Source organism: Janibacter limosus NBRC 16128, assembly GCF_001570985.1.
In the GTDB taxonomy this organism is placed as follows: domain Bacteria; phylum Actinomycetota; class Actinomycetes; order Actinomycetales; family Dermatophilaceae; genus Janibacter; species Janibacter limosus.
Genome location: NZ_BCSS01000018.1, coordinates 1 through 57671, shown reverse-complemented (window position 1 = coordinate 57671; position 57671 = coordinate 1). Strand labels below are relative to the sequence as shown.

The window sequence follows — 57671 nt, the reverse complement described above, 5'->3', positions numbered from 1 at the left end:
AGGTAACCGACCCGTCCGGGCACGCCGGAGGAAGCACAGGCACGACCCGCACCCGATTCGACCTGCTGTCTGACGACGAGGTGCGGGAGCTGGTCTTCCGGACCATCGCCGCGGACGACGACCTGACACTACGACCGCTGAGCATCCAGCTGGTGACACGTCACGCCGGCCTCGTCCCAGGCCAGCCGGTCGCAGGGACCTTCGCCGTCTTCCGAGTCCTGCGCGCACTGGGGGTCGACGACCTGCGCCTGCGGCTGTCCGCCCCCACCCAGCCAGAGGACGGTGCGCCGGGCGGGGATCTGCGCCACCGGTTGCGCGAAGATGCGGCCGACCGCCGGATCGAGACCCTGCGCCAGGCCATCGAGGCCGAGGTCAGACGACGGCTGGTCGCCGACCGAGGAGCCGACGCCGTGGCACACAGCCTTCGGGCAGCCCTTCCCGAGGACGTCAACTTCCTCACCGCGTCGACGCAAGAGATCGAGGCCCTCGAAGATCTCCTGCGTCCCCTCCCCCAGCAGCTGTCCAGCGCCGTGACCCGCAAGCGACGACACGTCCGCAATCACCATCTGGACTTCCGACGCACGATCAGGGCCTCGATGTCGACCGGCGGAATCCCCATCACGCCAAGGTTCCGGCCACCACACCCTCCGAAACCCGAGCTCATCGTCCTCGCGGACATCTCGGGTTCCGTCGCCACCTTCGCCCGCTTCACCCTGGCGCTCACGCACGCCATGCGGGGCACCTTCCGCAGCGTGCGCAGCTTCGTCTTCGTCGACGGGATGGATGAGGTCACCGAACTCCTGGCCGAGAGCACCGACATCGCCGATGCGGCCCAGCGGATCGACGACGTCGACGCCGGCATCCTGCTGGACGGCAGATCCGACTACGGCAGCGCCTTCCGCACCTTCCAGGAGCGCTGGGGCAGCCAGGTCGGCAGCCGCAGCATCATCATCATCCTCGGGGACGGGCGCTCGAACTACCGACGACCCTCCGCGGAGAGCCTGGCCGATGTCACCGGCCGGGCCGCAGCCACCTATTGGCTCAACCCGGAACGTGCCGTGTCCTGGGACGACGGCGACTCGATCATGAGCGAGTACAGCCCGCACTGCGATGCGGTGTTCGAGTGCCGCAACGTCCGCCAGCTCAAGGCATTCATCCAGGCGCTGGCCTGACCCTTCACCAGAACCACCCACCCAACCATCTAGATCCGAAGGACAGCACATGCCAACCAGCAACATCTCGGAGGCCATGACGACCGCCGTGGGGACCCAGCTCGCCCGCACTGTGAGTCACCCTGTCAGTGAGTCCGACATCCGCAAGTGGGCCCTGGCCGTCTACTGGCCTGAGCCGGCACCCGCGCTGTTCTTCGACCCGGACCATGCCGCCGCCACGGTCAACGGCGGGATCGTCGCACCGGAGGAGTTCAACCCCTTCGCATGGAGCGTCGCAGAGCACACCCCCCACGCCCCTGACGCCCCGGTCGAGCCGAACAACCCCGACAACACCGAGATCCAGGCCGGGATCGAAGGTCCAGGCCTGCGCTTCCAGCTGAACGGCGGCATGGCGGTGGAGTACGGCGTGCGGATCCGTCCGGGAGACGTCATCACCAGCGCCCGGGTGCTGGGCGAGTACACCGAGCGTGAGGGGCGACTGGGGCTGATGCTCTTCAGCCACACCCAGGACACCTGGACCAACCAGGACGACGAGCTCGTCAAGCGCACCATCACCACGTTGATCCGTTACTGAGACGAAGGAGCACACGATGACCCGCACAGCGACCACCCCCCGCCCCACGATCGGTGAGGAGCTACCTCCCTTCCAGCGTGAGACGGGGTTTGCCAACTGGAACCGCTACGCAGCAGTCAACGACGAGTTCGTCCCCATCCACATGGACGACGAGGCCGGCAAGGCCGCCGGCTACCCGACCGCCTTCGGCATGGGCAACCTCCAGTGGTCCTACCTGCACAACCTGCTGCGCGGGTGGATGGGTGATGACGGCCAGATCGTCTCGTTGTCCTGCCAGTTCCGCGGGGCCAACACCAAGGGCATGGTGGTGACTGCGCGTGGCACGGTGAGCGCGGTCTCCGAGGCCGACGGCATCACGACCGCGGAGGTCGAGGTGTGGACCGAGGACGGTGATGGCACGAAGCTGGCACCGGGCACCGCCACGGTGCGGTGGGGATGACCAAGCACTCCGCCTGAGCGCACGACGAAGGGCGTGGACCGAGATCTCGGTCCACGCCCTTCGTCGTCGTCATCAGCTGCGAGCGAAGGGGTCCCCGGGGATCTCCTCGGTCGTGAAGAAGATGGGCGCACCGAGGGAATCCTCGACGTTCGTCACGACCAGGTCGTCGCGCAGGCGCTCGCTGCGCACATCCTTCTTCGTCAGCCACTCCTGCACCGAGTCCAGATCGCGGACCTTGAACCGCAGGCTGTAGATGAAGTTGCCGTACTGCTCCACGTGCCGGCCCAGGTCCGAGTCCACCTCCAGGGGCTGCGCCAGCTGCAGGAGGAAGTCCCCGAGCTGCACCGTCGCGTACTTCGCCTTCATGTCATCGTCGACCCCGTCGGCGATCGGCACCGCCTGCATGACGTCGACATAGGTCTTGACCGCAGCGTCCAGGTCCTTGACCCCCAGCGTGACGTACGAGAACCGCTCGATCGTCAGCGGGTGGTTCTCCCACCGACGCTCGTTGGCCGACCAGGTGTCCTTGTCCCGCGGATCGTCCGGCATGTCCATCTTGCACAGCTCGACCATCAGACCAGCCGTGTCGCGCGGACTCGGGTAGAAGTACTGCGTCTCCTCGTCGAGCTTCTCGATCTTGCCGCCCCCGGGGGCACCAATGTAGATGTCCTTGGCCAGCAGGTCATCCGCCAGGCCCGCCAGGTCATCGACCTTGTAGCCCACCGAGTGCAGGTGCTGCCCGAACTTGCTGTAGAACTTGCCGACCGGCTTGGTCTCGTCCACAGGCATGTTGGGGGCCATCGTCTCGATGCAGACGTTGCTGACCATGTACAGGCTCGCCCAACGGTCTTCGACAGGCAGCCAGTTCGGCTCGTCACCGCCGAGGAAACACCACCCGCCAAAGACATCCTCGTAGAACTTGTTGAGCTTCGTGACATCGTCGGACATGTGGATCACGTGGATCATCTGGCCGATACCGAAGTCACCGGTCTTGCGAACTTCCTTCTTCATGATTCTCCTGTCGAATGGCGACGACCCGGAGATCCCGGGACTCGTCGATGTTGAGCGGATCAGCTGGTGTGGCGGATGTACCACTGGGTCACTGGCGGGGCAGTGGTGACGTCCATGGCCGGAGACATCTCGACACGTCCAGCCGCGACCCCACCACCGAGGGCGGCGGCAGCAGCGGCAACGTCTGCCTCATCCATCTCGTACACCGCAAGGAAGCGACCCTGAGCTCCCGACTCGGGGTCGACCAGCTCGTAGCGCGTCACCTCCCGGATCGACGGGATGGCCTGGCGCACCTGGGGGATGTGCGTGCTCTCGTACCACTGGTGGAACTGTTCGGTGCTCTCGACGCTGCTGGGACTGGCCCAGGCGAGCAGGACGGCGGAACTCATCCGGATCTCCTTGGTGTCGGGTGATGGACAGGTGCACGGTTGGTCATCAGGCGGTGAGCGCCCGCGACGTGAGCTCGTCGATGCGGGCATCCCGCTCGCCGGGTGACGCCTCTGCGATGGCCCGTGACACCGCTTGGCGAACCGTGGTGACGTCCTCGGGAAGCACCACGTCGACAACACCCATGGCGAGCAGTCGCTGCGGCACAATGCCGAGCTTGCGCGCCAGCTCAGGTGCACGCGTGGCGTCACGGTGCAGGATCGTCGCACCCGCTTCGGGACCGATGACGGAGAACACGCTCCCCTCGAGCATGAGCATCCGGTCGGTGTGGGCCAGAGCCATGGCCCCGCCACTGCCACCCTCACCAACCGTCAAGGAGACGGTCGCCGAGCGGCAGTCGGCCATCGACAGCAGGGTCCGGGCGATCTCACCGGCGATGCCGTCCGCCTCGGAGGAGGGCGACGGATCCGCCCCCGGGGTGTCCACCAGCGTGAGTAGCGGCAGGCCGAGCCGCCCCGACAGGTCGATCGCTCGCTGGGCCAGGCGGAAGGCAGCCGGGCTGGGGAGGAACTTCGGTCGGGATCCGGCATGACGGTCCATGGCGACCACGACGACGCGTCGACCGTCGATGGTGGCCAGACCGGCGCGGATGGCCGGGTCGCTTCCCTTGATCTCCACCCACGAGTCGGTCAGCCATGCTGCCCACTCCATGCCGGACGCACGAGCGGCAGCCCGACAACGGACCAGCAGCTCGTAGTCGTCGGCTGGTACCGGGGAGGAGTCCGGAACCCGCACACGGTCAAGGGGCAGCTCCACCCCCGGTGCCGTCGCCGCCCCGATCGCCGCCGCGAGCCAGTCCCACTGCTCGTCGAGCGGGACGATGGCATCGACGAGGCCCGCAACGAGAGCCGACTCCGCGGTGTGCGACGTCTTGGGCGGGAGCTCGCCGGTCACCTGAGCGACGACCCGCGGGCCGCCGAACCCCACGATGGCTGCCGGCTCAGCTGCGCGGACATCGGCCAGCGAGGCCCATGAGGCGAAGACCCCACCCGTGCTCGGTGAACGCAGGTAGGCAGCGCTCTGCAGCCCGGCCGAACGGTGCCTGGCCACGGCCGACGAGGTGCGGGCCATCTGCACCAAGGAGACCATGCCCTCCTGGAGGCGGGCACCGCCGCTGGAGACGGTCTCCACCACCGGGAGTCCGAGGGCGACCGCGCGGTCGAAGGCTCGCACGATGCGCTCACCGGCGACCGATCCCATCGTCCCGCCCTGACGACGGAAGTCGATGTCGATCCAGACGGCCTCCGTGTCGCGCAGTCGCACCCGCGCCGTCCTCGCTGACTCGTCGGCGGCATCCGGCACGCGGTACCCGTCGAAATCCAGCGGGTCGTGGGACAACAGTTCGCCATCCCACTCCTCGAGGATCTGCGGCGCGTCGACCGATCCCGGGGCGTACCTCTCCTCTTGAGCGAAGGCGGCGCTGATGTCAGTCGTCATCGCGGAAGCACCCCCCGCCGAGGACGCCCTCGATCAAGTCCATCGGCACGAGCCTGACGTCGATGACCGGACATCGGCCGATGCTCTTGAACTCACTCATGTCGTCCTCGGTCTACTAGTTATAGGATTGACCTTTTATGCAGGATACGGCGGAGGCGCCACTCAGTCCAGACCTCAGCGCGATCGAGACGCAGTTCACACGATCTGTGTGCCCGCGGAAGGGGCGACGACCCCGGAGAGAGCTCCCCGGGGTCATCGCCTCGCGTCAGGCAGATCTCGGGAAGTCGTAGAACCTGCGCGCGTTGCCCTCACACATGGCCTCGGCCTCGTCGTCTGGGACATCGACGAGGGACTCGGCCAGGATCTTGCGCGTGTGCGGCCAGTTGCTGTCCGAGTGCGGGTAGTCACTCTCGAACATGATCTTGTCGACCCCGATCGTGTGGCGCGCCGCAATGCCCGCCTCGTCGCTGATGAAGCAGCCTCCGAGGTGGCCTCGATCCCACAACTCACGAGGCCCGACCTCACGATTGACGTCGTTGTACCAACGATGCCGCTCCCAGACGGTCTCCATCCGCTCCAAGATGTACGGCAGCCAGCCGATACCGCCCTCCGACAGCGCCATCCGAAGGTTGGGGAACTTGTGGAAGACAGGAGAGTTGAGCAGCTCGATCGTCGTCATCATCGACTGCGTGCCAAATGCCGCGATCGCGACGAGGAAGTTCGTGCTCGCACCCTCCGGTGAGACGGTCGGCGAGCCGCCCGAGCCGAAGTGGAGGGAGAAGGGAATGCCGGCCTCGTCCGCACGGGCGAGCAGGGAGTCCCAGTGGTCCGTGTGCCACGACGGCAGGCCGATGCGGTCGGGGAGCTCAGGAAAGGTGAACGACTTGGCGCCCAGGGGCACCGTGCGGTCGAATTCGACGTTGCATGCCTCCACGTCCCAGTAGGGCAGGGTCAGCAGCGGGATCTGACGCTGCGGATCGTGGGCACACCACTCGTCGAGGATGAAGTCGTTGTAGGCACGCACGCACTCTGTGGCCAGCTCCATGTCGGTGGACTTCTGCAGGGTGCTGCCAGCGAATCCGCCGAAGTTCGGGAAGCACAGCTGCGCGTGGACCCCCTCACGATCCATGTCCTTGAGCCGGTCCTCGATGCGGTAGCAACCGGGGAGCATGTCGTCATAGGAGCGCGGGTCCATCCCGAAGTCCTTGTATTCCTTGCCCGCCACAGCGTTCAGAGCGAAGTTCCCGGCCTTCTGCCCCTCGTAGATCCACCAGTCATTTCCGTCCTCCATGCGCTCGATACGAGGCGCGGCCTCCTGGTACTTGCTCGGCATCCGGTCCAACCAGACACGGGGATGCTCGATGACGTGGTCGTCGACGGACACGATCTGGACATCATCACGCAGCATTCGATTACTCCTCGTTTTATCAGTTGCCTCTTTGCACCTGATCATCGCAAACCGTATCGTAAGCATTGCGACAAGTCACCTGATGCCTCGGTGGAATCTCGCCGGACCCGTCGATGGACCGGTCCGGGCCCGGCGAGGGCTCGTGGATCTCGGTCAGCCTGCGACCTCGATGATGACCGCACCGCCTTGGCCGCCGCCCGCGCACATGGTCGCCAGGCCGAGGCCGCCGCCGCGCCGGCGCAGCTCGTGCACCAGGGTGACGATCATCCGGGTGCCGGAGGCCGCGACCGGGTGCCCGAGGCTGCAGCCGCTGCCGTAGATGTTGACCTTCTCCTCGTCGAGATCAAGCACCTTGCAGGCCGCGACGGGGACGGAGGCGAAGGCCTCGTTGATCTCCCACAGGTCGATGTCGGCGGCCTGCAGGCCGGCGCGGTCGAGAACCTTCTTCGCCGCCTCGATGGCGCCGAGACCGGTCACCCGGGGCTCCACGCCGACAGCAGACCAGGCGCGGACGGTGGCAAGCGGGGTGAGGCCCAGCTCGGCAGCCACGTCGTCGCCGACGATCGTCACGGCGGCCGCCGCGTCGTTCATGCCGCTCGCATTGCCCGCGGTGATGGAGAATCCCTCGATCTCCGGGTGCAGGGGCTTGAGCGTGGCCACCTTCTCCAGGCTCGACGTCGCCCGCGGGTGCTCGTCGACCGCGAAGTCGATGGTCGAGCCGTCCTTGGTGGTCACCTTGATCGGGGCGATCTCGTCGAGGAACTTCCCGGCCTCGGTCGCCGCGGCCGCACGGTGGTGCGAGCGCACCGCCCAGGCGTCCATCTCCTCACGGCTGATACCGACCTCCTGGGCGACATTCCAGCCGACCGACAGGGTCACGTCGTCCGTGACGCCGTCCGAGTAGGGGAAGGTCGGAGCAATGCGGTCCTCGAACTGGTCCTGCGTGCCCGGCACGCGCCAGGTGGAGGTCGGGGCCAGCGATGTCGACTGCACGCCACCCGCCACGACGACGCGGTCCATGCCCGCGCGGATGTTGGCGGCAGCGTTGCCGATCGTGGTGAGGCTGCTGGCGCAGTGACGGTTGACGGCCTGGCCCGGCACGTGGGTCAGCCCGGCGTCCACGGCTGCGTACCGAGCGAGATCCCCACCGCCGTACATGGCCTCGGCGAACATGACATCGTCCACACGGTCACCGGGGACCCCGGAGCGGTCGATGGCCTCACGCAGGATGTGGGTGGCGAGGACCTCTGCCGGGGTCTCGGTGAGAGACCCCTTCCTCGCGGTTCCGATGGCGGTTCGGACGGCACTGACGATGACTGCTTCGGGCACGGGACACCTCACTGGAATCTGACGACTCCCCGCCCGGACAGATCGACTCATCCCGCGAGGACTTGAGCTCACTCTAGATCAATCAGTACAAATGTGTAAACTAATTAGTGCATTGAAGTTCGGCGGCGCACTGTCGCCCCAGACCGCCGTGCATGGCGGAGGACCAAGGAGATACTCATGGATCTGAATGGCGCATCAGCCCTCGTCGTCGGTGGAGCCGGCGGCTTCGGTGAAGCCACCGTCCGCCGACTCGTCACCGCCGGGGCGAAGGTCGTCATCGCCGACATGGCCGTCGACAAGGGCCAGAAGCTCGCGGACGAGCTCGGCTCGGATGTCGCGACCTTCGTGGCCACCGACGTCACGAGCGACGAGTCGGTCGACGCCGCCATCAAGGCGGCCACGGACCTGGCTCCTCTGCGGGCCACCGTCGTCGTCCACGGTGGCCCGGCCGCCGGCAAGCGCATGGTCAACCGCAAGGGCGAGGCCTACTCGGCCGCGATCTTCGCCAGGACCGTGGACGTCTTCCTCACCGGCACCTTCCGCGTGACCAGCAAGGCCGCAGCCGCCATGTCGCAGAACGAGCCCCTCGACTCCGGTCAGCGCGGCGTCGTCATCACCACGGCGAGCATCGCCGGCTTCGAGGGTCAGGTCGGCCAGTCGGACTACTCCGCCGCCAAGGGAGGCGTCATCGGGCTCACCCTCACGGCAGCCCGAGACCTGGCTCCCTCCGGCGTGCGCGTCATGTGCATCGCCCCGGGCACCTTCTTCACCCCCGCCTACGGCATGGAGGAGGAGGAGGCCCAGGCGAAGTGGGGTCCCGGCGTGCCCAACCCCAAGCGCATGGGCCACGCGGACGAGTACGCCAACCTCGCCCTGCAGATCGTCGACAACGACTATCTCAACGGCACGACGATCCGCATCGACGCGGCCCTGCGCTTCAACATCTGAGCCGCCACGGACGAGGGGGTGGACCTGCGATGCGCAGGTCCACCCCCTCGTCCGTGCGTCGACGCGACCCGCGCGGTCAGCGCCCCTTCCACACGGGAGGACGCTTCTCGGCGAAGGCGCGGGGCCCCTCCTTGGCATCCTCGGAACCGGTCACGAGCTTGGACTCCTCAGCGGTGTGCTGCCACAGCGGCTCGTCGACCGGTCGCCTCGATCCGCGGTAGCCAAGGGCGATCCGCTTGCTCGCCTGGACCGAGAGCGGTGCGTTCGACGCGATCCGCTCGGCCAGCTCGAGGGCGGCGGCGAGCGCGCCACCGACGGGGGTGACCCGATTGATCAGGTTGAGCTCGAGGGCTCGCTCCGCACTGATGGGATCCCCCGTCATCAACATCTCCACACCGACGCGCTGGGGCAGCTGCTGGGTGATCCTGAAGGCACCACCGGCACCGGCGACGAGGCCACGCTGGACCTCCGGCAGCCCGAAGATCGCATTCTCGGCCGCGACGACGAGGTCAGCGGCCAGCGCGATCTCCATGCCACCGCCCACAGCCACACCATTGACCGCGACGATCGTCGGCTTGCTGATGTACTGACCGACGAAGCCGGCCAGGCCCCATGTCCCCCACGGCTCCCCCTCGGGGATGATGCGCTCCCCGCGGCTGATGGCCTTGAGGTCCGCACCGGCGCAGAAGGCCTTGTCACCAGCGCCGGTGAGGACGACCGCGCGGACATCGACATCGGCCTCGGCCTGCTCGATCGCGGCACCGACCCCGAGGCAGACCGCTTCGTTGACCGCGTTGCGCGCCTCCGGCCGATTGATGGTGATGACCATGACATTGCCGCGCCGCTCGACGAGGACCTGCTCCTGCGCCGGGCTGTCGACACCGCCTGCTCGGGTTGCCGTTTCGCTCACGAGAACCTCCTGTGGTTGGACCGGCACGCCACGGAGGACTAGCCAAGTCGTTAATAGATAGACAATATAGAACAATAGCCTCTTGCTCGCTCGTGCGGGAGTGCTGCCGAAGAAGGAGCCACCGCGTGACGACGACAGCCATCTCACAACAGAGGACACGCCCTGGAGCGCCGTCATGGGCGGTGATGGCGACGCTCGCGTTGTCCGGCACGGTGATGTCCCTGCAGCAGACGATCGTCGTCCCGTTGCTGCCTGACTTCCCCCGGCTGCTCAACACCACCACGGACAACGCGTCATGGTTGGTCACCGCCACCTTGCTCACCGGTGCAGTCGCCACACCCGTGGTCTCCCGGCTGGCTGACATGTACGGCAAGCGCATCATGATGGTGGCGACCCTGGCGATCATGATCATCGGATCTCTGGTCGGAGCCTTGTGCGGCACCTCGCTGGAGCTGGCCGTCCTGGCTCGGGCCTTGCAAGGAGTCGGCATGGCGCTCGTCCCCGTCGGCATCGCCACGATGCGCGACGAGCTGCCCCCGCACCGGGTGCCCCTGGGCGTGGCCCTGATGAGCGCCACGCTCGCCATCGGCGCCGGCGCCGGGCTTCCGCTATCCGGCCTCATGGCCGAGCACCTCAACTGGCACGCCCTCTTCTGGGTCACGGGCGGAGCCGGGCTGGTGATGCTCGTGGCGATCCTCCTCGTGGTGCCTGAGTCGCGAGTACGCACCAAGGGCGCCTTCGACTACCGCGGTGCGGTGCTGCTGTCCTTGGCCCTGACGTTGGTCCTGCTCGCGCTCTCCAAGGGCAGCGTGTGGGGCTGGAGCAGCGCGACGACCCTCGGTAGCGCGGTCGCTGGTCTCGTGATGCTCGGGCTCTGGGTCCCCCTCGAGCTGCGCGTCCCGAGCCCGCTGGTCGACGTACGCACTGCCGCTCGCCCGTCCGTCCTGCTCGTCAACGCGGGTTCCGTACTCATGGGCTTCGCCATGTTCATCAACATGCTCATCAGCACCCAGCTCTTGCAGCTGCCCAAGGAGACCGGCTACGGACTGGGGCTGGGCATCGTGGAGACGGGTCTGTGGATGGCTCCCAGCGCCGTCATCTTCGGCCTCCTCGCACCGGTCTCGGCCGAGATCACGCGCCGCTACAGCCCGCAGATGACTCTCTTCCTCGGAGCGACGGTGATGGCCGTGTCGTACGTCGGCCGCGCCTTCTTCAGCCACACGTTGTTCCAGATCGTCGCCGGATCCATGATCGTCGGGGTCGGGACGTCGCTCGCCTACGCTGCCCTGCCGACACTCATCATGCGGGCGGTCCCGGTCACCGAGACCGCCTCGGCCAACGGGCTTAACACGCTGCTGCGATCGATCGGGACCTCCACGTCGAGCGCCACGGTCGCGGCGGTCGTCACCATGAGCGCCACCCAGATCGGCGGATCGGTCTTCCCGACCTTCGACGCGCTCATGTCGACCTTCTGGATCGCGGGGTTCTGCGCCGGGATCGGTGCCGTCATGGCGATCCCGCTGTTCCGGATGACCGACTTCCAGGAGTCCGGCGACGACGACTGGCCGACGCCGACCATGATGGCCACGGGCCGGGTCGTGACCTCGGGTGACCCCGTGGGCCAAGCCGTCGTCACGGTCCTGGGACCTCGGGGCGAACACGTCGACTGGAGCCAAGTCGACCCAGCAGGAGGGTACGCGGTGGCAGTCCCCGGCCCCGGGCCGTACCTCGTCGTGGTCTCCGCCGAGGGCTGGCATCCCCTGTCTCGTCTGGTCGAGCTCGGCGAAGAGGGCCACATCCAGCCGCTCCTGATCACCAGGAGCACCGACCTGACCGGCTCGGTGGGCACACCCGAGGGCCCCGTCGCGCATGCCGGGATCGTCCTCACCCGGGCCACGGGCGAGGCGGTGGCCAGCACGCGTGCCGACGCGCAGGGGAGGTACTCCCTCCCCCTACCCCCGCCCGACCATTACGTCATCACCGCAGTCGATCGGCGTCGGGCCCGCTCGGCGTCCCTCGCCGTGGCGCTCCACGGCGGGACCCCCGACATCGATCTGGTGATCACCGACGACGCCCCAACGATGTCCGCCGCTGAGGGCTCGGCAGACCGGGAGCCCGTAGCGTGATCGCCGGAGGGCACCAGCCCTCAGCACGGCCTCGACCTCGCGCTCGACGGTCGCCCGCACCTGGTGCCGATGGGTCAGCCGGGCAGTTTGCCAGGCCCCGTCGAGTCGGACTGAGCCGCGTCCGGTTCTGGAGTCGGATGGGTCGGCTCCTGCGGGGCCGGAGGTTCGGTCGGGTGCGTCGGCTCTGAAGGCTGGTTCGCGGGTTCGGGCTCCGACGGACGGCTCGGCTCCGAGGGGACGGACTCCTCCCCCTTCGGTTCGGTCTTCGCCGGCAGGCCGAGTTTGTCCTCGACGAAGTCGCCCGCCTTGTCGATCAGTGACCCGAACTTGCCACCCGTGCGCCGGTTGGCCGCCTCCTGGACCTTGTCGATCGCGCTGCGTGCCTGGTCCGGGTGGCCCTTGGCCGCGTCACGGGCCTTGTCGACGTACTCGCCACCGTTGAACTGCTGCGGGTTGTTGCTCATCCGAACCCCTCCGTCACGAGGCCGACGGTCGGCCTCGTGACGACCCTAGCGACGGATCAGTCCGCGCGGAGGGGGTGCAGACGTCGAGCGGCCTCGGCGAGCGTGCCGGTGAGCGAGGGGTAGACCGTGAAGGTCGAGGCCACCTGGTCGACCGAGAGCCTGTTCTGCACCGCGATGGCCACCGGGAAGATCAGCTCGGAGGCCCGTGGGGCGACGACGACGCCGCCGAGCATCGTGCCCGTGCCTCGGTAGGCGAAGAGCTTGACGAAGCCCTCGTCGATGCCGAGCATCTTGGCCCGCGCGTTGCGTGAGAGCGGCATCATGACCGCCTCGACGTCGGGGTTGTCCGCCGCGTCCTTGGCACTCATCCCGACGGTCGCGATCTCCGGGTCGGTGAAGACATTGGCCGACACCGCCGAGAGGCGAAGGGGGCTCACCGCGTCACCGAGCGCGTGCGCCATGGCCGTGCGGCCCTGCATGGCCGCGACGGAGGCCAGAGCGAAGACGCCCGTGCAGTCGCCAGCGGCATAGACGCCGCGCACCGAGGTGCGCGAGACCCGGTCGGTGACGATGTGCCCGGACTCGCTGAGCTCGACACCGACCTCCTCGAGTCCGATGTCGCTCGTGTTGGGGACGGCGCCGACGGCGATGAGGACATGGCTGCCCTCGACCTCGCGGCCGTCCTCGAGCGTCACGACGACCCCGTCGCCGCGACGCTGCGCCGATGCCATCCGGGAGCGGTTGAGCACCGTCATCCCGCGACGGCGGAAGACGTCCTCGATGACCGCGGCCGCGTCCTGGTCCTCGCCCGGCAGCACCAGGTCGCGCGAGGAGATGAGCGTGACGTCCGTGCCGAGACCGAGGTAGGCCTGCGCCAGCTCGGCCCCGGTGACACCCGAGCCGACGACGATGAGCTTGTCGGGGATCTGCGGCAGCGCGTAGATCTGCTGCCAGGTGAGGATCCGCTCCCCGTCGGGCTGCGCGGTGGGCAGCACCCGGGGCGTCGCACCGGTGCTCACGAGGACCACGTCCGCGTGGAGGGTCTCGGCGCTCCCCCCTGCACCCTCGACGACGACCTCGCCCGGCGCGGTGAGGCGACCGGCTCCCGGGACCACGCGCACGCCGACCTCGGCCAGCCGCTCCGAGATGTCGGCCGACTGCGCGGCCGCGAGACTCAGGACCCGGCGGTTGATCGCATCGAGCTCGGCGACGGTCCGCGTCGCGACATCACCCTCATGGTCCTCGAGGTGGACGCCGAGGTCGGCTGCCGTCTCGATGCCACCGAGATAGTCAGCGGTCGCGATGAGTGTTTTGCTGGGGACGCAGTCGGTGAGCACCGCGGCTCCACCGATGCCGTCCCGGTCGACGATGGTGACGTCGGCCCCAAGGTGCGCGGCGACGAGGGCCGCCTCGTAGCCACCGGGTCCGCCGCCGAGGATCACAACTGAGCTGGTTCGTGTCACGCCACCCATCCAACCACCCTTGTAGATTGCGGCTGTGACCGAGCAGACCGACAGCCAGGACCCCTTCGCCCTCGCCCGTGACGCCGCGGCGGTGATCGCCGAGCGCACCGGCGTCGCCAGCCACGACATCGCTCTCGTCCTCGGGTCGGGCTGGGGCCAGACCGCCGACCTCGTCGGGGAGACCGTCGCGACCGTCGAGCAGGCCGAGGTGCCGGGCTTTGCAGCCGCCGCCGTCGCCGGCCACTCGGGGCAGATGCGCTCGATCGACATCGCCGGGACGGGCCGGCGCGCGCTGGTCTTCGGCACGCGCACCCACTTCTACGAGGGCCGTGGGGTGCGCTCCGTCGTGCACGCCGTGCGCACCGCCGCAGCGGCCGGATGCCGGGCGATCGTCCTGACCAATGGCTGTGGCGGGCTGCGCCCCGAGTGGGCACCGGGCACCCCGGTCCTCATCAGCGACCACATCAACCTCACGGCGACCTCACCGATCGAGGGGGCCAACTTCGTCGACCTCACGGATCTGTACTCCCCCCGGCTGCGCGAGCTGGCCCGTGAGATCGACCCCGGCCTCGGCGAAGGCGTGTACGCCCAGTTCCCCGGGCCCCACTACGAGACGCCCGCCGAGGTGCGCATGGCCGGCATCCTCGGCGCGGACCTCGTCGGCATGAGCACGGCGCTCGAGGCGATCGCCGCCCGGGAGGCCGGTCTCGAGCTCCTCGGCGTCTCGCTCGTCACCAACGCCGCCGCCGGCATCAGCGAGACACCGCTCGCGCATGACGAGGTGGTCGCCGCGGGGCAGGCTGCGGCAGAGCGCTGCGGGACCCTGCTCGCGAGCATCGTCGGACGCATCTGATGAGCGACTACACCGGCCGCCACACCACCACCGGCGCTGACGACGACCTGATCGTCGCGGCCCGAGAGTGGGCCGCCGACGACCCGGACCAGGTCACCCGCGCTGAGCTCGAGGGCGTCATCACCGCCGCCGAGGGAGGCGACCCCACCGCGGCCGCCGACCTCACCGACCGCTTCACCGGCCTGCTCCAGTTCGGCACCGCCGGACTGCGCGGCGCCCTCGGAGCCGGTCCGCACCGGATGAACCGCGCCGTCGTCATCCGCGCCGCCGCGGGCTTGGTGGCCCACCTCAAGACGGTGACGGACTCCCCCTTCGTCGTCATCGGGCGGGATGCCCGGTACAACTCCGATGCCTTCGCCACGGACACGGCCGCGGTCGTCGTCGGGGCCGGTGGCCGCGCCGTGCTCCTGCCCGAGCCGCTGCCCACCCCGGTGCTGGCCTTCGCGATCCGCCACCTCGGCGCCGATGCCGGCGTCATGGTCACCGCGAGCCACAACCCTCCGCAGGACAACGGGTACAAGGTCTATCTCGGCGACGGCAGCCAGATCGTGCCACCGAGCGACGAGCAGATCGCCACCCAGATCTCCAAGGTCGCGTCGGTCGCGTCCGTGCCGCGTGCCGAGTCCGGCTGGGAGGTACTCGGCGACGAGCTGCTCGAGGCCTACCTCGACGCCGTCGCCGGGGTGGTCGCACCGGACACACCGCGAGACATCGCCGTGCTGCACACCGCCCTCCACGGCGTCGGTGACATGACCGTCGAGCGGGCCTTCGAGCGGGCCGGTTTCGCCGCCCCCGCCAAGGTGACGACCCAGGCCGCGCCCGACCCCGACTTCCCCACCGTCGCCTTCCCCAACCCCGAGGAGGACGGCGCGCTCGACGCGGCCCTGGACCTGGCACGCTCGACCGCCCCGGACCTCGTCATCGCCAATGACCCCGATGCCGACCGGTGCGCGGTCGCCGTCCCCGACGACGCGGTCGAGGGTGGCTGGCGGCTGCTGCGCGGTGACGAGCTCGGGGCGCTGCTCGCCTCGCACCTGCTGATGCGCGGGGTGCCCACGGGCCGCCGGATGGCCAACTCGATCGTCTCCTCACGGCTGCTCGCCGCCATGTGCCGGCAGTCGGGCGTCCCCCACGAGGAGACACTCACCGGCTTCAAGTGGATCGCTCGCGTGGAGGGCCTGCACTACGGCTACGAGGAGGCCCTCGGCTACTGCGTCGCGCCCGACCTCGTCAAGGACAAGGACGGGATCTCCGCGGCGCTGCTGGTCGCCGAGCTCGCCGCGATCCTCAAGGCCGAAGGGAGGACCCTCCAGTCCGTCCTCGACGACCTGCACACCCAGCTCGGCGTGCACACGACCGACGCCTTCTCGGTCCGCGTCGAGGACCTCGCGGACATCGGCCGCATCATGGCGCGACTGCGGCAGGCGCCCCCGGCCGAGGTCGCCGGATCGCCCGTGGCGAGCGCCGAGGACCTGGCCGCTGGTGCCGGCGGGCTGCCACCCACCGAGGGTCTGCGCTACCTCCTGGCGGACGACTCACGGATCATCGTGCGGCCCTCCGGCACCGAGCCCAAGCTCAAGGTCTACCTCGAGGCCATCGAGCCGGTGGCCGGTCCTGCGGACCTCGCCGGCGCGCGGGATCGGGCTGCCCGGCGGCTGGCCGCGGTGCGCGCCTCGATGGAGTCCCTGACGGCCCTCTAGACTCTCCCCTCGTGCCCACGCCTGCTCCGTCCCTCCCCCACGGCCGTGTCGTCGTGCTCGCCGGGCCGAGTGGCTCCGGCAAGTCCCGGCTGGCCGGTCGGCTGCAGCGCACGCACGGATGGCCGGTGGTCCGGCTCGACGACTTCTACAAGGGCGCCGACGCGCCCGACCTGCCCGTGAGCGCCGAGCTCGGGATGGTCGACTGGGACGACCCCGCGAGCTGGGACGAGCAGGCCGCCGTCACGGCCCTGCGCACGCTCCTCACGACCGGCGAGGCATCCATGCCGGTCTACGACATCAGCGTCTCCCGCGCCGTCGGGACGCACACGATCACCGCCCGCCCGGACGACCTCATCATCGCGGAGGGGATCTTTGCCGCCGAGGCCATCCCGGCCCTGCGGACCGCCGGCCTGCTGCACTCGGCGTGGTGCATCCGCCACCACCGACTCAAGACCTTCGTCCTGCGCCTGGCCCGGGACCTCAAGGAGCGCCGCAAGCCGCCGCTGACCCTCGTGCGTCGTGGGCTGGTGCTCATGCGCGACGAGCCCCGGGTCGTGGCCCGGCACGAGGAGCTCGGGGCCCGGTGCGCGACTCCGACACGGGCCGAGCGCGAGCTGTCCGGGGCCTGAGGCAGCGATGACCACCACGTCCTACCTCACGATCGCCCGCGACGGCGAGGTCGAGCTGGAGGTCAAGCGCTCCCGGTTCCTGTGCACCCTGGAGCGGGTTGAGTCCGAGGAGCACGCGCGGGCCGTCGTGGAGCGGCTGCGCAAGCAGCACTGGGCCGCACGACACCACTGCTCCGCCTTCGTCATCGGTCCTGGTGGCGAGATCACCAGGTCCTCCGACGATGGTGAGCCCTCGGGCACCGCAGGCGCTCCCATGCTCGAGGTGCTCCTGGGTCATGAGCTGTCGGACGTCGTCGCGGTGGTCACCCGCTGGTTCGGCGGGGTGCTGCTCGGCACGGGTGGTCTGGTCCGGGCCTACAGCGATTCGGTCCGGGCCGGGCTGGACGCCGTGGGGACCCTGCGCCGCGTCCTGGTGCTGGAGCACGAGCTGGTCGTCTCGCACACCGAGGCCGGGCGGATCGACAACGAGCTGCGCTCCCGAGGTGTGCACGTCCTCGACGCGACCTATGCCGCCGACGTGACGCTGCGGCTCGGTGTCCCGGCTGACGAGCAGGGGGCGCTGGCGCCCCTCGTCGCGGAGCTCACGGCGGGCACGGGAGGTCTGCGCGAGACGGGTTCGCGTTGGGCGGACCACCTAGGCTGAGCACATGACGCGTCCCCCCTTCGCCCCTGGCTCCACGCTGTCCGTCCAGGACGTCGCCGACCTGATCGACCACGCCCTGCTCAAGCCCGAGCTGACCCCGGACGACGTGGCCACCTCGGTCCGCGAGCTCGCCGCTCAGCGCATCTGGAGCGTGTGCGTGCGGCCGAGCGATGTCGCCCTCGCCAAGGCCACCATCGCCGAGGTCGAGGACAGCCCGACGCGGGTGTGCACCGTCATCGGCTTCCCCCACGGCACGACGTCGACGGCCGCCAAGGTCGCCGAGTCGCAGCAGGCTCTCGCCGACGGCGCCACCGAGCTCGACATGGTCCTCAACATCGGCCGTCTGCGCGGTCGGGACATCGCCGCCGTGCGCGACGACATCGCGGCCGTCGTCGAGGTCGGTCACGCCGTCGGGGTCATCGTCAAGGTCATCTTCGAGACGGCGCTGCTCGACGAGCGGGCCAAGATCGACGCCTGCCGCGCGTGTGCTGACGCGGGCGCGGACTTCACCAAGACCGCGACCGGATTCGCGGGCGGCGGCGCCACCCTCGCCGATGTCGCGCTCATGCGCGCCAACACCCCCGAACGCATGGAGGTCAAGGCCTCCGGCGGCGTCCGTGACATCCCGGCCCTGCTCGCCATGCTCGCCGAGGGCGTCACCCGCATCGGCACCTCGAGCACCGCCGGCCTGCTGGCCGAGGCGGAGCAGGTCGGCCCCGAGGGACTCGTCGTCCCCGAGCCCGGCCAGGCCACCGAGGCACGCCCGAGCGCCACCTACTGAGGCCTCAGCCGCCGAGTGGAGGTAAACGCGCGGATGATTCCTGAGCGAGTCGGCATCCAGTGCAGGACTCGGGGCGCTGATTGGAAGGGAGCTCGCCGACCTTTCGTCCGCGGGTATACCTCCAACCAGCACCAGGGCAGCTACCAGACCCTCAGGCAAAGGCGACGGCGGCTGCCGCGTACGCCGGCTTGATCGTCCGCTCGATGATCTCGAGTCGCTCGTCGAAGGGGAGGAAGGCCGACTTCATCGCATTGGTCGTCACCCAGCGCAGGTCGTCCAGCTCCCAGCCGGCATCAGTGACGAGGGCGTGCATCTCCCGGGTCATCGAGGTGTCCGACATCAGCCGGTTGTCGGTGTTGAGGGTGACGCGGTAGCGCAGCCTTGCCAGCAGGGTGATCGGGTGCGCGGCGATGGAGGGTGCGGCGCCGGTCTGCACATTGCTGTGCGGGCACATCTCCAGCGGCACCCGGGTGTCCCGGACGTAGGCGGCCAGTCGGCCCAGGCGCAGCTGCGAAGGGTCTTCCCGGGCCGCCTGGTTGGCTGCGAGCGGGTCGTCGGTGACGGTCGCTCCGCGAAAGCCGATGTCATCGACGATGCGCACGCCGTGACCGAGCCGGTCGGCTCCGCACCACTGCAGCGCCTCCCAGATGCTCGGCAGCCCGAAGGCCTCCCCGGCATGGATCGTGAAGTGCGCATTTTCGCGGCGCAGGTACTCGAAGGCATCGAGGTGCCGACTCGGCGGGTGGCCTGCCTCGGCACCGGCGATGTCGAATCCAGCAGCCCCCTTGTCGCGGTATCGCACGGCCAGCTCAGCGATCTCGCGGGACTTGGCGGCATGCCGCATCGCGGTGAGCAGTGCGCGCACGACGATCGGGTGCCCCTCGGCGGCGGCCTGCTCCTCTCCTTCGCGGAATCCGGCGTTGACCTCCTCGATCACCTGCTCGAGGGTCAGTCCGCCGTCGAGGTGCTGCTCGGGCGCGTAGCGCGACTCGGCGTAGACGACGCCGTCACGAGCGAGGTCGAGCACCGACTCGCGCGCGATGCGGCGCAGCGCCGGTGCGGTCTGCATGACACCGACGGTGTGCGCGAAGGTCTCCAGATAGCGCACGAGCGAGCCCGAGTCGGCCGATTCACGGAACCATCGCGCCAGGCCTTCGGCCGTGCGCTCGTCACCGCTCACCGGCAGCTCGTGGCCCACCTCGCCGGCGATCTCGAGGACGGTGGCGGGCCGTACGCCACCGTCGAGGTGGTCGTGCAGGAGCACCTTGGGAAGGGAGCGGATCCCCGCTTCGTCGAGGATCACCCTTCGTCCTCACGGTGGACGGTATCGGGGGCGAAGGCCGGCGTGCAGATCGCGATGTACTCCGCGCCCGCGGGGCCGGTGGAGTAGCGCACCCGCTCTCCCGCCCGGGTGATGATGCTCTGCCCGGCGCTGACCTCGGTCGTTCCGCCATCGTGCTCGACGAGGACGGTGCCGGTGACGACCACGGTGACCTCGTCGAAGTCGGGGCGCTGCGCCGGCTCCGACCAGTGGCCCGGAGCCTTCATGTGCGCGACAGACATCGCGTCGGTGCCCGTCGCGACGCGACCGACGTGCTCGGCGATGATCTTGCCGCCGGGTACGTCGATGATCGACGGGCTGTCGTTGAGATCGGGCATCTCAGGCCTCCTGGGCGGTGATCCGGTCGAGGACGACGGAGCCGCGGGAGGGTGCCTGCGACGCGATGCGCCAGCCTCCGTCGAGCGACTCCTGGGCCCGGGCGAAGCGTTCCGGGGTGTCGGTGTGCAGGGTCATCAGCGGCTGCCCCTTGGTGACCTTGTCCCCCGGTCGCGCATGCAGCTCGACACCGGCACCGGCCTGCACCGGGTCCTCCTTGCGCGCGCGTCCGGCCCCGAGACGCCAGGCAGCCATGCCGACTGCCATCGCGTCGAGGTGCTCGAGGTAGCCGTCGGCGTCCGCGGTCACCGTCTGCGTCTCGGCGGCGGTGGGCAGGGGCGCGTCCGGGTCGCCTCCCTGTGCGGAGATCATCCTGCGCCAGACGTCCATGGCCCGACCGTCAGCCAGCGCGGCCCGCAGCTCGTCGGTCCCCACGTCCTTGCCTGCGGCGCGGGTCATCTCGTCGGCGAGCGCGACCGTGAGGTCGACGACATCCTGCGGTCCCCCACCTGCGAGGACCTCGACGGACTCACGCACCTCGAGGGCGTTGCCGGCCGTCAGGCCGAGCGGCACGGACATGTCGGTGATCAGGGCGACGGTGTTGACCCCGGCGTCCGTCCCGAGGTCGACCATCGTGCGGGCGAGCTCGGTGGCGTCCTCGCGGGTCTTCATGAAGGCCCCGGACCCGACCTTGACGTCGAGCACGAGCGCTCCCGTCCCCTCAGCGATCTTCTTGCTCATGATCGAGCTGGCGATGAGCGGGATCGCCTCGACGGTCCCGGTGACATCGCGCAGGGCATAGAGCTTTTTGTCGGCAGGGGCCAGCCCGGCGCCTGCCGCGCAGATGACCGCGCCCACGTCGTCGAGCTGCGCGAGCATCTGGGCATTGCTCAGGTCGGCGCGCCAGCCGGGGATCGACTCCAGCTTGTCCAGCGTCCCTCCGGTGTGGCCGAGCCCGCGGCCGGACAGCTGCGGGACGGCGATGTCGAAGACCGCGACGAGCGGAGCCAACGGGAGGGTGATCTTGTCGCCCACACCGCCCGTGGAGTGCTTGTCCGACGTCGGTCGACTCAGCGCGGAGAAGTCCATCCGCTCGCCGCTGGCGATCATCGCGGCGGTCCAGCGCGCGATCTCGGGCCTCGTCATGCCGTTGATCAGGATGGCCATGGCGAGCGCCGACATCTGCTCGTCGGCGACGACCCCGCGGGTGTACGCGTCGATCACCCAGTCGATCTGGTCGTCCGCGAGCGTGCCACGGTCGCGCTTGGTCCGGATGATGTCCACGACATCGTGCTGCTCGGTCATCGTGCTCCCTTGGTCAGGTCGTCCGCGCCGAAGGCTTGCGGCAGGATCTCGGCGAGCGACCGCTCGCCCTCCGGTGTCTGGATGCGGCAGGGCGCGCCCCCGTGCTCCCAGAGGATCTGGCGGCAGCGCCCGCAGGGCATGAGCGTCTCCCCCCGCGAGTCGACGCACCAGACCGCGACGAGGCGGCCACCTCCGGTCCGCACGAGATCGCTGATGAGCCCGCACTCGGCGCACAGGCCGACGGCATAGGACGCGTTCTCGACATTGCAGCCGCTGAGCAGCCGTCCGTCGTCCGCCAGACCAGCGACCCCGACCGGGAAGTTGGAGTACGGCGCGTAGGCCTGCTCCATCGCCTCGACCGCGGTCGTGCGCAGCCGCTCCCAGTCCTCCGGCGTCAGGGTGGGCCCCACGTCAGTGGCCCTCTCCCCGGCGATAGACCTTGCCGTTGGCCGCCGGCATGCGCAGGCGTTGGCTGGCGAAGGCCAGGACGAGCAATGTCGTCAGGTGCGGGGCGAAGCGGGTCACCTCGCCCGGGATGCTGTCGCTGATGAGCCACAGGACCACGACGGCGATGCCGACGACGATCGCGATCGTGCCCTGGACGTGGGCCTGTCGACGCACGATCTGCCAGACCCCGATGGCCAGCAGCAGGATGCCGATGAAGAGGAGCATCGCGTGCAGGGCCGAGCCTCCGCCGCGCAGCTGGAGGGCGTCCATGTAGCCGAAGAGACCCGAGCCCATGAGCACGCCACCGGGCCGCCAGTTGCCGAAGATCATGGCCGCGAGACCGATGTAGCCTCGCCCACCCGTCTGGTCCTCGCGGTAGGCATTGGAGGCGACCATCGCGAGGAAGCCACCGCCCAGGCCGGCGAGACCGCCGGACGCGGTGACGGCGATGTACTTGTACAGGTAGACGTTGATGCCCAGGGTCTCCGCGGCGACCGGCGACTCACCGCAGGAGCGCACACGCAGGCCGAAGGGGGTGCGCCACAGCAGCCACCACGTCACGACGAGCAGGAGCAGCGCGATGACGGTCAGCAGGGACAGGTTGGTGGTCGCCGCGCGCAGCATTGCGGCCAGCTCGGAGACGAAGAACCAGCCCTTGTCCTCCACGCTCCCCAGCGGCTCCGACAGGCCGGGGATCCCGACGCGAGGGAGCGAAGGGAGGGGCGGCGACTGGACATCGCTGCCGCCCTTGAGCTCACCGAAGAACCGGGCTGCGAGGTAGCTCGCGACGCCGAGGGCCACGATGTTGAGGGCCACACCGGAGACGATGTGGTCGACGCCGAAGGTCACCGTCGCCAGGGCGTGCACCAGTCCACCGATCGCGCCGCAGAGGACGGCGCCGAGGACACCCATCCACGGACCCCCGTGGATGGCGCCGAAGGCTGCGCCCCAGGTGCCGAGGATCATCATCCCCTCGAGGCCGATGTTGATGACGCCGGCGCGCTCCGACCACAGGCCGCCGAGGCCCGCGAGCGCCAGGGGCATGGCCCAGGCGAGCGCGGCACCGAGCGTGCCGGAGGAGGAGATGTCGCTCTGGCCGGTGATCATCCGGATGATCGACAGGACGACGAGCAGGGCCGCGAGGCCCAGCGGCCACGCCCAGAACGGGATGCGTCGAGTGGGCCGCTGCGGGGCGGTCTCGATCTCGGTGCCGACGCTGAGGGTCATGCCGAGGCTCCTTCGGGGGTGGCGGTGTCGAGCTGGCGGGTGACCTGCTTCTGCTCCAGCCGCCGCTCGAAGCGGGCGACGACCTCGTAGGCGATGACGACCGCCAGGAGGATGACACCCTGGATGATGTAGACGAGTGCCGGGGAGACACCGGCCTGCAGCTGCAGGCCATCGCTCGCCTTCTCCAGCCAGGACCACAGCACGGCAGCGAAGGCGATGCCGACGGGGTGGTTGCGGCCGAGGAGCGCGATGCCGATCCCGATGAAGCCGACGCCCTCCTGGAAGTTGAGGCCGTAGCTGTGGTCGGCCCCGAAGAAGGCCGGCATGCTGATCAGGCCGGCGACGGCGCCGGAGGCGATCATCGCAATGAGCACCATGCGCGGGACCTTGACGCCACTGGCGACGGCGGCCGACTCGGACTCACCGGTGGCCCGCACGTCGAAGCCGAAGCGGGTGCGGTTGATGATGAACCAGTAGACGATGCCGACGAGGATCGCGAGGATCACGAGCGTGTAGACCCGGTTGGGGGCGTCCGCGACGAGTGCCAGTCCGTCGAGCTGGCTCGACTCCGGGATCTGCGTGGTGTTGCGGGTGTTGCTGCCCTCGGCCCGGGTGCCCCAGGTGCGCAGTCCCCAGCCGACGAGACCGGCGGAGATCGTGTTGAGCATGATCGTCGAGATGACCTCGGAGACGCCGCGGGTGACCTTGAGCCAGCCGGCGATACCTGCCCAGAACCCACCGACGAGCATGGCGACCAGCATGGCCAGGACGATGTTGAGCCCACCGGGGAGCCAGCCCTGACCGGCGACGAGCGCCGCCGCGAAGGCGGCGATGCGGTACTGACCGTCGACACCGATGTTGAACAGCTTCATCTTGAAGCCGATCGCGACGGCGACGGCAGCGATGTAGTACGTGATGGCGCTGTTGAAGATGTTGACCAACGTGCGCGGGCGCGGCTCCGACAAGAGCGTGGACCACACCTTGCCCACCGGGTCACCGACGGCCATGAGGACGAGGGAGGTGATGACGAAGGCGACGACCACGGCGAGCACCGGGGCCGCCAGGGTCAGCACCAGTCGGCGCGGACTGAACTTCATGAGGCGTCCTTCCCGGCGCCGGTCATGGCGCTACCCAGCTCTTGGCTCGTGACCACGTCAGGGTCGAACTCCCCGGTGATGCGGCCACGCAGGATGACCTTGATGGTGTCCGAGAGCCCGATGAGCTCCTCGAGGTCGGCGCTGATGAGCAGGACCGCCAGGCCTTCCCTGCGCGCGTCACGGATGAGGTCCCAGATCGCTGCCTGGGCGCCGACGTCGACGCCACGTGTCGGGTGCGAGGCGACCAGCACCTTGGGAGCGTGGCTCATCTCGCGGCCGATGATCAGCTTTTGCTGGTTGCCACCGGACAAGGACCCCACGGTGACGTGGATGCTGGGCGTCCGCACGTCGTACTCACGCACGATCCGCTCGGTGTCGGTCCGCGCAGCGGCGTTGGTGAGGATGCCGCTCTTGGATGCCGGCTCCTGTGTCTGGTGGCCGAGCATCCGGTTTTCCCAGAGGGGCGAGTCCAGCAGCAGGCCCTGCCTGTGCCGGTCCTCGGGGATGTAGCCGACGCCCGCCTCGCGGATGCGGCGCACGTCCCAGTCGGAGATGTCGGTGCCCTCGAGCTCGATCCGTCCGTGGACGGGCTCACGCATGCCCATGATGACCTCGACGAGCTCGGCCTGGCCGTTGCCCTCGACACCCGCGATGCCGACGACCTCACCGGCGTGCAGGTCCAGGGTGATGTCCTCGAGCGCATTGCGTCCGGCGCCGGCGAGGGTCACGTCGGCGACCGAGAGCACGACCCGGTCGGTGACCGTGGACTCCTCGGTCTGCGGCGTCGGCAGCTCCGAGCCCACCATGAGCTCGGCGAGCTGCCGCGAGGTGACGTCCTGGGGCAGGACGGTGTCGATGGTCATCCCCCGGCGGATGACGGTGACCCGGTCGGCGACCGACAGGACCTCGTCGAGCTTGTGGGAGATGAACAGGACGGTTATGCCCTCACGCTTGAGCTCGCGCAGGTTGCCGAAGAGCTCGTCGACCTCCTGCGGGACGAGCACCGCGGTGGGCTCGTCGAGGATGATCGTGCGGGCGCCGCGGTAGAGCACCTTGAGGATCTCCACCCGCTGCCGCGCGCCGACGCCCAGGTCGGCGACGAGGTCACGCGGGTCGATCCCGAGGCCGTACTCGTCGGAGATGCGGGTGATCTCGGCACGTGCACCCGCGCCGATGCCGTGCAGCTTTTCCGCCCCGAGGACGACGTTTTCGGTGACCGTGAGGTTGTCGGCGAGCATGAAGTGCTGGAAGACCATGCCGACGCCGTGCTTGATCGCGTCCGCGGGGCTGTGCAGGGAGACGCTCTCGCCGTTGATCCGGATGGTGCCCTCGTCGGGACGCTGCACCCCGTAGAGCATCTTCATCAAGGTCGACTTGCCCGCACCGTTTTCACCCACGATCGCGTGGACCGTCCCCCGAGTCACCTCGAAGGTGACGTCCTGGTTGGCAATGACGCCGGGGAATCGCTTGGTGATCCCCTCGACCTCGACGGCCAGATCGGTGGCGTTGCCGGCTGCCGAAGGGGGGTCTGTGACGGTCGTGCTCATGGTGCCTCCGTGGTGCATCAGCGACATGGTTGCGCAGGCGAAGGGTAGCGCCCGTGGACGGGCCGGGGCCCGATCACACGCTTGGCGTGTGATCGGGCCCCGGACTGCCCGTCAGCGTCACTTCGCGGGAACGGTGATCTTCCCGTCGATGATCTGCTGCTTGTAGTCGTCGAGCTTGTCGGTGATGTCGTCGATCTTGCCGCCGGTCGTCGTGTAGGTGACGCCGCCGTCCTTGAGGTCGAACTCCTGCGGACCGGACATCTGCTTGCCGTCGACGGAGGCCTTGATGTAGTCGAAGACCGCGACATTCACGTTCTTGACCATCGAGGTGATGATGACGTCCTGGACGTCCTTCTCCGCGGTCTTGGCCTGGTCGGAGTCGACACCGATGGCCATCTTCTTGTTGGCCTTGGCGGCCTCGAAGACACCCGCACCGGAGCCACCGGCCGCGTGGTAGATGACGTCCGCGCCCTTGTCGTACATGCCCTCGGCGGCCGTCTTGCCCTTCGCCGGGTCGGCGAAGCCGGAACCGTCCTCGGCTAGGTACTTGGTCTGGATCTCGATCTTGGGGTCGACCGCCTTGGCGCCGGCCTTGAAGCCTGCGTCGAACTTGTTGATCAGCGGCACGTCCATGCCACCGATGAAGCCAACCTTGCCGCTCTTGGACTTCAGCGCCGCCGCCGCACCGACGAGGAAGGAGCCCTCGTTCTCGGCGAAGACGAGCTGGGCGACGTTGTCGCCGGTCGAGTCGGCGGACGCGTCATCGACGATCGCGAAGGAGACGTCCGGGTTGTCCTTGGCCGCGGCACCGATGGCCTTGGCATAGATGAAGCCGACACCGACGATGTTGGTGCAGCCGGCGTCGACGAGCTGGTTGAGGCGGTCCTCGCGAGCCGCGTCATTTTCGCCCTGGCTGGCCTCGACCTCCTCGATCTCGACCCCGAGCTCGTCCTTGGCCTGGTCCAGGCCCTTGGCCGCGGAGTCGTTGAACGACTGGTCGCCACGGCCGCCCACGTCGTAGGCGAGGCAGGCCTTGACGTCGCTGCCGCCCTCGCCCGAGGTGGCGTCGCCACCGGAGTCGCTGCCACCGCACGCGGTGAGGGCCAAGGCGGCCACGGACATGATCGATGCGGCCTTCACGGTGTGGCGCAAGGCGCTCTCCTTCTCAACAGGGGTAGATCGGCACGCATGTGCCATCCGGGGATGTTACGTCGCGGTAGTCACCACACCCGAGGCAATGGGATGGATGGGACCAACTGTTATGAGACCGCGACCGTCCAGGGCCCCGGGAGGGTTAACCCTCCCGCGTCGATCAGTCGCTCTCGACGCGGGTCCACTCCCCCGCGGCAGCGAGGCTCAGCAGGGCGGTGCCGTTGCGCACGGCGCCCTCGTCGACGACGAGGTCGCCCTGGTGGAGATCGAAGCTGCGCCCCCCGTGGGTGCGCGTGCCCAGACGGGCCATGGCTCCCTCGGCCTCATGGAGCATCCACGCGAAGTCTTCGCCGCCGAGGCTGTGCGGCGTCGGGACCGGCCGCAGACCGGCAGCCATCGTGGCCCGGCCAAGTGCCGCGACCGCGGCCGAGTCGTTGACGACCGGCGGCACACCGCGCACGTGGTCGATCGTCGCCGCGACACCGTAGGGCTTGACGACGTCCTCGACGACCTCGTGCAGGAGCGGGCCGATCGTCTCCCAGACGCTGACGTCGAGCATCCGCAGGGTCCCCTGGGCGACACCGACGGACGGGATGACGTTGATCGCCTCGCCGGCCGAGACCCGCCCCCACACGACGACGAGCCCGGCCCGAGGGTCGACCCGTCGGCTCAGCACGGCCGGGACGTCGGTGATGACCTTGGCCAGCGCGTAGGTCAGGTCCTCGGTGAGGAAGGGGCGAGAGGTGTGCCCGCCGCGACCGCGAAGGGTGACGGTCACCTGATCAGCTGCCGCCGTGAGCGGCCCCTCACGCAGACCGATCTCCCCGACGTCGAGGGAGGGGTCGCAGTGGACGGCATAGGCCGTGTCGACGCCCGACATCACGCCCGACTGGACGAACTTCAGGGCACCGCCGGGCATCTGCTCCTCTGCGGGCTGGAAGATCAGCCGCACACCGACGTGGCGCGCGGCCAGCTCGTCGGCCACCTCGGCGAGGGCCAGCCCGGCGCCGAGGAGGACGGTGGCGTGCACGTCGTGACCGCAGGCATGGCAGATGCCGTCGGTGGTCGAGCTCCAGTCAAGCCCGGTGCGCTCGCGCACCGGCAGCGCGTCGATGTCTCCCCGCAGGGCGACCCGGCGGCGCGGCTCGGCGGCGCCCAGGTCGACGACGAGACCGGTCTCGCTGACCGACCTCGGGTGCAGCCCTGCGGCCTCGAGGCGCTCACGCAAGCGGGCCGTCGTGCGGTGCTCCTGGAAGGAGAGCTCGGGGTGCGCGTGCAGGTCCCGACGGAAGTCGATGAGCTCGGGGACGAGACCGTCGATGACGCGCAGCAGCGTCGGGGCGAGGGGAGCAGTCATGGCGTGGCGACTCTACCGAGGTCCGGACGTCGCGACGGGGACGTGACCACCGGATGAACCGACACGGTCACACCAGGTCGGTGCGACCGGCCGCCTTGAGGGCCTCGACGACGAGCTTGACGTCCTGGGCCCGCTCGCGGCTGGCGACCAGGAGCGCGTCGGAGGTCTCGACGACGACGACGTCCTCGAGGCCCACGATGGCAACCATCCGTCCCGACTCGGAGACCACGAGACCGCCGGAGTCGACGGCCTGCACCTGCGCGGGGTCGCCCACGACGGTCATCGAGCCCTCCCCCTTGGGCAGCAGCCCGGACAAGGACTTGAAGTCACCCACGTCGTCCCAGTCGAAGTCACCGGGCACGACCGCGACGAGTCCCTCGTCCGCGGCCGGCTCGGCCACCGCGTGGTCGATCGCGATCTTTTCGAGCGCGTCCCAGCGCTGCTCCAGGAGCGAGGGGTCCGCGGCGATCTCACGCAGGCCGGCGGCCAGCTCGGGGTGCCACCGCCCCAGCAGGTCCAGCAGGGTGGCGGCACCCACGACGAACATGCCGGCGTTCCACCGGAACTCGCCGGTCGCCAGGTACGAGGCGGCCCGTCGTGCATCGGGCTTCTCGACGAACTGGCGCACGCGCGTGGCCGTGGGGTGAGCGCGCAGCCGCGGACCCATCTGGATGTACCCGAACCCCGTGGACGGGAAGGTCGGCTCGATGCCGATCGTCACGAGCAGGTCGTCGCGCTGGGCGACGCCGACGGCCTCGGTGACCGCCCGACCGAAGGCCTCCTCGTCGCTGATGACGTGGTCAGCAGCGAAAGAACCGATGATCGCGTCCGGGTCACGCAGCTCCAGGAACGCAGCGGCCAGCCCGATCGCCGCCATGGAGTCGCGGGGCGAGGGCTCGGCCAGGAGCAGGTCGGCGGGCAGGTCCGGCACCTGCTGAGCGACCGCATCGGCGTGCGCGGCCCCGGTGACGACCAGGACCCGCTCACCGGCAAGGACCCGCAGGCGGTCGACCGTGGCCTGGATCAGGGTGCGGCCACTGCCGGTCAGGTCGTGCAAGAACTTGGGCGAGGACGCCCGCGATACCGGCCACAGGCGCGTCCCGGCGCCCCCCGCGGGCACCACCGCCCAGAAGCGCTCGAGATCAGGTGTCGTCGTCATGTTTTCTCCCTGCTGTCACCGAAACGCACAATCCGCAGCTGCTCCAGCGTCTCCTCCATCAGGACCCTGTTGGTGCGCTGCAGGTCCGCGATGATCAGCAGCGCATATGAAAAGAGAGCGCCCACGAGGAGCGCCGTTCCAAAGATCAGCGACTGGACGTGACCGCCGCCGTCTCCCATCGCCACGAGGACGAGGAAGCGGACGAAGGGGATCAGACCCAGCACGAGCAGCAGGGTGCCGACCAGCCCGAAGAAGGCGTGCGGCTTGAACATGATGAACGAGCGAATGATCGCCGAGGCGGACTTGCCCATGTGCTGCCAGATGTTCTTGAAGAGCCGCGACTCGCGCGTCTTTTCGTTGGTGACCACGGGGATGGAGACGATCGACATCCGCTTGTGGCCCGCCTGGATGATCGTCTCCATGCAGTAGGAGAACTCGGTGACGATGTTCAGCCGCATCAACGACGCCGCGGAGTAGGCGCGGAACCCGCTCGCGGCGTCCGGTAGGTCAGTGCTCGCAGCCGCGTTGACGACCGCCGAACCCACCGCCTGCATCCGCCGCTTGAAGGGGGAGAAGTGCGCGATGGTCCGCGTCTGCCGGTCGGCGACGACGATGTCGGCCTCACCAGCGAGGATCGGCTGCACGAGGTCACCGATGCGCTCCTGCGGGTACTGGTTGTCGCCGTCGGTGTTGACGAGGATGTCGGCCCCGTGGGCGAGCGCGAAGTCGGCCCCGTCCCGGAAGGAGCGCGCCAGGCCGCGTGGGCTGGTGTGGCTGATGATGTGGGTGACCCCGAGCTTGCGCGCCACCTCCGCGGTGCGGTCGCTGGAGCCGTCGTCGATGACGAGGGTCTCGATCACATCGACCCCGGGGATCGACTCGGGGATCGTGGCCAGTACCAGGGGCAGGGTCGCCTCCTCGTCGAGGCACGGGATCTGGACGATCACCTTCATGGGTCAGTGGCCTTCCGATGCCGTGCTGGGAAAACGAGAGCGTGCCTCAGGCTAGTCGGCCGGTGGACAGACCTGCACGCTGCCCGCGCGTCGACCAAGACGTCACCTGATGATCACCCGACACCTCCCTGCAGGACACCGACCCATCGGACGCCTCGGGGACTGTGGGAGTCGTGAGAGTGGCGATTGCGACCGAGTCCTTCCTGCCCAGCCTCAACGGCGTGACCACCAGCGTCTGCCGAGTGGCCGAGAACCTGCGCGAGCAGGGTCACACGGCGATGATCATCGCCCCCGGTCCGGCGCCGGCGACCTTCGCCGGGCACACCGTGCGGGCCCTGCCGGCCGTCCCCGTGCGGGGCTTCCGCGCCGGCCTGCCCACAGGAGCGGTGCGGCGAGCGCTGCGCGACTTCCGCCCTGACGTCGTCCACGCCGCCTCCCCCTTCCTCGTCGGCGCTCGGGGATTGCACAACGCGCAGACCTTTGGCCTGCCGACGGTCGCGATCTACCAGACGGACATGCCCAGCTACGTCAAGCAGCACGGGCCGGGGTGGCTCGGTCAGGGCGCATCCTCGCTGACCTGGGAGTGGGTGCGGCGGCTCCACGAACGCGCCGACCTGACGCTCGCCCCGAGCCGGCCGACACTCGAGGAGCTGCGCGCCCACCGCATCCCCCGCACCAACCTGTGGGGTCGCGGGGTCGACACCCGGCTGTTCACCCCGACGTGGAAGCAGGACGCGGAGACACTCGCTCTCAAGCACGCCCTCGCGCCCAACGGCGAGCTCCTCCTCGGGTACGTCGGACGCCTCGCGCCGGAGAAGGAGCTGCACCGCCTCGCGGAGCTCGCCCAGCTGCCCGGCACGCGTCTGGTGCTCGTCGGCGAGGGCCCGAGCCGCAACGAGCTGGGCGCCCGCTTGGCCGAGGCCGTCGCCTCGAGCTCGGGGCGACCCAACCTTCCCCCGGTCTTCCTCGGCCCGCGCACGGGCGATGACCTGGCCCGCGCCTATGCGGCCTTCGACGTCTTCGTCCACACGGGGACCAAGGAGACCTTCGGCCAGACACTGCAGGAGGCAGCCGCTGCCGGGTTGCCCGTGGTCGCGCCCGCTGTCGGCGGTCCGCTCGACCTCGTCGCCCACGGTGAGAGCGGGTACCTCTTCGACCCGGATGTCCGTGGTGACCTCGCCCGGTGGGTCGCCGAGCTCGTCGACTCGCCCAGCCTGCGCGAGCGGATGGCCGCGATGGGTCCGGCGATGGTGGCCGAGCGCTCGTGGAGCAGCCTGACCGAGCAACTGGTGGGCCACTACGAGAGCGCCATCGCGACCGCCGCCGCCTGAGGACGAAGGAGGGATCCCCCCCCCTTCGCCCCGTCGCACCTGACGTGGGACGTCTGGGATGATCCGGGCATGGAACCACGCTGGCTCGACGAGGACGAGATGCGCACCTGGCTGCAGGTCGTCGCCCTCGCCGAGGTCCTCCCCGCCCGTCTGGACGCCCAGGTGCGTCAGGACTCAGGACTGACGCACTTCGAGTACCAGGTGCTCGCGATGCTCTCCGAGGCGCCCGAGCGCACCCTGCGCATGTCGTGGCTGGCCAGGCGCGCCAATGCGACACTCCCCCGCCTCTCCCACGTGGTCAAACGGTTGGAGGATCGTGGGCTCGTCTCCCGCTCACGCAGTGAGCTCGACGCCCGGGCCACCGATGCAGTGCTCACCGATGAGGGGTGGACGCAGATCGTGGCTGCGGCACCGGGTCACGTCAGCTACGTCAGGGAGCACGTCCTCGACCAGCTGACGTCCGATCAGGTCCGGGCACTCGGGGAGATCGCTGGCGCCGTGCTGAGCAGCCTCGACCCGTCCGGTGACCTCACGATGAGGGCTGCAGACGCTCCCCGCTGAGAGCGAAGCCCGTGACGGGCCGCCACACGCCGTCGTCCCCGTGGTCGTAGAGGTGGAAGTCCTCGACCTCGAAGCTGGTGTCGAAGAAGGCGAGTTCGTCGAAGGCTCGGTCCAGACCCGAGTCGGCGATCCCGTGCGCGACGGTCACGTGCGGGTGGTACGGGAAGTCCAGGTCGCGGGACACCGGCCCGCGGCGCACTGCCTGCTCGAGGCGCTCGCACATCGGGATGCCCTGGGCGACCTGGACGAAGACGACCGGGCTGACCGGACGGAAGGTGCCCGTACCCCGTAGCCGCATGGTGAAGGGGCCGTGCTGCTGGGCCACGCTCTCGAGGTGGGTGCGGAAGCGGTCCATCTCCGACTCGGCGATCTCCGTCGGAGGCATGAGCGTGATGTGCGGCGGGATCGCCTGCGCCAGAGGGTCCCCGACGTCCTCCCGCAGCTGCTGGAGCTGCGCGCACCACGGCTCGGGGACCGCGATCGACACCCCGTGGACGGCCACGGTCAGATCCTCGGAGCCAGCAGCCCGACGCGGTCATAGACGCGGTCGCGCGTGGCCGAGGCGACCTCGGAGGCACGGGCGGCACCCTTGGCCAGGATGTTGTCGAGCTCGGCCGGGTCGGACATGAGCTCGTCCATCCGCTGCTGGTAGGGCTCGACGGCGGTCACGACGACATCGGCGACCTCCTGCTTGAGGTCCCCGTAGCCCTTGCCGGCGAAACTGGTCTCGAGGTCGGCGATGGATGTACCCGAGAGCGCCGAGTGGATCGACAGCAGGTTGGACACACCAGGCTTGGTCTCGACGTCGAAGCGGACCTCACCCTCGGTGTCGGTGACGGCGGAGCGGATCTTCTTGGCGATCCGCTTGGGGTCGTCGAGCAGGGAGATCAGCCCCTTGTCGGAGGAGCTGCTCTTGCTCATCTTGGCCGTCGGCTCCTGCAGGTCCATGATCCGCGCCGACTCCTTGAGGATGTGCGGCTCGGGCACGACAAGGGTGTCGCCGAAGCGGGCGTTGAAGCGCTCGGCAAGGTCGCGGGTGATCTCCAGGTGCTGGCGCTGGTCATCGCCGACCGGGACGCGCGCGGCGTCGTAGACGAGGATGTCGGCGGCCATGAGGATCGGGTAGGTGAAGAGCCCGACGTTGGCGTTGTGGCCCTTGGTCGTCTTGTCCTTGAACTGCGTCATGCGGCTGGCCTCGCCGAAGGCGGTCTGGCAGGCCAGCACCCACATCAGCTCGGTGTGCTCGCGCACGTGGCTCTGGCAGAAGATCGCCGAGCGCTCCGGGTCGACGCCACCGGCGATGTACTGGGCCGCGGTGACCCGGGTGCGACGGGTGACGTCAGCGGGGTCGGTCGGCACGGTGAGAGCGTGCAGGTCGGCGACGAAGTAGTAGGCGTCGAAGTCCTCCTGCAGGCCGACCCAGTTGACGAGCGCCCCGAGGTAGTTGCCGAGGTGCAGGGAGTCGCTGGTCGGTTGCATCCCCGAGAGGATGCGCGGCTGCTCGAGAGCGGTGCGGGTCATGGCCGCCATTGTGTCAGCCGCTCGATGCCGACCCTCAGGCACTCGCACATCGCTTCGGGAGAAGGGCATCCACGCGAGGGGGACGGCCCCCGGGGCCTGCAGCTTGGCGGCAGCGACTCCCTCGGGTCACGACGCGATCTCGTCCGAGGGGGCCCTCAGTACGCTCCGTCCTTGCCCACCACGGCTGACAGGGTCCGCCAGAGGATGATGAGATCCTGGGTCACCGACCAGTTCTCCACGTAGTAGAGGTCGAACCGTACCGACTCGTCCCATGACAGGTCACTCCGACCGTTGACCTGCCACAGTCCGGTCATGCCGGGCTTGACGAGCAGCCGTCGTCGCACGTCCTCCTCGTACCTGGAGACCTCTGAGGGCAGGGGCGGACGGGGACCGACGAGGCTCATTTGTCCCCGGAGCACGTCGAGCAACTGGGGGAGCTCATCGATCGAGTACCGCCGAATGAAGCGACCCAGAGGAGTGATCCGCGGATCGTGCTGCAGCTTGAAGAGCACCCCACGGTCGACGTCGTCGTCTCGCTCCTGCTGCAGCGACGCCAGACGGGCCTCGGCGTCGACGACCATCGAACGGAACTTCGTCATCCTGAAGACCTCACCGTCCCTACCCACCCGCTCCTGCCGGAAAAAGACCGGCCCCCCGTCCCCGAGCTTGATGAGGACTGCGACAGCGAGCAGCACCGGAGAGAAGAGGACGACGAGCGCCAACGCTCCGCACCAGTCGATCGTCGACTTCAGCACCAGACGAGGTCCGGAGAAGCTGGGTGCCTCCACATGGAGCAGGGGGAGCCCCGCAACGGGTCGCGTGAGCACCCGGGGCCCGGCGATCTCGGTCAGGCCGGGCGAAACGACGAGCTCGATCCCGCTGCACTCGAGGGCCCACCCGAGCCGACGCAGGCCACCGGCCCCCAGCGAGTGGACATCGGCACAGGCGACGACGTCGACACCGAGGTCGATGGCGACGCAGCCCACATCGCGCTCGGAACCGAGGACCGGGACTCCTGCGAGCCCGTGCCCGTCGATCGTCGTGCACACCCCGACGACGCGGTAGCCGGCGGCTGGGACAGCGGCAAAGGTCTCGATCAACTGCTGTACGGCGAAGGGATCGCCGGCGACGAGCACGTCATGGCTCATGTCACCATCCACCCGTCGCGACCCGAGCCAGGTCCGTGCCACCCGACGGGCCCCCCAGAGACCGATCAGGCCCGCCGGGAGGGCAAGGAGGATGTACCCACGCGCCACCGCGACCTGGAGGGCGAACGCCAACATGGCGACTGCTGCGAAAACACGCAGGGTGGCCCCCATGATGAGGCGGTACTCGTTCGCGCCGTGCCCGAGAATGTGAACGTCATAGACCCCGTGGAGCCGCAGCGCGAGCCACCACACGGTGGCCAGCACCAGACTGAAGACCGTGTAGCTCAGCGCGAAGCTGTCGGCACTCAGCGCCACGTCCATGCGTCCGTCGACGCCGAAGCGCAGCAGCTGCGCCCCGAAGGTCGCCCAGACGACGACGAGCAGGTCGATGAGCGCGAGAGTGCTCTGGAAGGGGCGGAGGGCAGCACGCCCCGTCCCGACGTCGTCGACGGGTCGCGGGAGCCCGACCACGGTCAACCCCTGCGCAGTGGAGGTCCGACCGGGCCCTGGGCCAGCCGGATCGCCTCGGCCATCCTCCCCCGGGTGGCGCCTGCCTCCGCACGACGACGGCGCAACTCGCTCACACGGGTGGTGGCATCCATCTGGGGACGCTCGGCGGTGCGCCGCTTGGATCGTCGGATGGCCATCCGGCCCACCACATACGCCACGACGGGCATCGCTGCCCAGCCCACGAACATCATGCTCTCGATCTGCACCGAAGCCCCTCCCAGCAGTCCAGAGCGCCAGTCGCTCGGACTCGGACTCATGAACCTCCCCGGCCATGATCCCGTACGGGACCTTACCAACTGCTTACTCTTCTTGACTAGACCCTTACCGGAGAACCACTGGCAACCTGAACCCCGTTGGGGGCCAGTCTGGAGCCGGGGGGCCCTCCCTTCGGGCCCGTGGGAGAATCACGGGGAGACCCACCCCACACCCCTCGGAGGGACACACATGACCGCGAAGATCATCTGGACCAAGATCGACGAGGCGCCCGCGCTGGCGACCTACTCCCTGCTGCCGATCGTCCAGGCCTTCACCTCAGGCACCGGGGTGGAGCTCGAGACCAGCGACATCTCGCTCGCCGGCCGCATCCTCGCCCAGTTCCCCGACCGCCTCACCGACGAGCAGCGCGTCCCCGACAACCTCGCCGCGCTCGGCGAGCTTGCCGGGACGCCCGAGGCCAACATCATCAAGCTGCCCAACGTCTCCGCCTCCGTGCCGCAGCTCAAGGCGGCAATCGCCGAGCTGCAGAGCCAGGGCTACGACCTGCCGGACTACCCGGACTCCCCCTCCACCGACGAGGACAAGCAGGTCGCCGCGGCCTACGCCAATGTCCTCGGCTCTGCCGTCAACCCGGTTCTGCGCGAGGGCAACTCCGACCGTCGCGCCCCCCTGGCCGTGAAGAACTTCACCAAGAAGCACCCGCACCGCCTCGGCCCGTGGACCGCGGACAACAAGGCCCGCGTCGCCTCCATGACCGAGGGCGACTTCTACGGCAACGAGAAGTCCGTCGTCGTCCCCGCCGACGACACCCTGGCGATCACCCTCACCGCCACCGACGGCACCGAGGTGGTCCTCAAGGACTCCGTCCCGGTCACCAAGGGTGAGATCGTCGACGCCACCTTCATGTCGGCGAAGGCGCTGCGCGCCTTCTACGCCGAGCAGATCGAGGCCGCCCGCGCCGAGGGCCTGCTGCTCTCGCTGCACCTCAAGGCCACGATGATGAAGGTGTCCGACCCGATCCTCTTCGGCCACGGGGTCGCCAGCTGGCTGGGTGACGTCGTGGACAAGCACGCCGAGGCCCTCGCCGAGGCCGGTGTCGACCTGCGCTACGGCCTCGCGTCGCTCTACACGCAGATCGAGAAGCTGCCCGCCGCGAAGCGCGACGAGATCCGCGCCGACATCGACGCGTTGTCCGCCGAGCGCCCGGCGCTGGCCATGGTCGACTCGGACAAGGGCATCACCAACCTCCACGTGCCGAGCGATGTCATCATCGACGCCTCGATGCCGGTCGTCATCCGCGACTCGGGTCAGATGTGGGACGCGGAGGGTGGCCAGCAGGAGACCCTCGCGATGATCCCGGACCGCTCCTACGGCCCGATGTACGCGGCCGTCTTCGACGAGCACAAGCGCAACGGCGCCCTCGACCCGGCCACCATCGGCACCGTGCCCAATGTCGGTCTCATGGCGCAGAAGGCGGAGGAGTACGGCTCGCACCCCACGACCTTCGAGATCCCGCAGGCCGGGACCGTCACGGTCACCAACTCCTCGGGTGAGGCCCTGCTTCTGGACCAGACCGTCGAGGAGGGCGACATCTGGCGGATGAGCCGGGTCAAGGACATCCCCGTCCAGGACTGGGTCAAGCTGGCCGTCACCCGGGCCCGCGCGACCGGCTCCCCGGCCGTGTTCTACCTCGACGAGCAGCGCGCCCACGACGCGCAGATCATCGCCAAGGTGGGCGAGTACCTCCAGCAGCACGACACCGACGGCCTCGACATCAAGATCCTCCCGCCGGTGGAGGCAGTGACCTACTGCCTCGAGCAGATCCGCGCCGGCAAGGACGCCATCTCGGTGACCGGCAATGTCCTGCGCGACTACCTCACCGACCTCTTCCCGATCCTCGAGCTCGGGACGAGCGCCAAGATGCTCTCGATCGTGCCCCTGCTCGCGGGTGGCGGCCTCTTCGAGACCGGAGCCGGCGGCTCGGCCCCGAAGCACGTCCAGCAGTTCATCAAGGAGGACTACCTGCGGTGGGACTCCCTCGGTGAGTTCTCCGCGCTGGGCGCCTCCTTGGAGCACCTCGCGACGAACTTCGACAACCCCAAGGCACAGGTGCTTGCCGACACGCTCGACACGGCAATCGCGACCTTCCTCGAGGAAAACAAGTCGCCCGCCCGCAAGATCGGGCAGATCGACAACCGCGGCAGCCACTTCTACCTGGCGCTGTACTGGGCCCAGGCCCTGGCCGCCCAGGACGTCGACGCCGAGCTCAAGGAGCGCTTCACCGCAGTCGCCCAGCAGCTCGCGGACAACGAGGCGAAGATCAACGACGAGCTCATCGGCGCCCAGGGGTCCGCGGTGGACCTCGGCGGCTACTACAAGCCGGACGCCGACAAGGTCGAGGCCGCGATGCGTCCGAGCAGCACGCTCAACGCCATCATCGACGCGCTCTGACCGCTCACCCCGCTCGCCGGGGTGAGCACGACCCAGGGAGGGCCCCGGCAACCGCCGGGGCCCTCCCTTCGTCCTGCGGGTGGTCCACCCGCTGCCTAGGATGCTCGCCGTGCCCGGATCGACGATCGGGGCGACCATCACCACGACAGGAGCCTGAATGCACCACTCCCTGGTCCACCGACTCGGCGCCGAGTTCCTCGGCACCTTCTGGCTCGTCTTCGGCGGCTGCGGGTCGGCGATCTTCGCCGCGCAGCACCTCGTCGACGGCAAGGACACCGGTCTCGGCATCGGCTTCGTCGGGGTCGCCCTCGCCTTCGGCCTGACCGTGCTCACGATGGCCTACGCCGTCGGTCACGTCTCCGGCGGCCACTTCAACCCCGCCGTCACCATCGGCCTGGCCACCGGCCGGCGCTTCGAGTGGAAGGACGTGCCGGCCTACGTCGTCACGCAGGTCGTCGCGGGTCTCGTCGCCGGTGGCGCGCTCTTCGTGATCGCCAGCGGCAAGGAGGGCTTCGACGCGAGCGCCGGCTTCGCGGCCAATGGCTACGGCATCCACTCCCCAGGTGGCTACTCGCTGGCCGCCGTGCTCATCGCCGAGGCGATCCTGACCGGGTTCTTCCTCTACGTGATCCTCGGCGCCACCGACGAGCGAGCACCGGTCGGCTTCGCCCCGATCGCGATCGGTCTGAGCCTGACGCTGATCCACCTCATCTCGATCCCGATCAGCAACACCTCGGTCAACCCGGCCCGCTCCACGGCCGTCGCGTTCTTCCAGGACGGCGCTGCCGGCCAGCTGTGGGCCTTCTGGCTGGCCCCGATCGTGGGTGCCGCCATCGCCGGCGCGACCTACGCTGTCATCACCGGCGTCAACCGCGCCGACATCGACATCGACGGCGACTGAGGCTGATCCACATGGACGCAGAGGGCGCACCGGCGGCACGCCGGTGCGCCCTCTGCGTGCCTCCGGGCCCGATCCCATCCCGACCGGCGCTCCGCTCCGAACCCTTGTCATGAACTCTCGCATCGCACCCGCCGCCGCCTGCGGAATCCTGGCGGCAACCCTCGGCACGGCGGCTGCGCACCTCGTCGCTGCCGTGGTCTCGCCGCCGTCGTCGCCGGTCCTGGCCATCGGGAGCCAGGTCATCGACGCGACGCCGACCCCGGTCAAGGAGTGGGCCGTCGGGACCTTCGGGACCGCGGACAAGCCCATCCTCATCGGGTCCGTCGCCGTGGTCAGCCTGCTGCTCGCCGCCATCGCCGGAGTCGTCCGGCTGCGCTCACGACTTCTGTCCACCGGGCTGCTGATCCTCCTCACCGCGCTCGCCGGTGCAGCGGCCGTGCTCCGGCCGAGCGCCGGCTCCCTAGCCTGGCTGCCGGCGCTCGTCGCGGCAGTCGTGGGGGTCCTGGCACTGGACTGGCTCATCTCCCGCGTGGTCCCGTCCGAGAGCGCCCACAGCCGACCCGACCAGCCCACCCGGCGCAGGTTGTTCGCCCTGGGCGGCACGGGCGCGGCCGCTCTGGCACTCGGCGGGGCGGGCCAGGGCCTGATCTCCCGCACCAAGCCCGCGACGCTCACCCTCCCGACGCCGGCCGAGCCCCTGCCTCCCCTGGCGAAGGGGGTCTCCCTGGGCAAGGAGGGCATCTCCCCCTTCATCACGCCCAACACGGAGTTCTACCGGATCGACACCGCTCTCCTGGCCCCCAACGTGGACCCCTCGGACTGGACGCTGACGATCGACGGTGATGTCCCACAAGGATTTTCGCTCAGCATCGACGAGCTGCTCGGGCTGCCGATGGTCGAGCGCGACATCACGCTCAACTGCGTGTCCAACGAGGTGGGCGGCGCCTACATCGGATCGGCCCGGTGGCTCGGGGTCCCCACTCGCGAGCTCTTCGCCCGCGCAGGACTCGACACCGACCCCAAGAACCCCGACCTCCAGGTGCTCTCGACCTCGACGGAGGGCATGACCATCTCCACGCCGCTGTCGGCCCTGCTCGACGATCGCGACGCCCTCGTGGCCGTCGGCATGAACGGCGAGCCGCTTCCTCGCGAGCACGGCTTCCCGGCGCGCTTGGTGACGCCCGGCCTGTACGGCTTCGTCGGCGCGACCAAGTGGCTGACGCGTATGACGGTCACCCGCTACGACGCGGCGAGCGCCTACTGGACGGACCGTGAGTGGGCCATCGACGGCCGGGTGCAGACCCAGGCCCGCATCGACACGCCACGAGCCTTGCGCCGCATCGCTCCCGGACGCACCTTCATCGGCGGCGTCGCCTGGGCGCAGCGTCGCGGCATCAGCAAGGTCGAGGTCCGTGTCGACGACGGACCGTGGCAGCGGGCCACCCTCGGAGCCGAGGCCGACGTCGACTGCTGGCGCCAGTGGTTCCTGCCGTGGGACGCGACCCCGGGTCGGCACGACTTCACGGTCCGAGCCACCGACGGTGACGGCGAGCTCCAGACCAAGGAGACCGCCCCTCCGTTCCCGTCCGGCGCGACGGGCTGGCACACCTCCGCCGTGACGGTGACCGACTGATCCAATCCGGGTGGGCTACGGCTCCGAACCCCTTGTCGCACAGCCCCTCTCACGACGCCCTTGGAGGCAGACATGTTCCGCATGACCACCACCCGCACCGCCGCCGCCCTCGCCGCGGTCACCCTCCCCTTCGCCCTTTCCGCCTGCGGTTCGGACATGGACTCGAGCTCCGGTTCCGGCAGCTCCTCGAGCGCCGCCTCCAGCTCGGAGTCGATGGGCTCGGACGGCTCGAGCTCCACCGGATCGACCGCTGAGGCAGCAGCCCCCTTCGGCGACGGCTGCGCATCGGTCCCCGAGAGCGGCAAGGGTTCCTTCGACGGCATGGCGACCGACCCGGTCGCCACCGCCGCAAGCAACAACCCGGCGCTCAAGACGCTCGTCACCGCCGTCACCAAGGCCGACCTGGGCTCGACGCTCAACTCGGCCAAGGACATCACCGTCTTCGCGCCCACGAACGACGCCTTCGCGGCCATGGACAAGAAGACGATGGACTCGGCCATGGCTGACCCCAAGGGCATGCTGACGACGGTGCTGACCCACCACGTCGTCGAGGGTCGCCTGGCCCCCGAGGACCTGGCCGGCACCCACGAGACGCTCGCCGGTGACAAGGTCACCGTCGAGGGCTCCGGCGAGGACTTCACCGTCGGCGAGGCGTCCGTGGTCTGCGGCAACGTCCAGACTGCCAACGCGACCGTCTACATCATCGACTCGGTCCTCATGCCGACGGCCAAGTGACCTGACCGACCACACGGTGACCTGAGAAGGCATCATGTACCTCGTGCCTCCTCCCCCCGAACAGGATCCTCCGCAGGACCACCCAGTGGTCGACCGGCACCCTGCTCGGGGGGCCGGGGAGCTCCTCGCAGATCGTCTTCGTCAGGTGGCGAAGGGGGACGAGGATGCCTTCGCCGCCCTCTACGACGAGACCGCCCCAAGGGTGCACGGCTTGGTCCTGCGGGTCCTGCGCAGCCCGTCCCAGTCGGAGGAGGTCACCCAAGAGGTCTACCTCGAGGTCTGGCGCGGGGCCAGCCGCTTCGACCCGCACAAGGGATCGGCGATCGGCTGGTTGCTGACGCTGGCCCACCGCAGGGCGGTCGATCGGGTCCGCTCCAGCCAGTCGGCCACGGTCCGGGATGACAGCTGGCACGCACGTAGCCGTGATGTCGCCTTCGACACCACGGCCGAGCTGGCCACAGCCCGGATCGAGGCGCGCAGAGTGCGCTCCGCGCTCGACGGCCTGACCCAGGTCCAGCGCGAGGCCGTGAGCCTGGCCTACCTGGGCGGCTACACGCACACCGAGGTGGCGAGCCTGCTGGACCTGCCGCTCGGCACCGCCAAGACACGCATCCGCGACGGGCTCATCCGTCTGAGGGACCAGTTGGGAGTGACACCATGAGCGAGGACCTGCACAGCCTCTCCGGGGCCTACGCCCTCGACGCCCTGAGCGATCAGGAACGTGCCGACTTCGAGGTGCACCTTGGCCGATGCGAGACCTGCCGCGACGAGGTCGACTCGCTCCGCGCGGTCCCTCCGCTGCTTGCCGAGACGGTCGCCTTCGCCCCTCCCCCAGCACTGCGCGCCGACATCATGGCTGCGATCCGCACCACCCGCCAGGACCCCCCGGTCGTCGAGGAGCCCGTCTCCTCGGAGCCTGTCCTCGCCGAGACCGGCACCGAGGCTCCCTCTGAGACCACTGTCGTCCCCCTGCGTCGCCGGGTGAGTCGGCAGTGGGCCGCACTGGCCGCGGCAGCCGCACTCGTCGTCGGAGGTGGCGTCACCTGGCAGGTCGTGGAGCAGGTCACCACGAGCGCCACGGACGAGGTCCTGGCTGCCTCCGATGCCCAGAGCTGGCAGACCACCACGCCCGGTGGCGGCACGGTCAGCGTCGTGCGGTCCGACCAGCTGGGCAAGGCGGTGCTGCGTGTCGAGGGTCTGGCCGACCCCGGGAGCGGCAACGCGTACCAGGCCTGGCTCCAGGACCCCTCAGGCTCCATGGTCCCGGCTGGGATGATGACCACCACTGACGGCGAGATGCTCCTCGAGGGCGACGTCGACGACGCAGCGGGCGTCGGCCTGACCAAGGAGCCTGCAGCCGGCTCACCGCAGCCGACCACCACGCCGGTCGCTCTCATCGAGCTCGGGTGACGGACGTCGATGACATCGGGTCCCGGCCGCGGAGTAAGGTCGTCCCCGTATCTGCTGCCCAATCACCGCACTAAGGGGTACGACTTCTCGTGAGCACCACTCCCGTCAAGGTCGCCGTCACCGGCGCCGCCGGCCAGATCGGCTACAGCCTTCTCTTCCGCATCGCCAGTGGGTCCCTCTTCGGTCCCGACACCCCCGTCGAGCTGCGCCTGCTGGAGATCACCCCGGCCCTGAAGGCCCTCGAGGGCGTCGTCATGGAGCTCGACGACTGCGCCTTCCCGACGCTCGCCGGTGTCGAGATCGGCGATGACGCCGAAAAGGTCTTCGACGGCGTCAACCACGCCCTTCTCGTGGGCGCCCGCCCGCGCGGCCCGGGCATGGAGCGCGGTGACCTCCTGGAGGCCAACGGCGGCATCTTCGCCCCGCAGGGCGCTGCGCTCAACAAGGTCGCGGCCGACGACGTGCACATCACGATCACCGGCAACCCGGCCAACACCAACGCACTCATCGCGATGAACAATGCGCCCGACATCCCCAACGAGCGTTTCAGCGCCCTGACCCGTCTGGACCACAACCGGGCGATCAGCCAGCTGTCCGCCAAGCTGGGCGTGCCGGTGACCGAGATCAAGAAGATGACGATCTGGGGCAACCACTCGGCCACCCAGTACCCGGACCTCTTCCACGCAGAGGTCTCCGGCAAGAACGCCGCCGAGACCGTGGGCGACCAGGACTGGCTGGAGAGCACCTTCATCCCGACCGTCGCCAAGCGTGGCGCAGCGATCATCGAGGCGCGAGGCGCCTCTTCGGCCGCCTCCGCGGCGTCAGCGACCGTCGACCACGCTCGCGACTGGGCCCTGGGCACCCCCGAGGGTGACTGGGTGTCGATGTCGGTCTGCTCCGACGGCTCCTACGGTGTCCCCGAGGGACTCATCTCCTCGTTCCCCGTCACCGTCAAGGACGGGGCCTGGGAGATCGTCCAGGGCCTCGAGATCGACGATTTCTCGCGTGCAAAGATCGACGCGTCCGTCGCCGAGCTCACCGAGGAGCGTGAGGCCGTGACCAAGCTCGGCCTCATCAAGGGCTGACCCCTCTAGAGCTCGACGAGGAGGGGCCCCGCACCAGTGGTGCGGGGCCCCTCCTGCGTGCTGTCGTGATCCCTCGCTAGGAGCTCAGCGGGCAGCGAGGTCCAAGGTGAATCCCGAGACCAGAACCGCCACGCCCAGGACGCCGAGCATCACGACATCCACGAGCGGGCCACGCACGGCGATCCCCCCGGCCGTGGACCCGGGCAGGGCCACCCTCAGCACGGACGCGAGCAGCAGTGCAGCACCCACGCTGACGGTCGCACGCAGCATGTGGTCGGTCAGGACGAAAAGCAGTCCGACGACGAGCCCGGCAAAGATGACCCACCACGCAGCCAGTGGCCGGGAGTCGAGGGCAGGGCGTACCTGCACAGGGGCGCCCTCATCCCCTGCACCCTCATCTCCGGCTCCCGGCTCGCTCATGCCAGGCTGCGCTCCGCCGCCTCGACGACATTGCTCAGCAGCATCGCCCGCGTCATCGGACCGACACCACCGGGGTTGGGGCTGACCCAGCCCGCGACGTCTGCCACGTCCGCGGCGACATCACCTGCAACCTTGGACTTCCCGTCCTCGGCCACGATCCGACTCACGCCCACGTCGAGCACGGCAGCGCCGGGCTTGACCATGTCCTTGGTGATGATCCCCGGCACGCCGGCTGCGGCGACGACGATGTCAGCCTGTCGGACCTCCGCCGCCAGGTCACGAGTGCCTGTGTGGCACGAGACCGTCGTGGCGTTTTCGCTGCGCCGGGTGAGGATCAGGCTGAGTGGCCGACCCACGGTGATCCCGCGGCCGACGATCACCACGTGCGCACCCGCGATCGGCACATCGTGGCGCCGCAGCAGCTCGATGCACCCCATCGGGGTGCACGGCAGGGGGGCCGGCTCACCGAGGACGAGCCACCCGAGGTTGGTCGGGTGCAGCCCGTCGACGTCCTTGAGCGGGTCCACCGCAGAGAGGACCCTGTTTTCGTCCAACCCGGTCGGCTGCTGGACGAGGAACCCCGTGCACGCCGGGTCCTCGTTGAGCTCGCGCACGACCTCGAGCACCTCGTCGAGGCTGGAACTGGCCGGCAGGTCACGACGGATGCTCGTGATGCCGATCTCGGCGCAGTCCTTGTGCTTGGCACCGACGTACCACCGGCTCCCGGGGTCGTCACCCACCAGCACCGTGCCGAGGCCAGGGGTGACCCCCCGCTCCTTGAGCGCGGCAACCCGCACCGTCAGCTCGGCCTTGATCGAGGCCAGCGCGGCCTTGCCATCGAGGATCTGTGCAGTCACGTGTGTCCTTCCGGTCTGGGTGGCTCGTCAGTGGGCGAAGTGGCGGGTGCCGGTGAAGTACATGGTGATGCCTGCCGCCTGCGCGGCTGCGACGACCTCGTCGTCGCGGACGGAGCCGCCCGGGGCGACCACGGCCGTGACCCCGGCGTCGAGCAGCACCTGCAGGCCATCGGCGAAGGGGAAGAAGGCGTCGGATGCAGCGGCGGCCCCCTTCGCCCGCTCCTCGCCGGCGCGGCTCACGGCCAGGTGGCAGGAGTCGACGCGGTTGACCTGGCCCATGCCGATACCGACGGAGCCTTGGCCCTTGGCCAGGAGGATCGCGTTGGACTTGGTGGCGCGCACCGCGCGCCAGGCGAAGGCGAGGTCCGCGAGGGTCGCCTCGTCGGCGCCCTCACCCGTGACGAGCACCCAAGCGCTCGGGTCGTCGCCATGACCCTGCGTCGGCTTGTCGTCCCCCTTGGCCTCGACGACGCCGTCGATCGCGTCGCGCTCCTGGACGAGGACACCACCGGAGATCGGTCGCACCTCGACACCACCGGGGGTCGGGGTCGCCACCTTGAGCAGGCGGCGGTTCTTCTTCTCCTTGAGGATCTCCAACGCATCGGCGTCGAAGTCCGGGGCGACGATCACCTCGGAGAAGGTGTCGTTGAGGGCAGTCGCCATGGCCGCGGTCACGGGGCGGTTGGTCGCGACGATGCCGCCGTAGGCGGAGACGGGGTCACAGGCGTGGGCGCGCTCGTAGGCGACCTCGATGCTCTCCCCCACCGCGATGCCGCACGGGTTGGCGTGCTTGATGATCGCGACGGTCGGCTGGTCGCCGTGGTCGTGGGCGGCACGCAGGGCAGCGTCGGCGTCGACGTAGTTGTTGTACGACATCTCCTTGCCGTGCAGCTGCTCGGCCTGGGCGAGGCCCGACTGCGTGTCGGAGACGTACAGGGCGGCGCGCTGGTGGGGGTTCTCGCCGTAGCGCAAGGTCTGCTGACGCGTCCAGGTGCCGCCGATCTGCGCGTCGAAGCCGGTGCCGTCACCCGTGTCGGCGACCGTCCCGGCCATCCAGTCCGCGACCGCGACGTCATAACGAGCGGTGTGGGCGAAGGCCTCGGCCGCGAGGCGCTGGCGCTGCTCGAGCGAGAAGCCGCCGCCGCGCACGGCCTCGAGGACCTCGCCGTAGCTCGTCGGGTCCGTGACGATCGCGACCGACGCGTGGTTCTTGGCCGCAGCGCGGACCATGGTCGGACCGCCGATGTCGATCTTTTCGATGCAGTCCTGCACCCCGGCCCCGGAAGCGACCGTGTCGGCGAAGGGGTAGAGGTTGACCAGGACGAGGTCGAAGGGGGCGACCTCCAGCTCCTCGAGCTGGCGCACGTGGTCGGGCAGGCGGGTGTCGGCGAGGATGCCCGCGTGGACGCGCGGGTGCAGGGTCTTGACCCGTCCGTCGAGGCACTCGGGGAACCCGGTCAGGTCCTCGACCTTGGTCACCGGCAGGCCCAGACCGGCGATCGTGGCGGCGGAGCCACCGGTGGACACGAGCTCGACGCCCGCCTCGGCCAGACCGCGGACGAGGTCCTCGAGCCCGGTCTTGTCGTAGACGGAGACGAGGGCACGGCGGACGGGACGGCGATCTGACACGAGTACTCCTGGAGGGTCGCTGCGGTGCGGGATGGGTGCACCCAGGCGGGCGATGCACCTCGACGTCGTCACTCCCCGGTGGTGATCCACCTTCGCCAGTCGTGTGGTCTCGAGTCTACGGCCGGACGGGACGAGCGGCGAACCGGTCAGCCCACGATGACCCGGCGTCCCTCGACGCGCCAGCCACCGGTGGCCATGGCCGTGACGACGTCGACCAGCATCTCCCGCTCGACGGCCTTGATCCGCTCGTGGAGCGTCTCCTCGGTGTCGTCGTCGGTGATCGTGACGGTCCGCTGCTCGATGATCGGGCCGGTGTCGACGCCGGCGTCGACGAGGTGGGCGGTCGATCCGGTGACGCGCACCCCGTACGCGAGGGCATCACGCACGCCGTGCGCGCCGGGGAAAGCCGGGAGCAGAGCAGGGTGGGTGTTGAGGAAGGTGCCCGCGGCCAGAGCCTGCGGGCCGAGGATCCGCATGAAGCCGGCCGTGACGACGAGGTCTGGGGTGTGCTCGCTGATCGTCGCGGCCAGGGCCGCGTCCCACGCATCCCGATCGGGGTGATCGGCCACCGGCTCGACGAAGGTCGGCACGCCGGCCGCCAGCGCCCGGGCGAGACCTGTGCAGTCGGCACGGTCGGTGCCGACGGCGACGATCTGCACGGGCAGCGTCCCGGCGGCTGCTGCATCGAGCAGTGACTGCAGGAGGGTCCCCGAGCCGGAGACGAGGACAACGATACGGAGGGGGAGCACGAAGGGAGTCTAGGCCGCGCACGAACGTGAGCCATTGGCCACTTCCCGCCGGCGAACATTGAGAGGATGGCCCTATGTCGGACACTGCCAGACCCATCGCCTCCGTCATCGTGCCGGCCCACGACGAGGAACGTTCGATCGGTCGGCTCCTGCAGGGCCTGACCACGGCGGCAGGCGAGCAAGGTCTCGAGGTGATCGTCGTCCCCAATGGCTGCACAGACGCCACGGCGGCACGAGCCGCAGCCTTCCCGCACGTGCAGGTGATCGAGATCCCAGAGTCCTCGAAGCTCCTCGCCATGCGCGGCGGCAGCGCCGTGGCCACCGTGTTTCCGCGCGTGTATGTGGACGCAGACGTCGAGATCGATGCAGAGTCCGTGCTGGGACTCGTCGACGCGCTGCGCAGTGGGACCGTGCACGCTTGCGGCCCGTCCCGGCACTACGCGCTCGACGGCGTGTCTCGACTGGCTCGGTGGTACTACGACGTCTGGCAAGAGCTGCCGCAGGCACGCGAGGGCCTGTTCGGCCGCGGCGTCATCGCGTTGTCAGAGGAAGGGCACCGGCGGTTCGAGGGGGCCGCCGAGGCCATGGCTGACGACCTCCTGCTCTCTGAGCTCTTCTCCCCCGAGGAGCGCAGAGTGGTCGAGACCGCGAGCGTCGTCGTCTACCCCGCACGTACCCTCCCAGCACTCCTCCGCCGTCGGGTCAGAGTCAGAACCGGCAACGCTCAGGCGGACGCCGGTCGGTGGCGCTCAGCCTCAGCCCGGACGCGTCCGGCCACGTTGATCGGCGTCGTGCGCAGGCGTCCTTCCCTGGCGCTGAAGATGCCGGTCTTCGTGGGGGTGGCCGTGCTGTCCTCCTATCGTGCGCGGCGAGCTGTGCGCCATGGTGACTTCACCAGCTGGTTGCGGGACGAGAGCAGCCGTACCTGAACCCGGAGCAGGGCGCTCGCCCGAGCGCGCGGCGGCGAACCGCTGCGCCGGGCTGGGCAAGGGCATCCCGTGGCGCACTCCGTGCCGCCACACGCCGCCCGCGACACCGGCCAGCACAAAAGTCACGACGGTGACCTGGGCGAAGCTGAAGAGGTCGAAGAAGAGACCCGAGGCAGCGATCGCCACCAACGAAGCCGCGACCGCCTGGCCCCGCGACGCCTCCGCCGGGCTCGCGGCACGGCGCGCTGCCCCCCGAGCACTCGCCACCCCCAGCACGAAGAACACGATGGTGGTCGCCAGCAGCGTCAGCCCCCCTTCGACCAAGGACATCAGGTACTGGTTGTCCAAGAAGAAGTACGTCTCCGGCCGGAAAGTGCCCAGCCCATACCCCAGCAACGGTTGCTGGGTCCACAGCTCGTTGATCACCGCGTAGTCCTCGGTGCGTCCGGTGATGCTGTCGTCGGTGGAAGCTCCCGTGAAAGTTGACACCACCGTCCCCAACAGTCCCGGCACGGCCGCTCTGAAGATGGCCATCCCAGCGATCGCCAGCACGAGTGCGGTGAGGCGCTGGCGGCCGTCGAGCACCGCGGCATAGACGGCGAGAGCGAGCATCACGACGAGGATCCCGGATCTCGACACAGCCATCGGGATGCTCAGGACGAGCAGGGTCATCAAGACCGCCGCCACGGCTCGCAGCCGCTGCGTCGGCGCGAACCGCACGAAGTGCAGGCCCAGGGGGACAGCGGCGCCACAGATCACGCCGAGCTCGATCGGGTGGTCGGTCGCGCCCCGGATCCGGGCAAATCCGCCCCTCGAGCCCGTGCCGGATGTGTCATCTGTGTGCAACGGGGGGATCTGGAGCACCTGGCCCCAGTCGAAGGGGACAACGAACTGGACGATGGCGATGGCTGCACCGATACCCGCGCCCAGCAGGATGCCCGCTAGCAACAGGTCACAGTGGCGACTGTCCGCCAACGTGGACACGCCGATGGTCAGGATGACCAACGGGATCAAGGTGAGCGCGAAGCGCAGCATCCCCGCGGCTTCTACCTCAGCGAGATTCCGCATCGTCGCAGCCGCCAGCGAGGTGCACAGACCGAAGATCAACAACCAGGCTCCGACTTCGACGGGAGGCGTTCCGGCTCTCCCCCCGGGCGCCTCCCTCCTCCCGGCCCACCGAGCGATCCAGCCCAGCACGATCATCGCCGCGATCCAGAAGATCAGAAGACGAGCCGGCCACCCGTTGGACCGCAACGGTCCGCTGATGACCAGTGACGCCGGGACGACCAGTGCGACGACGGGAAGCGCGAGAAGTGCCGACCAAGGGCCGGGCGCCCGACCTCCGGTACTGCGTCCATGGCGCGCCGCCATCGAATCGGTGTACACCGGCTTCCTCAGTCGTGGGCAGAGGCCGACGCTGGGTGCAGATCGCTCGGCGACTCAGCCCCGGGTGCCTCGCCGTAGGGGCCCACCCCGGCATCCGTGCTGGCGGTGTCACTCGTGGGATCACCACTCGTCCGGTCGCCGGGGTCACCGGCCACGTCGGCTTCACGCCCCTGACGTTGCTCACGGCCTTCTCGCTCACCACGAACAGGCGCCACGGTCGGACCATCCCGGCGTCGACGACGTCGAGTCAGCACTGCGTCCAGACCGACGACGAGCGCGGCAACCAAACCACCCCCCAGGACTCCGATGGCGCCAGCGGCCCTCAGACGGCTGGGCGTGGCATCCTCGACCGGCCCGGCGGGAACGGCAGGCGTGATCCGGTAACGAGTGTCCGCGGGCGCGCCCGCATCAGCCTGGAACTCGTCGAGGACGACGGCCGCCTCTCCAGCCACGACGTCCAGCAAGTCGTGGACACCCTGCTCACTGGGAGCCGTCGCGTCGATGTTGATCATCGGCTGGTCCTTGGAGGCAGTGGCCACGAAGCTGCTGTCCACACGGTCCTTGAGCCCGGTCCGCTCAGCAAAGGCAGTGCTGTTGATGTTGCGAGTTAGCACGGCAACAGCGAAGCGCGAGCCACCCTGCCCGGAGTAGGGGTTGGACTCATCATCGACTCCCTTCCCTGCATCCCCGTCCAGAGAGGCGCCCTGCTTGAGGTTGGGCAGGACCACGACCGAACGGGATGACGTGTAGAGCGGTTCGACGTTGGCGTAGGCGCGGTACGAGAAGAGACCGACCAGCAGCAGGAGTGGCAGGGTGAGGTACCACCGGCGAAAGCACGCTCCCGCGATCGTGAACAGGTCCATATTGGTGCGATGCTCCTTGTAGCCACGGACCGCAGAAGGGTCTCGGTCCCTTTCGAGGAAGGTTAGGTGCGAAGTGCCGGCGACCGTCGATGTCCTGATGATTACGTACAACAGCCCGGATCACGTCAGAAGGTCGCTCCCCCACCTGCTCGCCACCTGCGACGAATCCACTCGCGTGTGGCTCTGGCATAACGGTGATGACGAAGAGACCCTCGATGTGGTGCGCTCATATGCCAATGACCCCCGTGTCAGCAAGTTTCACCATAGTCGTGAAAACGTCCGGCTGCGACCCCCTACCAACTGGTTGTGGCAGGAGAGCAGCGCTGACTTCGTCTCCAAGGTCGACGACGACTGCCTGCCCCAATCCGGGTGGATCCAACAGCTGCGAGTCGCGCACGAGAACAACCCTGATTTCGGGGCAGTCGGCTGCTGGCGATTCCGCGACGAGGACTTCGTCCTCGAGCTGGCCGAGCGCAAGATCCAACAGTTCGCCGGAGGTGTGAGCCTCCTGCGCAACCACTGGGTGCAGGGCAGCAGCTATCTGCTGCCACGGGCGCTCGTCGAGCGGCAGGGCGGGATCCGAGAAGGTCAGTCCTTCAGCCAGTACTGCATCGACCTGGCGCGCATCGGGGCGGTCAACGGCTGGGTCTACCCCTTCCTCCGTGAAGAAAACATGGACGACCCACGCTCGCCGGAGACGCTCTTTCCCGACGATGAGGCCTTCCTGCGGAGGATGCCCCTGACAGCTCAAGCGCTGGGGATCACCACGATCGCCGACTGGGCCGCACAAGAGCACGAGTCGGCCGTGGCAGTCCAGGCGGCCACACTGGACCTTCGCGAATACTCCGGATGGCGTCTCAAGAAGCGCAATCTCACCAAACGTGCCCAACGAATGCTGCGCGGTCGAGGGTCGTGGTGACATCAGTCCGGCCCCGTGCCGCCAGCCAACTGCGTGGCCTCTTGATAGAAGTCGCTGGTGGAGGAGAGCACGCCCGGGGCAGCGAGATGCTGCACCTGTCCGTCAACGATCACCATGACGCGGTCACACATCGACAATGCCGAGGGCCGGTGGCTGACGAGGAAGAGTGTCGTCCGGCCCCTGAGCTGCTGGAGCGAGTCGTTGACCAAGGTCTCGGACTTCACGTCCAAGGCACTCGTCGCCTCGTCGAGGATGAGTACCTCTGGATGTCCCGCGAGGGCCCGGGCCAGACACAGACGTTGTCGTTGCCCGCCTGACACGGCGGAGGCGCGCTGGCCGACCACCGTCTCGTAGCCCTGTGGCCACGAGAGGATCTCGTCATGGATGTTGGCTCGACGCGCCGCCCCCTCGATGTCCTCGGCCGTGAGGTCTGGGCGAAAAAATCGGATGTTGTCCGCGACCGTGCCCCACACCAGCTGCGGGGTCTGGGGTACATAGGCCACGCGATCGCGCCACTCCTGCCTCCGGTAATCCCGAACGTCGATGCCGTTCACCTCCACCCGGCCGCTGTCTGGCTCACGTAGACGCAGCAAGAGCTGGACGACGGTCGACTTTCCCGCCCCGGAAGGGCCAGCGACCCCGATGGCCTCGCCTCGCTCGACCGTGAAGCTCATGTCGGTCAGGGCCGGTCGGTCAGAACGGTAGGCGAACCCCACATCGCGAAATCCGATGGTCTTCAAGGGCGGCAGGTCGTGCTCGCCCTCCTGCTGCGGATGGTCCTCGTACTGGTGCAGCGCCTCAGCGAGACGTTGCATGAAGGGGATGCGTTCGTCCAGGCTCGTCACGGCCGCCTGGACCTGCTGCGCGTAGGTGAGGGTTCTGAACAGGATCAGGACGACCGCGCCCAGGGTCGCGATCTCGCCACTAGCGGTCAGTGACACCGCGAACAACGCCAGGATCAGCAGCAGCAGGGCAATGCTCTGGAAGATCGCCGGCACCGCAGCCGCCAGGAATCGAGTCCGCAGCAACGGCCGGCGCACGTTGTCGATCTTCGAGTACACCTCGCGGCGGTAGGCGTCAGATGCTCCGAAGACTTCGGTCTCCTCGGCCAGGAGGACGACCTCTTGCACCCTCTTTGAGTACTCGATGTTCTCCGTGCTCAGCGACTTCGCGGCGCCCCGGAGCCGACGCGCGAGCGGGCGCAACACCACGAAGAGCACGACAGAGCTTGCGCTGAGCACAAGCGCTGCGGGCAAGTTGAGCACGAAAGCGGAGACCAGCATGGTGAAGAAGGTGACCAGGGCCGCCAGCCCGGTACCGACGTTGACGATCGCTTGGCTCGTGGAGGTGATGTGGGCGTTCATCAATGACTGGAAGTGCCCATCCCGTTCGGATGCCTTCACTGGCCAGGCGGCCTTGGTGAAGGCATCGAAGAGCCAACGCCGCAGGTCCGCGGTCGCAAAGGCGCCCAGTCGCGCGGGGACATAGGCGAGCAGCAGCTGGAGACCCGCCCGCGCCACAGCCAGTGCCGCGCCCACCGCCAAAGTGGTCGCCACTCCCGCAGTCATCCCGATCGGTCCCATGCCGGTGGTCACAACCGTCTCGGCAGTCGACAACGCTGCCGCGACCGTGGCGATCAGTGCGAGCAACCCGGCTTCTGCCAGACCAGCCAGCACAGCGACCACCACCAAGGCGACCAACGACAGCCGCGAACCCCGCAGGAAGGGGGACAGCTCGCCCCATGCCTGCCGGGCGTCACGCACAGCGGCCAATGGGTTGTTCTCGCGACGGGCTGGCTCAGTCGCGACGCTCCCTGTGACTGGCGCCGACGTGCCGGCCGCGGTACTCCTCAAGGTGAACCCCTCTAACCCGGTATGCGGAAGTGAGACCCCCGATGAGCCGAGCGTAGCCCTCCCCGCTACTTCACCCGGCTGCTGACAAGCCCCGCCACGGGAGCGCCTACCTCCGTAGCCCCACTCCGGAGCCTCTGCCCAGTATGGTCGGTCCCGTGACACTGGAGGGGCTCGCAAAGCCGACGTCGCGGGTCTTGGACGTGGGGGCTCGTGATGCGGGGGTTGCCGACGCCTTCGCGCGGGTGGGCGCCCATCACTACCTCGGCCTGGTGCTCGCCAGCGATCAGGACGTGCTCGACCGCGTGCCCGACCACCTGCAAGGTCGCTTCCACCCGATGATCAGCCCCGACCAGATCTTTCGCAATGACACAGATCTGCTGGTGCTTCGTGCGCCCGCCATCCGAGCTGTCTGGGCCATCCGGGACCTCACCCATACGCACCACATTGTCCTCGAAAGGGCCTCTGCGACAGCGTGGTTGCAGATCCATGGGGCGCTCGCCATCTCCCGTCTGACGGGCCGGATCGACCATCTGGGTACGACCACCTGCGGGCCACAACGGTTCGAGGTCTTCAAGACGTCCAGCCTGAAGCGACCGCGACCGCGACCGCGGCACTACCTGTCGGAGACGGTCGGGGTCTCAGGCCTGATCCGACGCCTGGAGCAGGACGGGCTCGACTACGTCGTCCTGCGGTGGTTCGACGATCTCCCCCATCTCGATTCCGGCGAGGACCTCGACATTCTCGTGGCCGATCGAGACCTGACGCGGCTGCACGAGATCCTGGCCGAAGAGCCGGGCACGATCCCGGTCGACGTGTACAGCGAGAGTGGGCTGGAGGGCGCCGACTTCTTGGGGATGGCCTACTACCCACCCCACCTCGCGGCCCAGATGCTGGCCCGGGCGGAAGAGCACCGCAGCGGCGCCCGCGTCCCCTCCCCCGAAGACCACCTTCATTCGTTGGCTTACCACGCGGTCTACCACAAGGGGGCGGCGTCAGGTCTGGCATCGGACCTCGTGGAACCCGAGAAGAGACCAGACCACGACTACGCGCAGGTCCTGACACGGGTGGCTCACTCACTCGGCCGCTCGTGGCCCACGTCCTTGGAGGGAGTCGACGAGGAGTTGACCGCACAGGGGTGGCGACCGCCTCTGGACACACTGCGCCGGCTCACCGATGCCAACGCGTGGGTACAGCACCGGTTCTTTCCTCAGAACGACGAGGCACCTCCCGAGCTGCCGGAGCCGACCATCTTCTTCATCCGCGAACGCGCCCTATCGGCTCTGGGCCGTGAGGAGACGGTAAGAGTTATCGAGTCCCTCGAGTTCGAGATCCTTCTGGTGCGCGAGTTGTCCGGACAAGCGGGTAGTCGGACGACCGAACTCGTCCGTGGTGGTAACTGGGGTCGTGGCCCCTTCCCGGTCAGCGGTGGCGACCCGGTCATGGTCGTGGTCGCCGCACACTACGGTCCCCGCCCACCCAACCGAGAGCTGTTGGCTCGCTACCCGCGCCTCACCAACGGTGACGTCCTCCACGCCAAGGTCCTCATGCGTGAGCTCGTCGAGTCCAGGTTCGGGACCGAGCACGCGTTCAATCCCGTGCACTCCTCCGACGACGAGTTCGAGACCTGGGAGTACCTCAAGACCAGCCTGCCCGACGAGGTGGAAGCGATCCGCGGAGCGGTCCGGTCACGGCGGGACGACTACCGGACGACTGTTCCTGTGCTGGCGGTCCTCAGCCGCGGCCGCCGGGCCAAGGTGGAGGTGGTCGAGGGCAGCGACGGTCATCCGGTCGTGCGCAAGACCTTCGCGCCCCACGGCCAACGACACATGGCCCGCGAGGTCGAGACGATGCGCGCGCTCGCGTCCCGAGTCAGCGCTGTCCCTGAGCTGCTGCGAACGGGGCCCAACTGGTTCGAGACCGAGTTCTTCACCAATGACCTCGCTGGGCTGCCTGATCGTCCGAGCGGTCGACTCGTGCCCCTCTCAGTGGCTCGGTCGATGGTGGAGGTTCTTCGTCAGGTCCACGCGCAGGGATTCGACCTCATCGATGCCAAGCCACAAAACTTCCTTCTTGCCCCGGGTGGCCAACTCCGGCTCGTCGACTTCGAGTTCAGCCACCGTTACCCCGGCGAGGCGCCCCCCCTCGACGAGATCTACAGCTTCACCGGCCCACCCAAGGACTTCGACGGAGATCTGCCCTACGGCGAGCTGTCCTACGAGAGTCGTTGGGAACCTTTCACCGGGCTGTCCCGCCAGTCCCTGCTGTACGACCCGGTCTGGCGCCAGCACCTGCACCGCAGCATCTTCCGCGCCGTCCGCCTCAGCGGCGCGCTCGCCTCGTTCGCTCGCTCCTGCCTGCGGCAGGGACGCGGAAGGTTCTCGTCCGGTCGAGCTCACGCTGGTGCCGCCTATCGGCAATGGGCGCGTCAGCGGGCAAGGTTCTCGCCATGAATGCGCCCCTCGACGTCGTCATCGTCGCCTACCGCAGTGCCGATTACATCCGCGCCTGTTTGGAACCCGTCGCTGAGGCGATCGAGCAGTTCCCCGGCGCCCGCATCCTGCTCGTGGACAACAACTCGGACGACGACATCACAAAAGCGGTGGCGGGACTGTCAGACCGCCTGACCCTCGTGCTGCGCGACGTCAATGACGGCTTCGCTGCCGGGTGCCACGCGGGTGCCTCAGCCTCTACGGCCAACAGACTGCTCTTCCTCAATCCGGATGCCGTGGTGGCACCCGACGCCATCGCAGCCCTGATGCGGACCGCCGATACCCATCCGGAGGCCGGGATCGTCGGGGGCCGAGCGCTGTCGCCGACAGGCGACTCCGACCACCAGTCCTGGATGGGGCGACCCACGCTGTGGTCGGCCGTGTGCTTCGCGACCTGCGCTTCCAGCGTGTTTCCCGGTTCCCGCGTCTTCGACCCGGAGTCAGGCCATGACTGGGATGGCGTCGCGCTCGTGGTGCCCATCGTCAGCGGCGGGATGATGCTCGTGCGACGTGAGGTCTGGGACGAACTCGATGGCTTCGACCGTACGTACTTCCTCTACGGCGAAGACGTGGACTTCTGCCTGCGGGCGCGCCGAGCGGGGTGGACCCCTATGGTCACTCGGGAGGCGGTCTACACCCACGACGTGGGTTCGTCCTCCGCCGGCTCGAATCGCCTGACCCTCGTCATGCGCGGGCGGGCGACCACATACCTGCGCAACTACCCTCGTCCCGTCGGCATCCTCGCTGGGTGGCTGCTCGTCGCGGGGACGGGACTGCGGTCTGTCGGTGCCGGCTTCCGACCTCTTGGCGGCCGAAGGGCGCACGCACCTGCACACTGGCAGGACACGTGGCACCGACGTCGCGAGTGGCGGAAGGGCTGGTGAGCATGAGCACCAAACCCACCGTGAGTGTGATCATTCCCGTCTACAACGACGTGCCGGCGCTTCAGCGGTGTTTGTCAGCTCTGGCTCAGCAGGACTACCCGGCCGAGCTCGTCCAGATCTTCGTGGTGGACAACGCCTCTACCCATGACGTGTCCCCAGCAGTGCCTTCGGATCTGCGCTTCCACCTGCTCCACGAAAGTCGCCCAGGCTCGTACGCTGCCCGCAACACGGGTGTCCGGGCGGCGACGGGCGAGGTCCTCGCATTCACCGACAGCGACTGCGTTCCCCGGCCGGACTGGCTGCGACGTGGTGTCGAGGCGCTGAGCTCGCAGCCTCCGCCCGATGCCATCGGTGGGGCCATCGAGCTGTTCTTCCCCCACGGGCCCAACCCCCGAACCGGTCCGGACCATTTCGAGATCCGTCACGAGTTCCAGCAGCGCAAGTACATCGAGGAATGGTCCTTCGCGGCGACGGCCAATGTCTTCGTCACGCGGAAGGTCTTCGACCGCGTCGGAATGTTCAACCCGCAGCTGAAGTCCGGGGGCGACACCGACTGGGGTACGCGGCTGGTCGCCGGTGGTGGCCGGTTGGTCTACGCACCGCAGGTCGTGGTCGGCCACCCGGCCCGCAGCAGCTGGATCGAGCTCGGGCGCAAGTCAGTGCGTGTGGCCAATGGCATCGCCGACCGCACCGGGCACCTCGGTCGTCGGGCTCTGGCCGACCGCGCCTACCGAGAAGCCAAGGGCGGGCTATCCGTGTGGGTGCACGTCTGGGGAGGGTCGCGTCCTGCGCCCACCGGCGTCCTCAACAAGGTGCGTTACGCAGCCGCCTTCAGCTACGTACGGGCCCTCCGCGTCGGTGTCCACCTCCGGCGTCTGACTCGGCGCTGACAGGCGAGGGCGCGGCCTCAGGCCGTCACACTCACGTCACGTCGACGTCGACGCCCCTCTACGGGG

At 68.9% G+C, this 57671-nt stretch carries 53 protein-coding genes, 1 pseudogene and 1 riboswitch (1 of these 55 running past the window's edge); of the genes and pseudogenes, 24 read left to right on the top strand and 30 right to left on the bottom strand.

Features of this window, described 5'->3' with window-relative positions:
- The 3 genes in view from JLI01S_RS08665 to JLI01S_RS08655 are tightly spaced (at most 49 nt apart) and all read left to right on the top strand, a layout consistent with a single transcriptional unit that may run on beyond the window.
- Positions 1–1172: the 3' portion of a VWA domain-containing protein gene (locus JLI01S_RS08665; RefSeq protein WP_068263232.1), read on the top strand. It extends 250 nt beyond the left edge of the window; the window shows 1172 of its 1422 coding nt (coding positions 251–1422); its start codon lies beyond the left edge, outside the window; its stop codon occupies positions 1170–1172.
- 49 nt (positions 1173–1221) lie between these two features.
- Positions 1222–1746 carry an FAS1-like dehydratase domain-containing protein gene (locus JLI01S_RS08660; RefSeq protein ID WP_068263229.1) on the top strand — a complete coding sequence of 175 codons (525 nt, stop codon included), beginning with the start codon at positions 1222–1224 and terminating at the stop codon, positions 1744–1746.
- 16 nt (positions 1747–1762) lie between these two features.
- Complete coding sequence (locus tag JLI01S_RS08655) at positions 1763–2185, top strand: hotdog family protein (protein WP_068263226.1); 423 nt, start codon at positions 1763–1765, stop codon at positions 2183–2185.
- A 72-nt stretch (positions 2186–2257) separates the two neighbouring features.
- On the opposite strand, the gene JLI01S_RS08650 is transcribed toward JLI01S_RS08655, so the two are convergent.
- From JLI01S_RS08650 to JLI01S_RS08630, 5 genes are all read right to left on the bottom strand, one after another.
- Positions 2258–3196 carry a VOC family protein gene (locus JLI01S_RS08650; RefSeq protein WP_068263223.1) on the bottom strand — a complete coding sequence of 313 codons (939 nt, stop codon included), beginning with the start codon at positions 3194–3196 and terminating at the stop codon, positions 2258–2260.
- A 59-nt stretch (positions 3197–3255) separates the two neighbouring features.
- Positions 3256–3585, bottom strand: a complete 330-nt coding sequence (locus tag JLI01S_RS08645) for a DUF4286 family protein (protein WP_068263219.1) — start codon at positions 3583–3585, stop codon at positions 3256–3258.
- Between the two features lie 46 nt (positions 3586–3631).
- Positions 3632–5080, bottom strand: a complete 1449-nt coding sequence (locus tag JLI01S_RS08640) for a carboxyl transferase domain-containing protein (RefSeq protein WP_068263216.1) — start codon at positions 5078–5080, stop codon at positions 3632–3634.
- A 265-nt stretch (positions 5081–5345) separates the two neighbouring features.
- Entirely contained in the window at positions 5346–6488 is a 1143-nt protein-coding gene (locus JLI01S_RS08635) for an amidohydrolase family protein (RefSeq protein WP_068263213.1), read from the bottom strand.
- Between the two features lie 153 nt (positions 6489–6641).
- Complete coding sequence (locus tag JLI01S_RS08630) at positions 6642–7817, bottom strand: thiolase family protein (protein ID WP_068263210.1); 1176 nt, start codon at positions 7815–7817, stop codon at positions 6642–6644.
- 177 nt (positions 7818–7994) lie between these two features.
- Between JLI01S_RS08630 and JLI01S_RS08625 the strand changes: the two genes are divergently transcribed.
- Positions 7995–8765 carry an SDR family NAD(P)-dependent oxidoreductase gene (locus JLI01S_RS08625; RefSeq protein WP_068263208.1) on the top strand — a complete coding sequence of 257 codons (771 nt, stop codon included), beginning with the start codon at positions 7995–7997 and terminating at the stop codon, positions 8763–8765.
- Between the two features lie 76 nt (positions 8766–8841).
- Here JLI01S_RS08625 and JLI01S_RS08620 read toward each other — a convergent pair whose 3' ends face one another.
- Positions 8842–9675, bottom strand: coding sequence for a crotonase/enoyl-CoA hydratase family protein (locus JLI01S_RS08620; RefSeq protein WP_068263205.1), 834 nt, complete (start codon positions 9673–9675; stop codon positions 8842–8844).
- Positions 9676–9800: 125 nt separating this feature from the next.
- On the opposite strand from JLI01S_RS08620, the gene JLI01S_RS08615 reads away from it, so the two are divergent.
- Positions 9801–11801 (top strand): MFS transporter, encoded by a 2001-nt coding sequence (locus JLI01S_RS08615; protein ID WP_245634569.1) that lies wholly within the window; start codon positions 9801–9803, stop codon positions 11799–11801.
- A 74-nt stretch (positions 11802–11875) separates the two neighbouring features.
- Here the strand turns inward: JLI01S_RS08615 and JLI01S_RS17650 are convergent, their stop codons facing one another.
- A complete protein-coding gene (locus JLI01S_RS17650; RefSeq protein ID WP_068263200.1) occupies positions 11876–12265 on the bottom strand; it encodes an antitoxin in 390 nt (129 codons plus the stop codon).
- A 56-nt stretch (positions 12266–12321) separates the two neighbouring features.
- Positions 12322–13737 (bottom strand): NAD(P)H-quinone dehydrogenase, encoded by a 1416-nt coding sequence (locus tag JLI01S_RS08605; RefSeq protein ID WP_068263197.1) that lies wholly within the window; start codon positions 13735–13737, stop codon positions 12322–12324.
- 25 nt (positions 13738–13762) lie between these two features.
- On the opposite strand from JLI01S_RS08605, the gene JLI01S_RS08600 reads away from it, so the two are divergent.
- From JLI01S_RS08600 to deoC, 5 genes are read left to right on the top strand one after another with little or no spacing between them, the layout of a single operon-like run.
- Positions 13763–14581 (top strand): purine-nucleoside phosphorylase, encoded by an 819-nt coding sequence (locus tag JLI01S_RS08600; RefSeq protein ID WP_068263192.1) that lies wholly within the window; start codon positions 13763–13765, stop codon positions 14579–14581.
- Positions 14581–16281, top strand: a complete 1701-nt coding sequence (locus JLI01S_RS08595; RefSeq protein WP_068263190.1) for a phospho-sugar mutase — start codon at positions 14581–14583, stop codon at positions 16279–16281. Before JLI01S_RS08600 ends, JLI01S_RS08595 begins: the two co-directional genes overlap by 1 nt.
- A gap of 11 nt (positions 16282–16292) precedes the next feature.
- Positions 16293–16910 (top strand): uridine kinase family protein, encoded by a 618-nt coding sequence (locus JLI01S_RS08590; protein ID WP_245634568.1) that lies wholly within the window; start codon positions 16293–16295, stop codon positions 16908–16910.
- 7 nt (positions 16911–16917) lie between these two features.
- Positions 16918–17553: a YigZ family protein gene (locus JLI01S_RS08585; RefSeq protein WP_068263187.1), complete on the top strand. Its 636-nt coding sequence runs from the start codon at positions 16918–16920 to the stop codon at positions 17551–17553.
- 4 nt (positions 17554–17557) lie between these two features.
- The gene (gene deoC / locus JLI01S_RS08580) at positions 17558–18334 is read left to right on the top strand and encodes a deoxyribose-phosphate aldolase (RefSeq protein WP_068263184.1); all 777 of its coding nucleotides are present in this window, start codon (positions 17558–17560) and stop codon (positions 18332–18334) included.
- 151 nt (positions 18335–18485) lie between these two features.
- On the opposite strand, the gene JLI01S_RS08575 is transcribed toward deoC, so the two are convergent.
- From JLI01S_RS08575 to JLI01S_RS08525, 11 genes are all read right to left on the bottom strand, one after another.
- Positions 18486–19637, bottom strand: a complete 1152-nt coding sequence (locus JLI01S_RS08575) for an adenosine deaminase (protein WP_068263181.1) — start codon at positions 19635–19637, stop codon at positions 18486–18488.
- Positions 19634–19993 carry a cupin domain-containing protein gene (locus tag JLI01S_RS08570; RefSeq protein ID WP_068263178.1) on the bottom strand — a complete coding sequence of 120 codons (360 nt, stop codon included), beginning with the start codon at positions 19991–19993 and terminating at the stop codon, positions 19634–19636. Before JLI01S_RS08570 ends, JLI01S_RS08575 begins: the two co-directional genes overlap by 4 nt.
- Before the next feature lies 1 nt (position 19994).
- Positions 19995–21296: a thymidine phosphorylase gene (locus JLI01S_RS08565; RefSeq protein WP_068263175.1), complete on the bottom strand. Its 1302-nt coding sequence runs from the start codon at positions 21294–21296 to the stop codon at positions 19995–19997.
- Complete coding sequence (locus JLI01S_RS08560; RefSeq protein ID WP_281177458.1) at positions 21293–21706, bottom strand: cytidine deaminase; 414 nt, start codon at positions 21704–21706, stop codon at positions 21293–21295. Before JLI01S_RS08560 ends, JLI01S_RS08565 begins: the two co-directional genes overlap by 4 nt.
- Before the next feature lies 1 nt (position 21707).
- The gene (locus tag JLI01S_RS08555) at positions 21708–22970 is read right to left on the bottom strand and encodes an ABC transporter permease (protein ID WP_068263172.1); all 1263 of its coding nucleotides are present in this window, start codon (positions 22968–22970) and stop codon (positions 21708–21710) included.
- Positions 22967–24067 carry an ABC transporter permease gene (locus JLI01S_RS08550; protein ID WP_068263171.1) on the bottom strand — a complete coding sequence of 367 codons (1101 nt, stop codon included), beginning with the start codon at positions 24065–24067 and terminating at the stop codon, positions 22967–22969. The genes JLI01S_RS08555 and JLI01S_RS08550 overlap by 4 nt, the downstream gene beginning before the upstream one ends.
- Complete coding sequence (locus JLI01S_RS08545; protein WP_068263255.1) at positions 24064–25614, bottom strand: ABC transporter ATP-binding protein; 1551 nt, start codon at positions 25612–25614, stop codon at positions 24064–24066. Before JLI01S_RS08545 ends, JLI01S_RS08550 begins: the two co-directional genes overlap by 4 nt.
- Before the next feature lie 117 nt (positions 25615–25731).
- Positions 25732–26766, bottom strand: coding sequence for a BMP family lipoprotein (locus tag JLI01S_RS08540; RefSeq protein ID WP_068263168.1), 1035 nt, complete (start codon positions 26764–26766; stop codon positions 25732–25734).
- A gap of 160 nt (positions 26767–26926) precedes the next feature.
- A complete protein-coding gene (locus JLI01S_RS08535) occupies positions 26927–28123 on the bottom strand; it encodes an amidohydrolase (protein ID WP_068263166.1) in 1197 nt (398 codons plus the stop codon).
- A gap of 67 nt (positions 28124–28190) precedes the next feature.
- The gene (locus JLI01S_RS08530) at positions 28191–29282 is read right to left on the bottom strand and encodes a mannose-1-phosphate guanylyltransferase (protein ID WP_068263162.1); all 1092 of its coding nucleotides are present in this window, start codon (positions 29280–29282) and stop codon (positions 28191–28193) included.
- Positions 29279–30235, bottom strand: a complete 957-nt coding sequence (locus JLI01S_RS08525; protein WP_068263155.1) for a glycosyltransferase family 2 protein — start codon at positions 30233–30235, stop codon at positions 29279–29281. The genes JLI01S_RS08530 and JLI01S_RS08525 overlap by 4 nt, the downstream gene beginning before the upstream one ends.
- Before the next feature lie 221 nt (positions 30236–30456).
- On the opposite strand from JLI01S_RS08525, the gene JLI01S_RS08520 reads away from it, so the two are divergent.
- Both JLI01S_RS08520 and JLI01S_RS08515 read left to right on the top strand, forming a co-directional pair.
- Complete coding sequence (locus JLI01S_RS08520) at positions 30457–31566, top strand: glycosyltransferase family 4 protein (RefSeq protein WP_245634567.1); 1110 nt, start codon at positions 30457–30459, stop codon at positions 31564–31566.
- Between the two features lie 69 nt (positions 31567–31635).
- The gene (locus JLI01S_RS08515; RefSeq protein WP_068263152.1) at positions 31636–32127 is read left to right on the top strand and encodes a MarR family winged helix-turn-helix transcriptional regulator; all 492 of its coding nucleotides are present in this window, start codon (positions 31636–31638) and stop codon (positions 32125–32127) included.
- Here JLI01S_RS08515 and JLI01S_RS08510 read toward each other — a convergent pair.
- From JLI01S_RS08510 to JLI01S_RS17125, 4 genes are all read right to left on the bottom strand, one after another.
- Positions 32096–32629: a 2'-5' RNA ligase family protein gene (locus tag JLI01S_RS08510; RefSeq protein ID WP_068263149.1), complete on the bottom strand. Its 534-nt coding sequence runs from the start codon at positions 32627–32629 to the stop codon at positions 32096–32098. The two genes, JLI01S_RS08515 and JLI01S_RS08510, sit on opposite strands and share 32 nt — an antisense overlap.
- Before the next feature lie 2 nt (positions 32630–32631).
- Complete coding sequence (gene trpS, locus JLI01S_RS08505; RefSeq protein ID WP_068263249.1) at positions 32632–33648, bottom strand: tryptophan--tRNA ligase; 1017 nt, start codon at positions 33646–33648, stop codon at positions 32632–32634.
- Positions 33649–33803: 155 nt separating this feature from the next.
- On the bottom strand, positions 33804–35267 hold the full coding sequence (locus JLI01S_RS08500) for a sugar transferase (protein ID WP_068263146.1): 1464 nt from the start codon (positions 35265–35267) through the stop codon (positions 33804–33806).
- A gap of 2 nt (positions 35268–35269) precedes the next feature.
- On the bottom strand, positions 35270–35512 hold the full coding sequence (locus JLI01S_RS17125; RefSeq protein ID WP_068263142.1) for a hypothetical protein: 243 nt from the start codon (positions 35510–35512) through the stop codon (positions 35270–35272).
- 238 nt (positions 35513–35750) lie between these two features.
- Here JLI01S_RS17125 and JLI01S_RS08490 point away from each other — a divergent pair, with 238 nt between their 5' ends.
- The 7 genes from JLI01S_RS08490 to JLI01S_RS08460 all read left to right on the top strand — a co-directional run bounded on the left by JLI01S_RS08490 (position 35751) and on the right by JLI01S_RS08460 (position 43737).
- Entirely contained in the window at positions 35751–37973 is a 2223-nt protein-coding gene (locus JLI01S_RS08490) for an NADP-dependent isocitrate dehydrogenase (RefSeq protein WP_068263140.1), read from the top strand.
- 157 nt (positions 37974–38130) lie between these two features.
- On the top strand, positions 38131–38874 hold the full coding sequence (gene aqpZ / locus JLI01S_RS08485) for an aquaporin Z (RefSeq protein WP_068263129.1): 744 nt from the start codon (positions 38131–38133) through the stop codon (positions 38872–38874).
- Positions 38875–38983: 109 nt separating this feature from the next.
- A complete protein-coding gene (locus tag JLI01S_RS08480) occupies positions 38984–40507 on the top strand; it encodes a molybdopterin-dependent oxidoreductase (protein WP_068263121.1) in 1524 nt (507 codons plus the stop codon).
- Positions 40508–40579: 72 nt separating this feature from the next.
- Complete coding sequence (locus tag JLI01S_RS08475) at positions 40580–41242, top strand: fasciclin domain-containing protein (protein ID WP_068263119.1); 663 nt, start codon at positions 40580–40582, stop codon at positions 41240–41242.
- Between the two features lie 34 nt (positions 41243–41276).
- Entirely contained in the window at positions 41277–41903 is a 627-nt protein-coding gene (sigK, locus tag JLI01S_RS08470) for an ECF RNA polymerase sigma factor SigK (RefSeq protein ID WP_084349307.1), read from the top strand.
- On the top strand, positions 41900–42652 hold the full coding sequence (locus JLI01S_RS08465; protein WP_068263109.1) for an anti-sigma factor: 753 nt from the start codon (positions 41900–41902) through the stop codon (positions 42650–42652). The genes sigK and JLI01S_RS08465 overlap by 4 nt, the downstream gene beginning before the upstream one ends.
- 89 nt (positions 42653–42741) lie before the next feature.
- On the top strand, positions 42742–43737 hold the full coding sequence (locus tag JLI01S_RS08460) for a malate dehydrogenase (RefSeq protein WP_068263106.1): 996 nt from the start codon (positions 42742–42744) through the stop codon (positions 43735–43737).
- Between the two features lie 84 nt (positions 43738–43821).
- Here JLI01S_RS08460 and JLI01S_RS08455 read toward each other — a convergent pair whose 3' ends face one another.
- From JLI01S_RS08455 to purN, 4 genes are all read right to left on the bottom strand, one after another.
- The gene (locus JLI01S_RS08455; protein ID WP_084349306.1) at positions 43822–44157 is read right to left on the bottom strand and encodes a DUF3017 domain-containing protein; all 336 of its coding nucleotides are present in this window, start codon (positions 44155–44157) and stop codon (positions 43822–43824) included.
- The gene (locus tag JLI01S_RS08450) at positions 44154–45014 is read right to left on the bottom strand and encodes a bifunctional methylenetetrahydrofolate dehydrogenase/methenyltetrahydrofolate cyclohydrolase (RefSeq protein WP_068263096.1); all 861 of its coding nucleotides are present in this window, start codon (positions 45012–45014) and stop codon (positions 44154–44156) included. The genes JLI01S_RS08455 and JLI01S_RS08450 overlap by 4 nt, the downstream gene beginning before the upstream one ends.
- A 27-nt stretch (positions 45015–45041) precedes the next feature.
- Positions 45042–46643, bottom strand: a complete 1602-nt coding sequence (gene purH / locus JLI01S_RS08445; protein WP_068263093.1) for a bifunctional phosphoribosylaminoimidazolecarboxamide formyltransferase/IMP cyclohydrolase — start codon at positions 46641–46643, stop codon at positions 45042–45044.
- 32 nt (positions 46644–46675) lie between these two features.
- A riboswitch (ZMP/ZTP riboswitch) is annotated at positions 46676–46756 on the bottom strand.
- A 33-nt stretch (positions 46757–46789) separates the two neighbouring features.
- Positions 46790–47392: a phosphoribosylglycinamide formyltransferase gene (gene purN, locus JLI01S_RS08440; RefSeq protein WP_068263089.1), complete on the bottom strand. Its 603-nt coding sequence runs from the start codon at positions 47390–47392 to the stop codon at positions 46790–46792.
- A 74-nt stretch (positions 47393–47466) separates the two neighbouring features.
- Between purN and JLI01S_RS17490 the strand changes: the two genes are divergently transcribed.
- Positions 47467–48321 (top strand): glycosyltransferase family 2 protein, encoded by an 855-nt coding sequence (locus tag JLI01S_RS17490; RefSeq protein WP_084349305.1) that lies wholly within the window; start codon positions 47467–47469, stop codon positions 48319–48321.
- 306 nt (positions 48322–48627) lie between these two features.
- Here JLI01S_RS17490 and JLI01S_RS17485 read toward each other — a convergent pair.
- Both JLI01S_RS17485 and JLI01S_RS08430 read right to left on the bottom strand, forming a co-directional pair.
- Positions 48628–48993: pseudogene (locus JLI01S_RS17485) on the bottom strand (O-antigen ligase family protein); the annotation flags it as partial.
- 722 nt (positions 48994–49715) lie between these two features.
- The gene (locus JLI01S_RS08430; protein ID WP_068263084.1) at positions 49716–50570 is read right to left on the bottom strand and encodes a hypothetical protein; all 855 of its coding nucleotides are present in this window, start codon (positions 50568–50570) and stop codon (positions 49716–49718) included.
- A gap of 97 nt (positions 50571–50667) precedes the next feature.
- On the opposite strand from JLI01S_RS08430, the gene JLI01S_RS08425 reads away from it, so the two are divergent.
- Entirely contained in the window at positions 50668–51489 is an 822-nt protein-coding gene (locus JLI01S_RS08425; protein WP_084349312.1) for a glycosyltransferase family A protein, read from the top strand.
- A gap of 2 nt (positions 51490–51491) precedes the next feature.
- On the opposite strand, the gene JLI01S_RS08420 is transcribed toward JLI01S_RS08425, so the two are convergent.
- A complete protein-coding gene (locus JLI01S_RS08420; protein ID WP_218005486.1) occupies positions 51492–53252 on the bottom strand; it encodes an ABC transporter ATP-binding protein in 1761 nt (586 codons plus the stop codon).
- A gap of 245 nt (positions 53253–53497) precedes the next feature.
- On the opposite strand from JLI01S_RS08420, the gene JLI01S_RS08415 reads away from it, so the two are divergent.
- The 3 genes from JLI01S_RS08415 to JLI01S_RS08405 are packed head-to-tail and all read left to right on the top strand — an operon-like array spanning position 53498 to position 57605.
- Entirely contained in the window at positions 53498–55792 is a 2295-nt protein-coding gene (locus JLI01S_RS08415; RefSeq protein WP_169797308.1) for a protein kinase family protein, read from the top strand.
- Entirely contained in the window at positions 55789–56715 is a 927-nt protein-coding gene (locus JLI01S_RS08410) for a glycosyltransferase family 2 protein (RefSeq protein WP_068263073.1), read from the top strand. Before JLI01S_RS08415 ends, JLI01S_RS08410 begins: the two co-directional genes overlap by 4 nt.
- Positions 56716–56717: 2 nt before the next feature.
- A complete protein-coding gene (locus JLI01S_RS08405) occupies positions 56718–57605 on the top strand; it encodes a glycosyltransferase family 2 protein (RefSeq protein ID WP_157074878.1) in 888 nt (295 codons plus the stop codon).
- Positions 57606–57671: the final 66 nt, after the last annotated feature.

Bases quoted from the DNA above. Each gene is read 5' to 3' on its own strand.
- JLI01S_RS08660 (WP_068263229.1), top strand. From the start codon at position 1,222: ATGCCAACCAGCAACATCTCGGAGGCCATGACGACCGCCGTGGGGACC.
- JLI01S_RS08655 (WP_068263226.1), top strand. From the start codon at position 1,763: ATGACCCGCACAGCGACCACCCCCCGCCCCACGATCGGTGAGGAGCTA.
- JLI01S_RS08650 (WP_068263223.1), bottom strand. From the start codon at position 3,196: ATGAAGAAGGAAGTTCGCAAGACCGGTGACTTCGGTATCGGCCAGATG.
- JLI01S_RS08645 (WP_068263219.1), bottom strand. From the start codon at position 3,585: ATGAGTTCCGCCGTCCTGCTCGCCTGGGCCAGTCCCAGCAGCGTCGAG.
- JLI01S_RS08640 (WP_068263216.1), bottom strand. From the start codon at position 5,080: ATGACGACTGACATCAGCGCCGCCTTCGCTCAAGAGGAGAGGTACGCC.
- JLI01S_RS08635 (WP_068263213.1), bottom strand. From the start codon at position 6,488: ATGCTGCGTGATGATGTCCAGATCGTGTCCGTCGACGACCACGTCATC.
- JLI01S_RS08625 (WP_068263208.1), top strand. From the start codon at position 7,995: ATGGATCTGAATGGCGCATCAGCCCTCGTCGTCGGTGGAGCCGGCGGC.
- JLI01S_RS17650 (WP_068263200.1), bottom strand. From the start codon at position 12,265: ATGAGCAACAACCCGCAGCAGTTCAACGGTGGCGAGTACGTCGACAAG.
- JLI01S_RS08605 (WP_068263197.1), bottom strand. From the start codon at position 13,737: ATGGGTGGCGTGACACGAACCAGCTCAGTTGTGATCCTCGGCGGCGGA.
- JLI01S_RS08595 (WP_068263190.1), top strand. From the start codon at position 14,581: ATGAGCGACTACACCGGCCGCCACACCACCACCGGCGCTGACGACGAC.
- JLI01S_RS08585 (WP_068263187.1), top strand. From the start codon at position 16,918: ATGACCACCACGTCCTACCTCACGATCGCCCGCGACGGCGAGGTCGAG.
- deoC (WP_068263184.1), top strand. From the start codon at position 17,558: ATGACGCGTCCCCCCTTCGCCCCTGGCTCCACGCTGTCCGTCCAGGAC.
- JLI01S_RS08570 (WP_068263178.1), bottom strand. From the start codon at position 19,993: ATGCCCGATCTCAACGACAGCCCGTCGATCATCGACGTACCCGGCGGC.
- JLI01S_RS08565 (WP_068263175.1), bottom strand. From the start codon at position 21,296: ATGACCGAGCAGCACGATGTCGTGGACATCATCCGGACCAAGCGCGAC.
- JLI01S_RS08555 (WP_068263172.1), bottom strand. From the start codon at position 22,970: ATGACCCTCAGCGTCGGCACCGAGATCGAGACCGCCCCGCAGCGGCCC.
- JLI01S_RS08550 (WP_068263171.1), bottom strand. From the start codon at position 24,067: ATGAAGTTCAGTCCGCGCCGACTGGTGCTGACCCTGGCGGCCCCGGTG.
- JLI01S_RS08545 (WP_068263255.1), bottom strand. From the start codon at position 25,614: ATGAGCACGACCGTCACAGACCCCCCTTCGGCAGCCGGCAACGCCACC.
- JLI01S_RS08535 (WP_068263166.1), bottom strand. From the start codon at position 28,123: ATGACTGCTCCCCTCGCCCCGACGCTGCTGCGCGTCATCGACGGTCTC.
- JLI01S_RS08530 (WP_068263162.1), bottom strand. From the start codon at position 29,282: ATGACGACGACACCTGATCTCGAGCGCTTCTGGGCGGTGGTGCCCGCG.
- JLI01S_RS08525 (WP_068263155.1), bottom strand. From the start codon at position 30,235: ATGAAGGTGATCGTCCAGATCCCGTGCCTCGACGAGGAGGCGACCCTG.
- JLI01S_RS08515 (WP_068263152.1), top strand. From the start codon at position 31,636: ATGGAACCACGCTGGCTCGACGAGGACGAGATGCGCACCTGGCTGCAG.
- trpS (WP_068263249.1), bottom strand. From the start codon at position 33,648: ATGACCCGCACCGCTCTCGAGCAGCCGCGCATCCTCTCGGGGATGCAA.
- JLI01S_RS08490 (WP_068263140.1), top strand. From the start codon at position 35,751: ATGACCGCGAAGATCATCTGGACCAAGATCGACGAGGCGCCCGCGCTG.
- aqpZ (WP_068263129.1), top strand. From the start codon at position 38,131: ATGCACCACTCCCTGGTCCACCGACTCGGCGCCGAGTTCCTCGGCACC.
- JLI01S_RS08480 (WP_068263121.1), top strand. From the start codon at position 38,984: ATGAACTCTCGCATCGCACCCGCCGCCGCCTGCGGAATCCTGGCGGCA.
- JLI01S_RS08475 (WP_068263119.1), top strand. From the start codon at position 40,580: ATGTTCCGCATGACCACCACCCGCACCGCCGCCGCCCTCGCCGCGGTC.
- sigK (WP_084349307.1), top strand. From the start codon at position 41,277: ATGTACCTCGTGCCTCCTCCCCCCGAACAGGATCCTCCGCAGGACCAC.
- JLI01S_RS08465 (WP_068263109.1), top strand. From the start codon at position 41,900: ATGAGCGAGGACCTGCACAGCCTCTCCGGGGCCTACGCCCTCGACGCC.
- JLI01S_RS08455 (WP_084349306.1), bottom strand. From the start codon at position 44,157: ATGAGCGAGCCGGGAGCCGGAGATGAGGGTGCAGGGGATGAGGGCGCC.
- JLI01S_RS17490 (WP_084349305.1), top strand. From the start codon at position 47,467: ATGTCGGACACTGCCAGACCCATCGCCTCCGTCATCGTGCCGGCCCAC.
- JLI01S_RS08430 (WP_068263084.1), bottom strand. From the start codon at position 50,570: ATGGACCTGTTCACGATCGCGGGAGCGTGCTTTCGCCGGTGGTACCTC.
- JLI01S_RS08425 (WP_084349312.1), top strand. From the start codon at position 50,668: ATGATTACGTACAACAGCCCGGATCACGTCAGAAGGTCGCTCCCCCAC.
- JLI01S_RS08410 (WP_068263073.1), top strand. From the start codon at position 55,789: ATGAATGCGCCCCTCGACGTCGTCATCGTCGCCTACCGCAGTGCCGAT.
- JLI01S_RS08405 (WP_157074878.1), top strand. From the start codon at position 56,718: ATGAGCACCAAACCCACCGTGAGTGTGATCATTCCCGTCTACAACGAC.